The 57,671-nt window shown below is 61.1% G+C and carries 47 protein-coding genes, 2 tRNA genes and 2 pseudogenes (1 of these 51 running past the window's edge); 11 read left to right on the forward strand and 40 right to left on the reverse strand.

The genetic code is table 11. The annotated features are described in order from the left end of the window. The 12 genes from AB4O23_RS01345 to rnr all read right to left on the reverse strand — a co-directional run. Positions 1–1,737: the 5' portion of a circularly permuted type 2 ATP-grasp protein gene (locus AB4O23_RS01345; RefSeq protein WP_017526404.1), read on the reverse strand. Its footprint begins 750 nt before the window's first position; only the first 1,737 of its 2,487 coding nucleotides appear in the window; it begins with the start codon at positions 1,735–1,737; its stop codon lies beyond the left edge, outside the window. 70 nt (positions 1,738–1,807) lie between these two features. Then, a complete protein-coding gene (locus AB4O23_RS01350) occupies positions 1,808–5,098 on the reverse strand; it encodes a transglutaminase family protein (protein ID WP_460147416.1) in 3,291 nt (1,096 codons plus the stop codon). Between the two features lie 176 nt (positions 5,099–5,274). After that, positions 5,275–5,724 carry a hypothetical protein gene (locus AB4O23_RS01355; protein WP_135196324.1) on the reverse strand — a complete coding sequence of 150 codons (450 nt, stop codon included), beginning with the start codon at positions 5,722–5,724 and terminating at the stop codon, positions 5,275–5,277. Continuing rightward, positions 5,717–6,640 carry a hypothetical protein gene (locus AB4O23_RS01360; protein ID WP_017526408.1) on the reverse strand — a complete coding sequence of 308 codons (924 nt, stop codon included), beginning with the start codon at positions 6,638–6,640 and terminating at the stop codon, positions 5,717–5,719. The genes AB4O23_RS01355 and AB4O23_RS01360 overlap by 8 nt, the downstream gene beginning before the upstream one ends. Positions 6,641–6,852: 212 nt before the next feature. Next, entirely contained in the window at positions 6,853–9,156 is a 2,304-nt protein-coding gene (locus AB4O23_RS01365) for a YgiQ family radical SAM protein (protein ID WP_017526409.1), read from the reverse strand. Positions 9,157–9,252: 96 nt separating this feature from the next. Continuing rightward, positions 9,253–10,650, reverse strand: a complete 1,398-nt coding sequence (gene dnaB / locus AB4O23_RS01370; protein ID WP_460085337.1) for a replicative DNA helicase — start codon at positions 10,648–10,650, stop codon at positions 9,253–9,255. A gap of 110 nt (positions 10,651–10,760) precedes the next feature. Further along, positions 10,761–11,207, reverse strand: a complete 447-nt coding sequence (rplI, locus tag AB4O23_RS01375; protein ID WP_003171376.1) for a 50S ribosomal protein L9 — start codon at positions 11,205–11,207, stop codon at positions 10,761–10,763. 18 nt (positions 11,208–11,225) lie between these two features. Beyond that, positions 11,226–12,119 carry a YybS family protein gene (locus AB4O23_RS01380; protein ID WP_017526411.1) on the reverse strand — a complete coding sequence of 298 codons (894 nt, stop codon included), beginning with the start codon at positions 12,117–12,119 and terminating at the stop codon, positions 11,226–11,228. 36 nt (positions 12,120–12,155) lie between these two features. Further along, a complete protein-coding gene (gene rpsR, locus AB4O23_RS01385; protein WP_003171373.1) occupies positions 12,156–12,386 on the reverse strand; it encodes a 30S ribosomal protein S18 in 231 nt (76 codons plus the stop codon). 29 nt (positions 12,387–12,415) lie between these two features. Continuing rightward, a complete protein-coding gene (rpsF, locus tag AB4O23_RS01390; protein ID WP_003171371.1) occupies positions 12,416–12,838 on the reverse strand; it encodes a 30S ribosomal protein S6 in 423 nt (140 codons plus the stop codon). 246 nt (positions 12,839–13,084) lie between these two features. After that, entirely contained in the window at positions 13,085–13,840 is a 756-nt protein-coding gene (gene rlmB / locus AB4O23_RS01395) for a 23S rRNA (guanosine(2251)-2'-O)-methyltransferase RlmB (RefSeq protein ID WP_003217493.1), read from the reverse strand. After that, positions 13,837–16,467, reverse strand: a complete 2,631-nt coding sequence (rnr, locus tag AB4O23_RS01400) for a ribonuclease R (RefSeq protein WP_065879438.1) — start codon at positions 16,465–16,467, stop codon at positions 13,837–13,839. The genes rlmB and rnr overlap by 4 nt, the downstream gene beginning before the upstream one ends. A gap of 224 nt (positions 16,468–16,691) precedes the next feature. Here rnr and AB4O23_RS01405 point away from each other — a divergent pair. From AB4O23_RS01405 to AB4O23_RS01425, 5 genes are all read left to right on the forward strand, one after another. Continuing rightward, positions 16,692–16,778, forward strand: a tRNA-Leu gene (locus tag AB4O23_RS01405). A gap of 153 nt (positions 16,779–16,931) precedes the next feature. Continuing rightward, positions 16,932–17,018, forward strand: a tRNA-Leu gene (locus AB4O23_RS01410). Positions 17,019–17,162: 144 nt separating this feature from the next. Further along, complete coding sequence (locus AB4O23_RS01415) at positions 17,163–18,188, forward strand: extracellular solute-binding protein (protein ID WP_017526413.1); 1,026 nt, start codon at positions 17,163–17,165, stop codon at positions 18,186–18,188. After that, positions 18,188–19,753, forward strand: a complete 1,566-nt coding sequence (locus tag AB4O23_RS01420) for an ABC transporter permease (RefSeq protein WP_065879440.1) — start codon at positions 18,188–18,190, stop codon at positions 19,751–19,753. The genes AB4O23_RS01415 and AB4O23_RS01420 overlap by 1 nt, the downstream gene beginning before the upstream one ends. A gap of 233 nt (positions 19,754–19,986) precedes the next feature. Continuing rightward, a complete protein-coding gene (locus AB4O23_RS01425; protein WP_068931592.1) occupies positions 19,987–20,919 on the forward strand; it encodes an IS110 family transposase in 933 nt (310 codons plus the stop codon). Positions 20,920–21,118: 199 nt separating this feature from the next. Here AB4O23_RS01425 and AB4O23_RS01430 read toward each other — a convergent pair. The 13 genes and pseudogenes from AB4O23_RS01430 to AB4O23_RS01490 form a co-directional block, all read right to left on the reverse strand. Next, positions 21,119–21,634, reverse strand: a pseudogene (locus AB4O23_RS01430) (methyl-accepting chemotaxis protein); the annotation flags it as partial. Between the two features lie 390 nt (positions 21,635–22,024). Further along, positions 22,025–23,080, reverse strand: a pseudogene (locus tag AB4O23_RS01435) (methyl-accepting chemotaxis protein); the annotation flags it as partial. Between the two features lie 112 nt (positions 23,081–23,192). Then, positions 23,193–24,482, reverse strand: a complete 1,290-nt coding sequence (locus tag AB4O23_RS01440; RefSeq protein WP_065879441.1) for an adenylosuccinate synthase — start codon at positions 24,480–24,482, stop codon at positions 23,193–23,195. Positions 24,483–24,536: 54 nt separating this feature from the next. After that, entirely contained in the window at positions 24,537–25,724 is a 1,188-nt protein-coding gene (locus AB4O23_RS01445; RefSeq protein ID WP_017526417.1) for an ATP phosphoribosyltransferase regulatory subunit, read from the reverse strand. A gap of 293 nt (positions 25,725–26,017) precedes the next feature. Then, on the reverse strand, positions 26,018–26,884 hold the full coding sequence (gene hflC, locus AB4O23_RS01450) for a protease modulator HflC (RefSeq protein ID WP_010213607.1): 867 nt from the start codon (positions 26,882–26,884) through the stop codon (positions 26,018–26,020). Beyond that, on the reverse strand, positions 26,884–28,059 hold the full coding sequence (gene hflK, locus AB4O23_RS01455; RefSeq protein WP_017526418.1) for an FtsH protease activity modulator HflK: 1,176 nt from the start codon (positions 28,057–28,059) through the stop codon (positions 26,884–26,886). Before hflK ends, hflC begins: the two co-directional genes overlap by 1 nt. Before the next feature lie 96 nt (positions 28,060–28,155). Next, positions 28,156–29,457 carry a ribosome rescue GTPase HflX gene (gene hflX, locus AB4O23_RS01460; protein ID WP_017526419.1) on the reverse strand — a complete coding sequence of 434 codons (1,302 nt, stop codon included), beginning with the start codon at positions 29,455–29,457 and terminating at the stop codon, positions 28,156–28,158. Between the two features lie 12 nt (positions 29,458–29,469). Beyond that, complete coding sequence (gene hfq / locus AB4O23_RS01465; RefSeq protein WP_003188059.1) at positions 29,470–29,730, reverse strand: RNA chaperone Hfq; 261 nt, start codon at positions 29,728–29,730, stop codon at positions 29,470–29,472. A 94-nt stretch (positions 29,731–29,824) separates the two neighbouring features. Next, entirely contained in the window at positions 29,825–30,796 is a 972-nt protein-coding gene (miaA, locus tag AB4O23_RS01470; RefSeq protein ID WP_017526420.1) for a tRNA (adenosine(37)-N6)-dimethylallyltransferase MiaA, read from the reverse strand. Beyond that, complete coding sequence (mutL, locus tag AB4O23_RS01475; RefSeq protein ID WP_411736588.1) at positions 30,796–32,712, reverse strand: DNA mismatch repair endonuclease MutL; 1,917 nt, start codon at positions 32,710–32,712, stop codon at positions 30,796–30,798. Before mutL ends, miaA begins: the two co-directional genes overlap by 1 nt. After that, complete coding sequence (locus tag AB4O23_RS01480) at positions 32,712–34,133, reverse strand: N-acetylmuramoyl-L-alanine amidase (protein WP_460150370.1); 1,422 nt, start codon at positions 34,131–34,133, stop codon at positions 32,712–32,714. Before AB4O23_RS01480 ends, mutL begins: the two co-directional genes overlap by 1 nt. Positions 34,134–34,148: 15 nt before the next feature. Next, a complete protein-coding gene (gene tsaE / locus AB4O23_RS01485; protein WP_135196328.1) occupies positions 34,149–34,619 on the reverse strand; it encodes a tRNA (adenosine(37)-N6)-threonylcarbamoyltransferase complex ATPase subunit type 1 TsaE in 471 nt (156 codons plus the stop codon). After that, the gene (locus AB4O23_RS01490; RefSeq protein ID WP_460061865.1) at positions 34,607–35,467 is read right to left on the reverse strand and encodes an NAD(P)H-hydrate dehydratase; all 861 of its coding nucleotides are present in this window, start codon (positions 35,465–35,467) and stop codon (positions 34,607–34,609) included. The genes tsaE and AB4O23_RS01490 overlap by 13 nt, the downstream gene beginning before the upstream one ends. 63 nt (positions 35,468–35,530) lie before the next feature. On the opposite strand from AB4O23_RS01490, the gene queG reads away from it, so the two are divergent. Continuing rightward, complete coding sequence (gene queG / locus AB4O23_RS01495; RefSeq protein WP_460150372.1) at positions 35,531–36,595, forward strand: tRNA epoxyqueuosine(34) reductase QueG; 1,065 nt, start codon at positions 35,531–35,533, stop codon at positions 36,593–36,595. On the opposite strand, the gene AB4O23_RS01500 is transcribed toward queG, so the two are convergent. Next, positions 36,592–37,209, reverse strand: coding sequence for a trimeric intracellular cation channel family protein (locus tag AB4O23_RS01500; protein WP_175404229.1), 618 nt, complete (start codon positions 37,207–37,209; stop codon positions 36,592–36,594). The two genes, queG and AB4O23_RS01500, sit on opposite strands and share 4 nt — an antisense overlap. Before the next feature lie 175 nt (positions 37,210–37,384). Continuing rightward, positions 37,385–37,927 carry an oligoribonuclease gene (orn, locus tag AB4O23_RS01505; protein WP_017526427.1) on the reverse strand — a complete coding sequence of 181 codons (543 nt, stop codon included), beginning with the start codon at positions 37,925–37,927 and terminating at the stop codon, positions 37,385–37,387. 109 nt (positions 37,928–38,036) lie between these two features. Between orn and rsgA the strand changes: the two genes are divergently transcribed. Next, entirely contained in the window at positions 38,037–39,068 is a 1,032-nt protein-coding gene (gene rsgA, locus AB4O23_RS01510; RefSeq protein WP_003171340.1) for a small ribosomal subunit biogenesis GTPase RsgA, read from the forward strand. 51 nt (positions 39,069–39,119) lie between these two features. On the opposite strand, the gene motB is transcribed toward rsgA, so the two are convergent. Continuing rightward, the gene (gene motB / locus AB4O23_RS01515) at positions 39,120–40,139 is read right to left on the reverse strand and encodes a flagellar motor protein MotB (protein ID WP_017526428.1); all 1,020 of its coding nucleotides are present in this window, start codon (positions 40,137–40,139) and stop codon (positions 39,120–39,122) included. A 3-nt stretch (positions 40,140–40,142) separates the two neighbouring features. Beyond that, entirely contained in the window at positions 40,143–40,994 is an 852-nt protein-coding gene (motA, locus tag AB4O23_RS01520) for a flagellar motor stator protein MotA (protein ID WP_017526429.1), read from the reverse strand. Positions 40,995–41,161: 167 nt separating this feature from the next. On the opposite strand from motA, the gene AB4O23_RS01525 reads away from it, so the two are divergent. The 3 genes from AB4O23_RS01525 to asd are packed head-to-tail and all read left to right on the forward strand — an operon-like array spanning position 41,162 to position 44,445. Further along, positions 41,162–42,697, forward strand: coding sequence for an HDOD domain-containing protein (locus AB4O23_RS01525; RefSeq protein ID WP_017526430.1), 1,536 nt, complete (start codon positions 41,162–41,164; stop codon positions 42,695–42,697). A 57-nt stretch (positions 42,698–42,754) separates the two neighbouring features. Beyond that, on the forward strand, positions 42,755–43,576 hold the full coding sequence (locus AB4O23_RS01530) for a rhodanese-like domain-containing protein (protein ID WP_460061873.1): 822 nt from the start codon (positions 42,755–42,757) through the stop codon (positions 43,574–43,576). 8 nt (positions 43,577–43,584) lie between these two features. Beyond that, positions 43,585–44,445: an archaetidylserine decarboxylase gene (gene asd, locus AB4O23_RS01535; protein ID WP_068937581.1), complete on the forward strand. Its 861-nt coding sequence runs from the start codon at positions 43,585–43,587 to the stop codon at positions 44,443–44,445. 119 nt (positions 44,446–44,564) lie between these two features. Here asd and serB read toward each other — a convergent pair whose 3' ends face one another. After that, entirely contained in the window at positions 44,565–45,779 is a 1,215-nt protein-coding gene (gene serB, locus AB4O23_RS01540; protein WP_017526433.1) for a phosphoserine phosphatase SerB, read from the reverse strand. Between the two features lie 133 nt (positions 45,780–45,912). On the opposite strand from serB, the gene AB4O23_RS01545 reads away from it, so the two are divergent. Continuing rightward, positions 45,913–47,442, forward strand: a complete 1,530-nt coding sequence (locus AB4O23_RS01545) for an AhpA/YtjB family protein (protein WP_017526434.1) — start codon at positions 45,913–45,915, stop codon at positions 47,440–47,442. 120 nt (positions 47,443–47,562) lie between these two features. Here AB4O23_RS01545 and AB4O23_RS01550 read toward each other — a convergent pair whose 3' ends face one another. From AB4O23_RS01550 to AB4O23_RS01595, 10 genes are all read right to left on the reverse strand, one after another. Further along, positions 47,563–48,270 (reverse strand): PqiC family protein, encoded by a 708-nt coding sequence (locus AB4O23_RS01550; RefSeq protein ID WP_026067142.1) that lies wholly within the window; start codon positions 48,268–48,270, stop codon positions 47,563–47,565. 176 nt (positions 48,271–48,446) lie between these two features. Further along, positions 48,447–50,711, reverse strand: a complete 2,265-nt coding sequence (parC, locus tag AB4O23_RS01555; protein ID WP_065879446.1) for a DNA topoisomerase IV subunit A — start codon at positions 50,709–50,711, stop codon at positions 48,447–48,449. Positions 50,712–50,784: 73 nt separating this feature from the next. Next, positions 50,785–51,780 (reverse strand): esterase-like activity of phytase family protein, encoded by a 996-nt coding sequence (locus AB4O23_RS01560; protein WP_460116545.1) that lies wholly within the window; start codon positions 51,778–51,780, stop codon positions 50,785–50,787. Continuing rightward, on the reverse strand, positions 51,780–53,684 hold the full coding sequence (parE, locus tag AB4O23_RS01565; protein ID WP_065879448.1) for a DNA topoisomerase IV subunit B: 1,905 nt from the start codon (positions 53,682–53,684) through the stop codon (positions 51,780–51,782). The genes AB4O23_RS01560 and parE overlap by 1 nt, the downstream gene beginning before the upstream one ends. A 54-nt stretch (positions 53,685–53,738) precedes the next feature. Beyond that, positions 53,739–54,347: a YqiA/YcfP family alpha/beta fold hydrolase gene (locus tag AB4O23_RS01570; protein ID WP_065879449.1), complete on the reverse strand. Its 609-nt coding sequence runs from the start codon at positions 54,345–54,347 to the stop codon at positions 53,739–53,741. Positions 54,348–54,477: 130 nt separating this feature from the next. Beyond that, positions 54,478–54,882, reverse strand: coding sequence for a hypothetical protein (locus AB4O23_RS01575; RefSeq protein WP_017526440.1), 405 nt, complete (start codon positions 54,880–54,882; stop codon positions 54,478–54,480). Positions 54,883–54,897: 15 nt separating this feature from the next. Beyond that, the gene (locus AB4O23_RS01580) at positions 54,898–55,374 is read right to left on the reverse strand and encodes an ImmA/IrrE family metallo-endopeptidase (protein WP_026067143.1); all 477 of its coding nucleotides are present in this window, start codon (positions 55,372–55,374) and stop codon (positions 54,898–54,900) included. Positions 55,375–55,583: 209 nt separating this feature from the next. After that, entirely contained in the window at positions 55,584–56,399 is an 816-nt protein-coding gene (gene cpdA, locus AB4O23_RS01585) for a 3',5'-cyclic-AMP phosphodiesterase (RefSeq protein ID WP_065879450.1), read from the reverse strand. 97 nt (positions 56,400–56,496) lie between these two features. Further along, the gene (locus AB4O23_RS01590) at positions 56,497–56,946 is read right to left on the reverse strand and encodes a DUF1249 domain-containing protein (RefSeq protein WP_017526444.1); all 450 of its coding nucleotides are present in this window, start codon (positions 56,944–56,946) and stop codon (positions 56,497–56,499) included. After that, positions 56,937–57,554 (reverse strand): NUDIX domain-containing protein, encoded by a 618-nt coding sequence (locus AB4O23_RS01595; RefSeq protein ID WP_017526445.1) that lies wholly within the window; start codon positions 57,552–57,554, stop codon positions 56,937–56,939. Before AB4O23_RS01595 ends, AB4O23_RS01590 begins: the two co-directional genes overlap by 10 nt. Positions 57,555–57,671: the final 117 nt, after the last annotated feature.

The following is a 57,671-nucleotide window of genomic DNA, read 5'->3' on the forward strand; positions in this document are numbered from 1 at the left end:
ACCGAGTAACGCGGCCATCAGGCGTTCGGGCAGCGCGTCTTCCTCCGGCAACAGACGCAGGTTTTCACCCAGCTCCACGGCGGCCTGCAACGCCAATGGATCGTCACCATCGACGTAGCGCGCCAGCACGATACGCAGCCAACGCGCACTGTCATCGCAACGCTCGCAATAGCGGCCGAACCAGAACAGATTCTCCACCACGCGGGACGGCAGATAAGGATCGCGGCGCACCAGGTCATGCGCGCCAATCATGCGCTGCGCACGCCACTGCTCGCCGCCCGGCGCGCGTTCGCCGAGCACCCAGGTGTCTTTGCTGGCGCCACCGCGCTGCATCGACACCACTTCGGCATCGGCCTCGGCCGCCACGCGGGTCAGGCCACCGGGCAGCACGCGGTAGCCATCGGCGCTGGCCACGGCGTACACACGCATGCCGATGGCGCGGTGTTGCAGGTGGTCATCCACGGTGTGCCATACCGGCGCCTGGGACAGTTGCGCCAACTCTTGGGCGACATAGGCATAGGGCCGCGCACGCATGCGCTGGGCCAGGGCCTGGCGTTGCTCATCGTTCAAATCGCGGCCAAAGACCGGGGCGAAACTCTGCGATGGAAATGCCGGTTTGATCAGCAACTCCGGCAGCTTCGCCAAGGCTTCGGCGAGCACCGGCGCCTCACCGCACCACCACGTGGCGATGGACGGCAGAATCAGCGCTTCACCGAACAGGAATTCGTTGATTTTCGGCAGAAACCCCAGCAGCCCCGGCGACTCCAGCACGCCACTGCCCAACGCATTGGCCACCAGCACATTGCCCTGGCGTACCGCATCAAGCAGGCCGGGCACGCCGAGGGCCGAGTCAGTGCGCAGCTCCAACGGGTCACAGAAGTCATCATCCAGGCGCCGCATGATCGCGTGCACCCGGCGCAGGCCGCTGAGGGTCTTGAGGTACACGGTGCTGTCGCGCACGGTCAGGTCGCCGCCTTCCACCAAGGGGTAGCCGAGCTGGCGGGCGAGGTAAAGGTGTTCGAAGTAGCTTTCGTTGAAGCGGCCAGGGGTGAGCAGCACGATCAGCGGCGGCTGGTCGTCGCCGGGGGCCTGGCGGGCCAGGGTTTCCTGAAGCGTACGGAAGAAACCGGTGAGGTGTTGCACCTGCAAATCACGGTACAGGTCCGGGAAGGCGCGGGACACGATGGTGCGGTTTTCCAGCGCATAACCGGCGCCGGACGGGGCCTGGGTCCGGTCGGCGGTGACCCACCAACGACCATCCGGGGTGCGCGCCAGGTCCACGGCGTACAGATGCAGAAAGGTGCCGTCGGGGGGCAGGATGCCCTGGCACGGCCACAGGAAATTGTTATGCCCGAACACCAGCTCCGCCGGCAGCAAGCCTTCCTTGATCAGGCGCTGCGGGCCGTAGAGATCGGCAAGCACAGCATTGAGCAGGCGCGCACGCTGGGCGATACCGGCAGACAACTGCTGCCATTCATCGGCGGCCAGCACGTGGGGCAACAAGTCCAGCTCCCACGGGCGGTCGGCGCCCTTGGGGTCGGCGTAGACGTTGTAGGTCACGCCGTTTTCCTGGATCTGCCGCGTCAGCAGCGCCTGGCGCTGGGCCAGTTGCGCCGGGGTGCTGCGTTGCAGGTGGTCGAGCAGGCGCCGCCAATGGGCACGCACCTCACCGCTGTCATCCAGCAGTTCATGATAAGTGCCCGCGGTGAGCGGGTAACGGTCGAGCAAGTCGGACATGGAACGCTCGGGCAGAGGCAAAGGGGCTCAGATTAACCTAACAAACACTGCAAATCCGCTGTGGTCGCATTCAGTCTTTTTTATTGGGAAAACGTCGTAGATCCAGAGTCATCGGCAGCTCGTCATTAATCTCCAGGTTTGGCACCGGCAGCTTTCCAGGCGTATGCCCCAACCGGAAGAACCGCTCCTGCCGCCGGCTCTCGGCTCCGTTGGCATTCACCGGCAAGCTGTCGTAATTGCGCCCGCCCGGGTGCGCGACGTGGTACTGGCAGCCGCCCAAGGAGCGTTGCATCCAGGTGTCCAGCAGGTCGAACACCAACGGCGCGTGCACCGGGATGGTCGGTTGCAGGCAGTTGGCCGGTTGCCAGGCGCGATAGCGCACACCGGCGACAAACTCACCTACACGGCCGGTGGGTTGCAGCGGCACCGGGATGCCGTTGCAGGTCAGCAGATAACGTTGCGGCGCCAGGCCGCTGAGCTTGACTTGCAGGCGCTCCAGCGACGAGTCCACATACCGCACCGTGCCGCCCACTGCGCCCTCCTCGCCCAGGACATGCCAAGGTTCAAGGGCCTGGCGCAGTTCCAGTTCGATGCCGCTGACGGCGTAGTCGCCGATCTTGGGAAAACGGAACTCCAGGTGCGCGGCAAACCACTCGGCGCGCAGCGGGTAGCCGGCGGCGTTGAGTTCGACAATGACGTCGGCGAAATCCTGCTCGATAAAGTGCGGCAGCAGGAAACGGTCATGCAGCTCGGTGCCCCAGCGTGCCAATGTCGGCGGTGCATAGGGTTCACGCCAGAAGCGCGCGACCAGCGCCCGCAGCAGCAGCTGCTGGGTCAGGCTCATGCGCGCATGGGGCGGCATTTCAAAGGCACGCAGTTCCAGCAGGCCCAAGCGGCCTGTGGCGCCGTCGGGCGAGTAGAGCTTGTCGATGCAGAATTCGGCGCGGTGGGTGTTGCCCGTCACGTCGATGAGCAGGTTGCGCAACAGGCGGTCCACCAACCAAGGGGGGCAGTCTTCACCGGGGGCGGGCATCTGTGCAAAGGCGATTTCCAGCTCATACAACGCATCGTTACGCGCTTCATCCACCCGTGGCGCCTGGGAGGTCGGGCCGATAAACAAGCCGGAAAACAGGTAAGACAGCGACGGATGGTTATGCCAGTAGCTGATCAAACTGCGCAGCAAGTCGGGGCGACGCAGGAACGGCGAGTCCTTGGGCGTGGCGCCGCCGAGTACAAAGTGGTTACCGCCACCGGTGCCGGTGTGGCGCCCGTCGATCATGAACTTCTCTGTGGTCAGGCGGGTTTGCCGAGCCTCTTCATAGAGGAACTCGGTGCGCTCGACCAACTCGTCCCAGGTGGCGGACGGCTGCACGTTGACCTCGATCACACCGGGGTCCGGCGTGATCCGGAAGTTGCTCAAGCGCATATCGAACGGCGGTTCATAGCCTTCCAGCAGCACCGGGCAGTGCAACTCCTCAGCGGTGGCCTCGATGGCAGCCACCAGCTCCAGGTAATCTTCGACCCGCTCCAAGGGCGGCATAAACAGGTACAGGCGCCCTTCCCGTGCTTCAGCGCACAGCGCGGTGCGGGTCAGCCAATCGGCGGACTCGTCCACCTCTGGCACGCGGTCTTCACTGGGCGCAGGCTCACCGTGGCTTTGCAGTTGCGCGGTGGTGGGCAGCGGCGGCTGCTCCTGGTTCGGGTCAGTGGGATGCACAAACGGATATTCCGCCGCCGTCACCCATGGCTGCGACGCCAGCGGCAGGCGATAGCCCAGCGGCGAATCCCCCGGCACCAGGCGGCAGTGATTGTCGCGCAGGTACCAGCGGCCGCTTTGCCAACGGTCATTGGCCGCCGTGCGCGCCAACGGCAACACTTGACCGATGACTTTATCCAGCCCCTGGCTGAACACTTTGCGCAGGCGCGCGCGCTCCAGGTCATCGCTCAGGCGCGGTTCTTGGGCGGTGACGTTGTGCGGCAGCGCGCCTTCACGCCACAGGTAGTAGAAATTGTCTTCGAAAGCCGGGAACACAAAGCGCGCCGGCAGTTTGAGGCGCTCGGCGACGCTGGCCAGGAAGCGCCCGGCCATCACCCCATCGGCGCCGTAGTCTTGTTGTTCATCGGCAATCAACGCGCTGTTGTGCCAGATCGGCACGCCGTCGCGGCGCCAGTAGCAGTTGAGCGACCAGCGCGGCAGTTGCTCGCCGGGGTACCACTTGCCCTGGCCGAAATGCACCAGGCCCTTGGGCGCATAGTGCTGGCGCATGCGCTGGAACAGCTCGGCCGACAGGCGACGTTTGTCCGGGTCGAGGGCCGCGGTGTTCCATTCGGCGCCGTCGGGGTCGTCGATGGACACGAAGGTCGGTTCGCCGCCCATGGTCAGGCGTACGTCGTCCTTGAGCAGGTCGCCATCGATCTGCCGGCCCAGGGCCTGGATCGCCAGCCATTGTTCCTCGGTGTAGGGCTTGGTCACCCGAGGGGCTTCCCAGATCCGCTCCACCGACATTTCGTGGGTAAATTCGCACTCGCACGGTTCCACCAGCCCACTGATCGGTGCGGCGGACGATGGGTCAGGGCTACAGGCCAACGGGATATGCCCTTCACCGGCAAACAAGCCGGACGTGGCGTCCAGGCCGATCCAGCCGGCACCGGGCAAATACACTTCGCACCAGGCATGCAGGTCGGTGAAGTCCACTTCGGTGCCGGACGGGCCATCAAGGGCTTTGACGTCGGCGGTCAGTTGAATCAGGTAGCCCGACACAAACCGCGCCGCCAAGCCCAGGTTGCGCAGCAGTTGCACCAGCAACCACGCCGAGTCGCGGCACGAGCCGGAGGCGTTTTCCAGGGTGAATTCCGGGGTTTGCACGCCCGGTTCCATGCGGATCAGGTAACCGATATCGGCGGCCAGGCGCTGGTTGAGGCCCACCAGAAAGTCCACGGCGGGCAACGGCGTACGGTCGATACCGGCCAGGTAGGCGGCGAATTTCGGGGTCAGCGGCAGGGTTTCCAGGTACGGCGCCAACTCACGTTGCTCATCGGCGGCGTAGCTGAAGGGGATTTTCTCGGCGTAAGGCTCAAGGAAAAAGTCGAACGGGTTGAACACCGCCATCTCGGCGACCAGGTCGACTTCGATACGCAGTTGATCGGTCTTTTCCGGAAAAACCAGGCGCGCCAGGTAATTGCCCTGGGGGTCTTGCTGCCAGTTGATGAAGTGCTGCTCGGGCAGCACTTTGAGTGCGTAGGACAAAATCCGCGTACGGCTATGAGCCGCTGGGCGTAAACGCACGATTTGTGGGCCGAGTTCAACAGCGCGGTCGTAGCGGTAATGCGTAACGTGGTGCAACGCGACATGAATCGACACGGCGGCCTCCTGCGAGCCAGGGCATGGACACAACGTGCGCAAGACTTATGCCAGAGCGGCGATCATTGCGCGTTATCGTAAGACCCGCTGCAGTACAGCACCAAAACGGCGCCAATGTACGTGCCATGGTGCAAGAGCTGCACATATTTGTGGCGCAGGGTGGCGAATCTACCCATCTAGCGTGCTTTGTGTGTGGCGATGATGGCTTGGCGCAGCCGCCTCACTTCAACCAGTTTCTGGCGCATTTCGCGGTGACGCTTACTGTTGAGCAGCAGCAACCCCAACAGCGGGAACAGCAGGCTCAAGCCATAGGAAAGCGGATGCGGACCAAACGCGATGGTGGGCAGCACCCCCAGAACACAGAGCGCAAGCAACATCACCAGCGGCCATACCCATTGCGGCCGCCCGCGCGCGATCATGAAATTGCACTGCACGATGCCCCACGTCAGCGCGAGGCCACCCAGGAAGGAATACTTGAGGTTGTCGTCCATCGGCAAGCGCGGGAAATAACTGTCGAAAATCAGTGGCACCGCGAATACCAGGCTGAACACCGCCGCCAAAATCGCCCCCATGAAGACCGGGAAGTACTGCGCCAGAAAACTGCGAATACCGGGTAGCTCATTCATTGCTCATTTCCTCATACAGTCCCACGGCAATGGTGCGTACGTTCCCCGAGATTGCACTGCCGGTGAAGCCGATGGCCGCGCCCAGGGCATCCTGTATCTGGGTCACCGTTGCATGCTTGACCTGGGCGGGGGTGAAACGCTTGGTCGCCTCGCCGGACAGTTGCTTCAACTTGAGCATTTTGGCGGTCATGCGCGGGTCCTGGATGCTGAGCAGTTCCTTGGTGAGCTTGGCGCGCTCTTGCCGGTTCAATCCTCGCAATACCTCCCGCACGCTTTTGCCGGTGGTGGCCTGGTTCAGCCGCACCAGCTTTATCGTGGTCAACGTCGATGCCCCGACCCCGATCAAGGACGCCGCATCCAGCGCGATCATCGTGTACTGATACCACTCCGAGCTGTCGAGCTTGTCGTTTTTGGAGGGGTCACTGATCTCATTGCTGACGCGATAACCACTGGCAAAACACTGCAGCGTGCTGGCCGTGGCGGCGGTATAGCCGATGGCCGTGATCACGCTGCTGGCGCCCGCCGTGAACGGCACGGCGACGGTACCGCTGAGCACGACGATCCAACCGATGATCGCGCCTGCGCAGGACAGGGACGTATTGATCGCCTCTCCCACGAGGCGCGATTCGCGAGGGTTGTCCTGGACCTGTTGCGCAAACTGCGCCGGGGCAATGTACTTCTGCGCTTCACGCAAAATAATGCGCTTGGGGGCAATGCTGCAGATCGGCTGGAATTCACGCAGGGTGACCACGTTGAAATCGGCGTCGATATACACGACGCCCGCCCCCACGATGGCCGGGTCAGCATCAATGGCCGCAAACAGGCGTGGCAGGTTGATCTGGCTTTCGATGCGCTGGCGCGCCATGAACTGGGAGCGGTTGGAGTCCATGCCGATGTTGAGCAGGGGGTTGCTCATTGGGGTGCTCTTCCTTGAAGGGGGTGGTGACTGGGCTGATGCTATCGGGGGCAAGCCCCCTCCCACATTTTGAATGTATTCACGCAACACGTGTGGGAGGGGGCTTGCTCCCGATGGCGATCTAATGGGCGCCACCTTAGCAAACAGGCTACCCACTCGCCACACAGCAAAACGCCAGCTCAAGGCTGGCGTTCTGCATATTCAAGCGGCGATCAACGCGGTACAACCGGCTTGCGCGCCGGCTTGCCGCCTTTACCCTTGGCCGCATCGCTGCGCTCTTTGGCCGCCTGTTTGTTACGTGCCTGCGCGGCGGCCTTGGCTTGTTCACGCTTGTCCCACGGGTTGCTGCCGTCGCTGCCACGAGGCGGCAAACCGGTGTGCTGGGTGAGGATTTTAGTGGTGGTTTCCTTGGCGACCTTGTGGCTGCCGGCCGGCGTCGAGTTCTTGCGACGGGCGCTCTGGTAGCTGTCGGTGCTCGGCTGGTGCAGCGGGATCAACTGGTCCTTGCCCGGGCCGATCAGGTCGGCACGGCCCATGCGGGTCAGCGCTTCACGCAGCATTGGCCAGCCTTTGGGGTCGTGGTAACGCAGGAACGCCTTGTGCAGGCGGCGCTGCTCCTCGCTCTTGACGATGGTGACCGCGTCACTCTTGTAGGTGACCTTGCGCAGCGGGTTCTTGCCCGAGTGATACATCGCGGTGGCGGTGGCCATCGGCGACGGGTAGAACGCCTGCACCTGGTCGGCACGGAAACCGTTGCCCTTGAGCCACAGGGCCAGGTTCATCATGTCTTCATCGGTGGTGCCAGGGTGGGCGGCGATGAAGTAGGGGATCAGGTACTGCTCTTTGCCCGCTTCCTTGGTGTACTTCTCGAACATGCGCTTGAACTTGTCATAGCTGCCGATGCCCGGTTTCATCATCTGGTTGAGCGGACCTTCCTCGGTGTGTTCCGGGGCGATCTTGAGGTAACCACCGACGTGGTGGGTCACCAGCTCTTTCACGTATTCCGGCGACTCGACGGCCAGGTCGTAGCGCAGGCCGGAAGCGATCAGGATCTTCTTCACACCCGGCAACGCACGGGCGCTGCGGTACAGCTGGATCAGCGACGAATGGTCGGTGTTCAGGTTCGGGCAGATGCCGGGGAACACGCAGGACGGCTTGCGGCACGCGGATTCGATTTCCGGGCTCTTGCAGGCGATGCGGTACATGTTCGCGGTCGGGCCGCCGAGGTCGGAGATCACCCCGGTGAAGCCGGGTACTTTGTCGCGGATCTCTTCGATTTCGCGAATGATCGATTCTTCGGAACGGTTCTGGATAATGCGGCCTTCGTGCTCGGTGATCGAGCAGAAGGTGCAGCCGCCGAAGCAGCCCCGCATGATGTTCACCGAGAAGCGGATCATGTCGTAGGCCGGGATCTTTTCCTTGCCGTACGCCGGGTGCGGAACACGTGCGTAAGGCATGCCGAACACGTAGTCCATTTCTTCGGTGGTCATCGGGATGGGCGGCGGGTTGAACCACACATCCACTTCACCGTGCTTTTGCACCAGGGCACGGGCGTTGCCTGGGTTGGTTTCCAGGTGCAGCACGCGGTTGGCGTGGGCGTAGAGCACCGCGTCGCCACGGACCTTTTCCACCGACGGCAGGCGGATCACGGTCTTGTCACGGGTCATGCGCGGGCTGGCCAGGATCTGTACGACCTTGGCTTCTTCCGGGTCATCAACAGGCCCCTTCTCTTGCTCGATAGCGCAAGCCTGGGTGTCCTGGGTGTTGACGTACGGGTTGATGATCTTGTCGATCTTGCCCGGACGGTCGATACGCGTGGAGTCCACCTCATACCAGCCCGCCGGCGTGTCCCGGCGAATGAATGCGGTACCGCGCACGTCGGTGATGTCTTCGATCTTGTGGCCCCACGACAGGCGCTGGGCAACTTCGACAATGGCCCGCTCGGCGTTGCCGTACAGCAGGATATCGGCGGTGGCGTCGATCAGGATCGAGTTGCGCACGCGGTCCTGCCAGTAGTCGTAGTGGGCAATGCGACGCAGGGACGCTTCGATGCCGCCGAGTACGATCGGCACATTCTTGTAGGCTTCCTTGCAGCGCTGGCTGTACACCAGGCTCGCACGGTCCGGGCGCTTGCCGGCCATGCCGCCGGGGGTGTAGGCGTCGTCGGAACGGATTTTCTTGTCGGCGGTGTAGCGGTTGATCATCGAGTCCATGTTGCCGGCCGCGACGCCAAAGAACAGGTTGGGCTCGCCAAGCTTCATGAAATCGTCTTTGGACTGCCAGTTCGGCTGGGCAATGATCCCGACGCGAAAGCCCTGGGACTCCAGCAGCCGGCCGATGATCGCCATGCCGAACGAGGGGTGGTCAACGTAGGCATCACCGGTGACGATGATGATGTCGCACGAATCCCAGCCAAGCTGATCCATCTCCTCCCTGCTCATGGGCAGGAATGGCGCAGGACCGAAACATTCGGCCCAGTACTTGGGATAGTCAAATAACGGCTTGGCTGTTTGCATGACGGTGACCGGTGTTGAGATGAAAAATCGCGGGCGCGGAATATAGCACAAATTTTGACCAATTCCGACGGTAATGGTCGGAATTGAATAGACGGATTATTCGTCGTCGTCGAAGTTGTAACTGCCCGGCGCCAGGTTCTCGAAACGCGTGTACTTACCGATGAATGCCAGGCGGATAAAGCCAATCGGGCCGTTACGCTGCTTGCCGATGATGATCTCGGCAATGCCTTTGTGTTCCGTTTCGGGGTGATACACCTCGTCGCGGTACACGAACATGATCACGTCGGCGTCCTGCTCGATCGCTCCGGATTCACGCAAGTCGGAGTTCACCGGACGCTTGTTGGGACGTTGCTCCAGGGAACGGTTGAGCTGGGACAGCGCCACCACCGGGCAGTTGAACTCCTTGGCCAGGGCTTTCAGCGACCGGGAGATCTCGGAAATTTCGTTGGTACGGTTGTCACCGCTGGAACCTGGGATCTGCATCAATTGCAGGTAGTCGATCATGATCAGGGCGATGTCGCCGTGCTCACGCACCAGGCGACGGGTACGCGCGCGCATCTCGGAGGGGCTGATGCCCGCCGTATCATCGATAAACAGCTTGCGGTCATTGAGCAGGTTGACCGCCGAGGTCAGGCGTGGCCAGTCATCGTCTTCGAGGCGACCGGCACGCACCTTGGTCTGGTCGATACGGCCGAGGGACGAAAGCATACGCATGATCAGCGATTCACCTGGCATCTCCAGGGAGTACACCAGGACTGTCTTGTCGCTGCGCAACACCGCGTTTTCCACCAGGTTCATCGCAAAGGTGGTCTTACCCATGGATGGACGGCCGGCGACGATGATCAAGTCGGACGGCTGCAGGCCGCTGGTCTTCTCATCGAGGTCCGTGTAGCCGGTGGAAATACCGGTGATCGCGTTGTCGGTGTTGAACAGGGTGTCGATGCGATCGATGGCCTTGGTCAACAGGTCGTTGACGCTGACCGGGCCGCCGGTTTTCGGGCGTGCTTCGGCGATCTGGAAGATCTGGCGCTCGACCTCGTCGAGAATCTCGGCGGCGGTGCGGCCCTCGGGGTTGAAGGCACTGTCGGCGATTTCGGTGCTGATGCCGATCAATTGGCGCAGAGTGGCCCGCTCGCGCACGATCTGGGCATAGGCCTTGATGTTGGCGACGGACGGCGTGTTTTTTGCCAGCTCACCGAGGTAGCCGAGGCCGCCGACCTGGGAGGTCTGACCCTCTTTGTCCAACTGCTCGGCCAGGGTCACCACGTCGATCGGTGAGTTCTGGTCGGCCAGCTTGGCGATGGCGCGGAAAATCAGGCGGTGGTCATGGCGATAGAAGTCACCGTCCGAGACTTGATCCAACACGCGTTCCCAGGCGTTGTTGTCCAGCATCAAGCCACCGAGCACGGCCTGTTCGGCCTCGATGGAATGCGGCGGCACCTTCAGGGCAGCGGTTTGCAGATCGTATTGCTCAGGAGCTGAAATATCGTTCATGGCCACTTGGAATTTGGGGATTGTAGAAAAACAAAAGGCACGACCTGTAAACAGGATCGTGCCCGATGTTAACCGGCTGACACGCGAGGTGCCAGCCAGTTAGGTGCTGCTTAAGCTGCTACCACGACAACGCGTACGGTGGCTTCAACTTCGGCGTGCAGGTGCACGGCTACGTCGAATTCGCCTACGTTGCGGATGGTGCCGTTCGGCAGACGAACTTCGCTCTTCTGCACTTCAACGCCGGAGGCGGTCAGTGCATCAGCGATGTCGTGGGTGCCGATCGAACCGAACAGCTTGCCTTCGTCACCAGCGGTGGCAGTGATAGTCACTTCCAGCTCAGCCAGTTGGGCAGCGCGAGTTTCGGCCGAAGCTTTCTTGTCTGCTGCTGCTTTTTCCAGCTCGGCACGACGCTCTTCAAACGCAGCCAGGTTGGCAGCGGTTGCAGCGGTGGCTTTGCCGTATGGCAGCAGGTAGTTACGACCGTAACCGGCCTTAACGTTCACTTTGTCGCCCAGGTTGCCCAGGTTGGCGACTTTTTCCAGAAGGATCAGTTGCATGTGAAAATCCTCTAACTTTTAACCTTCACCGTTCGCGTTATCGGCGTCTTTCGGCGCCAGACGACCGCGAAAATCAATCAGGCCGTCGACAATGGCCAGAACCACGAGTAACGGATAGATCAGCTGCATGAACAGCAACAGCGTGACGTACAACCCCACCAGCCAGAACCTGGCCAGGCGCTTGCGCGCAACGAGCCCATGGATCAGGGCCAACCCGGCAAACACCAGCGGTACGCTGCAAATCGGCGCCAGCAAGGCCATCTGTGGGCCGAAGTTCGGCCCGACAACCATGCACGCCAGCAGCAACATCGCCGGCCCCGCGGGGATTCTGATACCGCGAAACTCGCGACCAAAACCACCCGGGTTGTACAACAACGCCTGCCAATAACGCCCAAGAATCAGGCTCAGCACGCTGACGACCTGCAACAAAGCCGCAATCAGGCCGGTCAGGACCGGGGCAATCAGTGACGCAAACCGCGCTCGCTCATCTACCGATAATTGCTGGTAGAGATCCCCGAGGGCCAGCGGCAGGATCTTGACGATCTCCTGCGCCAGCGCCTCGATTTGCGGGCGGAAAGCCGCGCCAAGCATCACTGAGTACACCAACCCCAATGCCACGCTGACCAGCAGCGTACGGACCCAGGACTCACTTGCGCGCAAAACCAACGCAAGGCTCGATGACCCCAGCAGTACCAGAAGTACCCGTGGATCACCCATTTGCAGCCACCAGATCAAGGCCGGCAACAAACCCAGGGCAAGAACGCCAAGGGCGTCCTTCAAACCGCGCCGCAGCAGCACAAGGCAACCCGCGGCGGCACCCAACCAATAAAGCAACGGCAATGCCGCACAGCCAGCCACTACCAGAGTGGCCTGCATACGGCCGCGCATGATGAACTCAGCTAAGGCGCGCATGCATTCAATCCCTTACTACTTGTCGACTGCCCGGTCTCAGCGGCCGTGGCTGTCGGTGTAGGCCAGCAGGGCCAGGAAGCGGGCGCGCTTGATAGCGGTGGCCAGCTGACGCTGATAACGTGCTTTGGTACCGGTGATACGGCTTGGAACAATTTTGCCGGTCTCGGATACGTAGGCTTTCAGAGTGTTGAGATCTTTGTAATCGATCTCCTTCACTTCTTCAGCGGTGAAGCGGCAAAACTTACGACGACGGAAGAAACGTGCCATTTGATAGGCTCCTTAATAAGGTCCGTGGATTACTCGTCAGCGTTATCGCTGCTGTCGCTGTCATCACTGTCAGCGCTATCAGCGCCTTCGTGCTCAGGACGGTCGCGACGCTCACGGCGCTCACTGCGGTTTTCTTCAGCCTTGAGCATCTCGGATTGGCCGGTAACGGCTTCTTCGCGACGGATGACCAGGTTACGGATCACTGCATCGTTGTAGCGGAAGTTGTCTTCCAGCTCGGCCAGGGCCTTGCCGGTGCACTCAACGTTCAGCATCACGTAGTGAGCCTTGTGAACATTGTTGATTGCGTAGGCCAGTTGACGACGGCCCCAATCTTCCAGACGGTGGATTTTGCCGCCGTCTTCTTCGATCAGCTTGGTGTAACGCTCAACCATGCCGCCGACTTGCTCGCTTTGATCCGGGTGGACCAAAAAGATGATTTCGTAATGACGCATGAATGCTCCTTACGGGTTGTAGCCTGCCGCTCAAAAACGGTCAGACAAGGAGTGAATGACACTTATGGATCTTGCCGCAAGGGAGGCACATGCGTGCCTGCCGAGTGGGCAAGGGGCGCAATTGTAGAGAAGGGGGAGAAAGGGCGCAAGGTGATTGGTGATTATTTGAACAATCTCTCAGACACCCCAGAAACAACTGTGGGAGGGGCTTGCCCCTCCCACAGGTTGGATCCATGCCAAGCCTGATTACTTCTTGGCCTTGGCCTTGGCGCCACGCTGACGCTGGGCTTCAAACAAGCACACGCCGGTCGCAACCGACACGTTCAGGCTGCTGACGCTACCGGCCATCGGCAGGTGCACCAAGTAGTCGCAATGCTCACGCGTCAGGCGACGCATGCCTTTGCCTTCGGCGCCCATGATCAGGATGGTCGGCCCGGTGAGGTCCTGGTCATAAATGCTGACCTCGGCCTCCCCCGCCGTACCCACGACCCACAGGCCGCGCTGTTGGAGTTTCTCCAACGTGCGCGCCAGGTTGGTCACGGCGACCAGTGGAATCACTTCCGCCGCACCGCAGGCCACTTTACGCACCACCGGCGTCAGGGTTGCCGACTTGTCTTTAGGCACGATCACCGCCAGCGCACCCGCCGCATCCGCCGAGCGCAGGCAGGCGCCGAGGTTGTGCGGGTCGGTCACACCGTCCAGCACCAACAACAGCGGCGCGCCTTCGGTACGGTCGAGCAGTTCGTCGAGCATGGCTTCGCCCCACACCTGGCTCGGGCTGACGTCCGCGACCACGCCCTGGTGAACGCCTTCGACCCACACGTCCATTTCCCGGCGCTCGGCCTGGCCGATGGCAACCTTGTTCTGGTTGGCCAGTTCGACCAGCGCTTGCACGCGCGGCTCGCTGCGACCTTCCGCCAACCACACCTGCTTGACGCGTTTAGGGTGGTGACGCAGCAGTGCTTCTACGGCATGCACGCCGTAGATTTTTTCCAGACTCATGACTTGGCCTTAGGTTTGCGCGACCCGCCGCTTTTCGCGGGGGCCGAACCCGCTTTTGGCGGGCCTTTACGATGCTTACTGGGTTTGCTCGACGGTTTTTCCGCCGCGTGGGACTTTCCCCCAGACGCCGCTTTACCACCGCTTTTGGCTTCGTTGAGCAACTGCTGCTTCAACTCGCGGCTTTTGCGCAATTCAGCATTTTTAGCCGCTGCGTCGCTGGGGCGGTAGGCTTCGGGGGCCTTGTCCTTGGCCGACGAACGCCGACCGGCCTTGGCCGGTTCAGGCTCAGCGGTTTTAGCAGGAGCACCTTTACCTTTGGTCGCCGGCGCCGCGGTTTCGCTGCCGCGCTTTTTACGGCCCGTCGGCGATTCGGCGGGTTTGTCAGGCATGCCGAAGTCGATCTTGCGCTCGTCGAGGTCGACGCGCATGACCTGCACTTCCACCGTGTCGCCCAGGCGGAAGCTGCGACCGGTGCGCTCGCCCGCCAGGCGGTGGTGCACGGGATCGAAGTGGTAGTAATCACCCGGCAAGGCGGTGACGTGCACCAGGCCCTCGACGTAGATATCGGTCAGCTCGACGAACAAACCAAAGCCGGTCACGGCGGTGATCACACCAGGGAACGATTCGCCCACGCGGTCTTTCATGAACTCGCACTTGAGCCAGTTCACCACGTCGCGGGTGGCTTCGTCGGCGCGGCGCTCGCTCATGGAGCACTGCTCGCCCAACTGTTCCAGGGCCGCCTCGTCGTACGGATAGATCCGCGCTTTCGGAATGGTCATGGCACCGGCGCGCTTGACGTGCGGGGTGTTCTGCTTGGAGTGGATCACGCTGCGGATCGCGCGGTGCGTGAGCAGGTCCGGGTAACGACGGATCGGCGAGGTGAAGTGGGTGTACGCCTCGTAATTCAGGCCGAAGTGGCCTTGGTTATCGGCGCTGTACACCGCCTGGCTCAGTGAGCGCAGCATCACCGTCTGGATCACGTGGTAATCCGGACGATCCTTGATGCTGGCCAGCAGTGCCTGGTAATCCTTCGGCGTCGGGCCTTCCTTGCCTTTGTGCAGGGACAGGCCGAGCTCGCCGAGGAAGGCGCGCAGTTTTTCCAGGCGCTCCGGCGGCGGGCCGTCGTGCACGCGGTACAACGCAGGAATCTCGTGCTTCTTGAGGAATTCAGCAGTGGCCACGTTGGCCGCCAGCATGCACTCTTCGATCAGCTTGTGCGCATCGTTACGGGTGGTCGGGGTGATCGCGGCGATCTTGCGCTCGGAGCCGAAGACAATCCGGGTTTCCTGGGTTTCAAAATCGATCGCGCCACGCACGTGACGGGCACCCAGCAACACCTTGTACAGCGAATAAAGCTGCTTGAGGTGCGGCACGACACCGGCGTACTCGGTACGCAGGGCCTTGGCTTCGCTGGTCTTCGGCGTTTCCAGGATGGTGCTGACCTTGTTGTAGGTCAGGCGCGCCTGGGAGTGAATCACCGCCTCGTAGAACTGGTAGTCGGTCATTTCGCCGGTTTTGGAGATGGTCATCTCGCACACCATGGCCAAACGGTCGACTTTCGGGTTCAGCGAGCACAGGCCGTTGGACAGCTGCTCAGGCAGCATCGGGATCACGCGCTCAGGGAAGTACACGGAGTTGCCGCGCACCTGGGCCTCGTTATCCAGGGCCGAACCGATCTTCACGTAGCTGGACACGTCGGCAATCGCGACGAATAGCTTCCAGCCGCCGGAGAACAGGCGCAGCTTGCCGGGCTTGGCTTCGCAGTAGACCGCATCGTCAAAGTCGCGGGCATCTTCACCGTCGATGGTGACGAACGGCAGATGGCGCAGGTCGATGCGTTTTTCTTTGTCTTTCTCTTCGACTTCAGGCTTGAGCTTGGCGGCTTCTTTGAGCACGGCCTCAGGCCAGACGTGAGGAATATCGTAGGTGCGCAGGGCAACGTCGATTTCCATGCCCGGCGCCATGTAGTTGCCGACCACTTCAACGATATCGCCCTGGGGCTGGAAGCGCGCGGTTGGCCAGTGGGTGATTTTCACCTCGACGAACTGGCCGACCTTGGCGGCGCCATTGCGGCCCGGGGTGATCAGCACTTCCTGCTGCACCTTCGGGTTATCCGGCACCACAAAGCCGATACCGCCTTCTTCGAAGTAACGGCCGACAATAGACTCGTGGGCACGGGACACCACTTCGACGATCACGCCTTCACGGCGACCACGACGGTCCAGGCCGGAAACACGTGCCAACGCACGGTCGCCATCGAACACCAGACGCATTTGCGCCGGGCTCATGAACAGGTCGTCGCTGCCGTCGTCCGGGATCAGGAAGCCAAAGCCGTCACGGTGGCCGGCGATGCGGCCGAGGATCAGATCGAGCTTGTCTACCGGCGCATAGGTGCCACGACGGGTGTAGATCAGTTGAGCGTCGCGCTCCATGGCACGCAAACGGCGGCGCAGGGCTTCGAGTTGGTCTTCGGTGGTCAGACCGAATTCTTCAACCAACTGCTCACGGCTAGCAGGCGAACCCCGATCGGCGAGATGCGCCAGGATCAGTTCGCGGCTAGGAATAGGGTTTTCATATTTTTCCGCTTCACGAGCGGCCTCGGGATCGAGGGACTGCCAATCGGCCATTAGAGAGTTTTCACCTTGTCTATATGCGGGTTAGTTTGGCATACGCGTATTGAAACGGGAAACTTCAGGTATCAACAAGCGTTTAAAAGCGCTTTATCGCCCTCGGCGCACACGTTGCACGACCATTGGCGAAATTTTCCAGGCTTTTTTAATGCAAGGGGTTTACAGCCAAAAATCCACTCCGTATAGTGCGCGCCATCGACGACGGCAACGTTGAAGATACTGCCCAGATGGTGAAATTGGTAGACACGCCAGCTTCAGGTGCTGGTGGCCGCAAGGCCGTGGAAGTTCGAGTCTTCTTCTGGGCACCACATTCAGATCAAACCCGCGAAAGCGGGTTTTTTCGTTTAAAGCCTTTGATTTTTAACGAGAATCTCGATTTATTTTTTTGAATCAGGGGTTTACAGATCAAAAAGCCCGCCGTATAGTTCGCCCCATCAACAGCGGCAACGTTGCTTGATAATGCCCAGGTGGTGAAATTGGTAGACACGCCAGCTTCAGGTGCTGGTGATCGCAAGGTCGTGGAAGTTCGAGTCTTCTCCTGGGCACCAAATTCAGATCAAACCCGCGAAAGCGGGTTTTTTCGTTTCCGGGGTTTAAAAAACTTACCCGCATGGGCAGTCATGCCGCACTTGAGAAACTTTATCGTTTATCCTTGCAATGATTTGTTGCATCTCAAGTGAGGAAAACCCCGGATGATGATCCGCGATACCCGTCTCAAGACATCCCTTCTGCGTGGCCTGACCATCACTCTACTCGGCCTGACCCTGCTCTCGCCCGCCGCCCATTCTGCCGACAAGGTGTCCCTGACCCTGTACAACGGCCAGCACAAAGAAGTCGGCGACGAACTCGCCAAGGCCTTCGAGGCCAAGACCGGCATCCACGTCAATGTGCGCAAAGGCAGCAGCAACCAGCTCGCCAGCCAGGTTGTTGAAGAAGGCGAGCGCTCTCCCGCCGACGTGATCTATACCGAAGAATCGCCACCCCTGAACAAACTCGGCGAACAAGGCCTGCTTGCCAAGATCGACGCCGGCACCCTCGATGTACTGCCCAAGGATTACGTCGGCCGCAACGGCGACTGGATGGGCGTGACCGCCCGCACTCGCGTGGTGGCGTTCAACCCGAAATTGATTGCCGAGAAAGACCTGCCCAAATCGGTGCTGGATTTCGCCGGCCCCGAATGGCAAGGCAAAGTTGGCTTCGTGCCTACCAGCGGTGCGTTCCAGGAACAGGCCGTGGCGATCATCAAGCTGCACGGCCGTGAAGCCGCTGAAGAATGGCTGACCGGTCTACGCGCCTTCGGCAAGGTGTACAGCAACAACATGGTCGCTCTCAAAGCCGTGGAGAATGGCGAAGTGGCCACCGTCCTGGTGAACAACTATTACTGGTTTGCCCTGAAGAAAGAAAAAACCAATCTGGATTCGCAGCTGCACTACTTCACCAACGGCGACGCCGGCGGCCTGATCACCGTGTCGTCCGCTGCCGCGCTGAAATCCAGCAAGCACCCCCAGCAAGCCCAGCAACTGCTGGCGTTCATGGCCAGCGAAGAAGGCCAACGCGTGATTACCAATACCTCGGCGGAATACCCGCTGCGCAAAGGCATGCAATCGAACCGTGGCCTCAAGCCGTTCAGCGAACTACAACCGCCCAACGTTACGCCAGCAGACCTGGGCAACGCCGAAGAAGCGCTGGAGCTGGAACGTGACGTTGGCTTGAACTGATGAACCCATCGCTGCCCGCCCCCGCCCTGCGCGGGGGTTTTAGCCCCCGACGCAAACGCCCCTCGATCTGGCTGCTGCTCCCCGTGCTGTTTCTGGTTGGCTTGAGCCTGCTGCCGCTGGCCTACGTCGGGCTCAAAGCCTGGCAGGCAGGCTGGGCAGAGGCGGTGCATTTGTTGTGGCGACCTTATGTATTCGGGCTGCTGCGCAACACCCTGGCGCTGATGGCCGGCGTGACGGTGACTTGCTGCGTGATCGGGCTGTCCCTGGCCTGGTTGCTGGAGCGCAGCAACCTGCCGGGGCGACGTATCTGGGGCGTAATCCTATGCCTGCCGTTTGCCGTGCCGGCGTTTATCAGCAGCTTTACCTGGGTGTCGCTGAGCGCCAACTTCGAAGGGCTGGGCGGGGCGATCCTGGTGATGAGCCTGTCCAAATACCCGTTGGTGTTTTTGCCGGTAGCGGCGACGCTGCGCAATCTTGACCCCTCCCTGGAAGAATCCGCCCGCACCCTGGGCCTGAATCGCTGGGGCGTGTTCCGGCGCATCACGCTGCCGTTGCTGTGGCCGTCCTTAGTGGCCGGGGCGCTGCTGATTGCCCTGCACATGCTGGTCGAGTTCGGCGCCTTGTCGATTATTGGCCTGCAAACCTTCACCACAGCGATCTATCAGCAATTCGAACTGGAATTCAGCAATGCCAACGCCGCGATGCTCTCGGCGGTGTTGCTGATGATGTGCCTGAGCCTGTTGTGGCTGGAGCTGCGCGTGCGGGGCAAAGGCCGTCATGTGCGCATCGGCCAGGGTGCCGCACGGCATGCCGGGCAGGTCAAGCTGGGCAAGTGGGCGCCGTTGGGCCAGGCGTATTGCCTCGCGCTGGCGATCATTGGCAGCGGCATTCCTCTGGGGATGCTCGGCTATTGGTTGGCCGTAGGGTCGTCGGCGGCGTTTCCAGTGGCGCAAATCAGCGAGGCACTGCTGTCCTCCCTGGCGCTATCGCTGGGTGGCGCGGCGCTATGCCTGGTGCTGGCGGTGCCGGTGGGGTTGCTGGTGGTGCGCTACAAGGGCCAACTGGCGATCTGGGCCGAACGCCTGCCGTATCTGCTGCATGCCCTGCCCGGCCTGGTTATTGCGCTGACCCTGGTGTATTTCGCCCTGCATTACGTGCCCGCGCTGTACCAGACGTCGGCGCTCCTGCTGATCGCCTACGCGCTGTTGTTTTTACCGCTGGCCCAGGCGCCGATTCGCACGGCGCTGAACAAGGCGGCACCGCAGTTGGAAGAGGCGGCGCGCACGCTCGGCGCCTCATCGTTCAGTGCGTTTTGCCGCGTGACCTTGCCGATTATCTTCCCGGCGCTGGGTGCGGCGTTTGCGCTGGTGTTCCTGGATGCGATGAAGGAGCTGACCGCAACCTTGCTGCTCAGCCCGACAGGGCTCAACACCTTGGCCACGGCCGTGTGGGCGCATACCTCGAATGTAGAATTCGCGGCGGCGGCGCCTTATGCGGCGTTGTTGATTCTGGTGTCGGGGTTGCCGGTTTACCTGCTCACGACGCGGATGTATTTGAGCCGCTGAGATTGCTATCGGGAGCAAGCCCCCTTGTGTCTTGATACGGGATTAAGCTGAGAGTGAGAGGGTGAGTGGCAAGCTGAATGCCCGAAGTGCTTAAAGCACGTGTGGGAGCCCATGCTGCCACTCACTTCTCCGCTCTGGACATGAGCCCGAACAGTTGAACGAGCCCACCTCGAACAGTTACAAGCGTGGGCCAAGCCAGAGCGCTCTCACTTTTAGTGTAAGAGGGTTTGGCTATGTTTTCCTATCCAGCAGGCATTGATGTTTCCAAGGACAGCCTTGAAGCTCGAGTTCATCAGGTTGACGTTGGGGTAAATTGCGCTAACGCCGAAGAAGATTTCCCTGGGTTGATTGGGTGGCTATTGCTTCACCAGGTCGGACGCGTGGTGTTGGAGGCTACTGGCGGTTATGAGCGCAAAGTCATGAAGGCGCTTCAGGCTGCGGGCCTTAATGTCATCTGCGTCAATCCCCGTCGGGCCAAGAGTTTTTCCAGGGCGATGGGGCAACACGCTAAAACCGACCCGATAGACGCAAAGTCTCTTGCGCAGTTCGCAGCGGTTCTCGACTCACCAAGCAGCCGAATCACCAGCCCGGAACATGACGAGTTGCGCGCGTTAGTCCAGCAGCGAGAGAACTTTGTTCAGCAGAGGGACGATGACAGAAGGCGCCTGAAAACAGCCTCCTGCGACGTAGTAAAACCGGCGTTGCAGAGCCATATCGACTACTTGAGCAAGGCTGTGAACGCGATAGAGCAGCTGATTCGCGAAACCGCCAACAGGCTAGACCGCGAAAAAGTCGAACGCCTGTGCTCAGTTAAGGGCATCGGGCTCATTACGGCGGCTAGCCTAATGGCATATCTGCCGGAGCTGGGCGAGATTGGCAGGCGTCCGATCACGGCGCTAGCGGGCCTCGCTCCGTATAACAACGACAGTGGGAAACACCAAGGTGCGCGTCACATTAGCGGCGGGAGGTTTTCCGTGCGTCGCTCGCTCTACATGGCCTGCTGGGTTGTCATCCGGGAACAGCCTGAATTCCAGGCCCGCTATAAAGCACTGCGCGACAAAGGCAAACGCGCAAAAGTTGCGCTAATTGCATGCATGCGTGTTTTGTTAGTCAGGCTGAACGCGATGCTGCGTTATAGAGCCGAATGGAAAGAACACGCTGCCTGAATCTGCAGCGATGTGTGGTTGAAGGTCACACGGCTTGAAGCTGTGGGAGCTTGGCTGTCTTAAAAAGCGATGCCAAAGTTAGGGTCATCAAGACAGTTGCTCCCACATTTGACTTCATTCCAAAGATGAAACCCGGTCAGGTGTGGGAGGGGCGGTGCGACGATTCGACTGGCTCCCGATGCGGCCGACACAGACACCGCTAAGCCCTGAACTGCCCCAAACTCGCCTTCAACTGCGCCGCCAAGCCATCCAGCACCTTGCCACTGGCGGTCGTTTCCACCACCGCCTGGGCAGCGCGCTCAGCCTGGGCATGAATCACCTCGACCCGCCCACGCACCGCATGCGCGCCCTGAGCCTGATGCTCCGCCGCGCGCGTCGCCAGACCAATTGCCGCATGCACCTGCTCCACCGAGGCCTGCACCGTCTGCTGCAACCGCACGCTGTCGCGCAGCACCAATAACCCTTCACTGGCCTGGCGCCCGGCCTTGCCGATGGTCTCCACCGCTTCACGCGCCCCCTGTTGCAACGCGACGATATGCGCTTGGATATCGCCCGTGGAGCTTTGGGTCTTGCTCGCCAGCGCACGCACTTCGTCCGCCACCACCGCAAAGCCGCGCCCGGTTTCCCCGGCGCGCGCGGCCTCGATGGCTGCGTTGAGCGCGAGCAAGTTGGTTTGCTCGGCAATGCCATGAATGACCGTCAGCACCACCTCGATCTGTTCGCTTTGCTGGGCCAGACGCTCGATCACCTGAGAACCGGCCTGGACCTGCCCGGCCAAGGCTTCGATCAAACTGCCGACCTCGGCCGAGGTGCGTGAGTTTTCATCCGTGGCCTGGCGAATATCCACGACCTGCTGCAAGGCCGCCTGCATGGCATGGCTTTCGGCCTGGGCTTCCTCGGCCATCTGCTCAAGGGCACGCAAGCTCTCGGCCACTTCATCGCGCTGCAGGCCGGCCGCGGCATCGGCACCCGCATTGCGCAGCGTCATGGCGCCAATCTCCACGCCGGTACGCTGGGCCACATCGCCCGCCTCGCGCACGATCGGCTGCAACTTATCCACAAAGCGATTGACCGCCGAGGCCATATCGCCGATTTCATCCTTACTGCTGATCTGCACGCGCTTGGTGAGGTCGCCCTCGCCCGCCGCCAGGTCGTCCATGGCCGCAATCAGCAGCTTCAGGCGATTGACTACGCGACGGCCGAGCACGACGGCGATCAGCAGCAACACGCCGAAACCGACCACCGCCAGCCCCATGCCGATGCGCCAGCGCAAAGTACCGGCGGCCTCCTGCACGGCACCGGTGGTGTTGGCGGTCATCTGGGTGGCGGTGGCTTGCGCCGACTGCAGGCGGGCGCCCATGGCGGCGGCACTGTCTGCGGCAGCCCCCTTGAGGCTGTCGCCGACCAGTTGATCGCCGCTGGCGATCAGGGCGGCAAAACGCTTGTCCAGCGCCTGCAGGTCAGCCTCCACCGACGCGGTCGACACGCCCATAAGCACCTTACCGATCTCAACGCCGTTGGGGCTGATGGACGCCTCGACGTAGAACACCGAAGGGTCATTTTTCGCGGCATTGAGCACCTTGTCCAAGGCGCGGTCGCCCTGGCCTTTTTCCAGCAACGCCTTGTTGATCGGGTTTTCGCGGTTCAGGTAGCGGGTCAAATGCTCGCCCGCCGCATCGTCGTAGACCACAAACAGCACGTTAGGATTGCGCTGGGCACGCCGGGCAAACTCAGACAGTGTCGGCACATCGCTGTCCCACATGGCGCGAGGCGCCACCGAGGCCAGCAGTTGCGCCATGTCATTGGCAGAGTCTCGCAGGTCTTTTTCCAAGGTCGCGCGCAGTTGCTTCTGCTCTTCCTGCAGGCGCGAGGAAAGCCCGGCGGTCAGACGCTGGCGCGTGCTGGCGGACAGGCTGTCCAGGCTGGATGTAACTTCTTTGCCGGCCTGCGCCAACTCGCCAGACAGCTTCTGACTATCGACACCCAGCCGAGCGCCTAAATCGGCCTCCAGCGCAGTGACAGTGCTCCGAGTCAGCGCCACCGCCACCAGCACCTGCACCAAAAGGGCGATACCTAGGGTAACGAACACCGGCCGCAACAGACGGCTTTGTAACAATGAGAGAACGGCAGACATCGGTAATCCCTCCACCACGGGTGCCATTAATTTGATAGCACCGCGAAAGAAGGAATTACAGCAAGGGTCGTGCCGCTTGGCGAACAGAAACGAAAAAGGGCTCCCGAGGGAGCCCTTTCCTTTTTACATCAACAGCTTATTAAGCGAACGGATGACGCAGAACGATGGTTTCGTTGCGGTCCGGGCCCGTCGAAATAATGTCAATCGGCGCGCCGATCAGCTCTTCAACGCGTTTGATGTAGGCACGAGCGTTGGCCGGCAGCTCTTCCAGGGTCTTGGCACCCACGGTCGACTCGCTCCAGCCCGGCACTTCTTCGTACACAGGCTGCAGGCCCACGTAGCTGTCAGCGTCGGTCGGCGCAACACTGTTGCCTTGCGCGTCTTTGTAGCCGACGCAGATATTGATGGTTTCGAGGCCGTCAAGTACGTCCAGCTTGGTCAGGCAGATGCCCGAGATGCTGTTTACATCGATAGCGCGACGCAGGATAACCGCATCGAACCAGCCGCAACGACGGGCACGACCGGTCGTAGCGCCGAACTCGTGACCTTGCTTGGCCAGGTGCGCACCGACTTCGTCGAACAGCTCAGTCGGGAACGGACCCGAACCTACGCGAGTGGTGTAAGCCTTGGTGATGCCCAGGATGTAGTCCAGGAACATCGGGCCAACGCCCGAACCGGTGGCCACGCCGCCAGCGGTGGTGTTGGAGCTGGTCACGTACGGGTAGGTGCCGTGGTCGATGTCCAGCAACGAACCTTGGGCGCCCTCGAACATGATGTCCTTGCCGGCGCGACGCAGGTCGTGCAGCTCGGCGGTCACGTCCAGCATCAGCGGCTTGAGCAGCTCGGCGTATTCCTTGCACTCGGCCAGGGTCTTGTCGAACTCGATGGCCGGCTCTTTGTAGTAACCGACCAGCATGAAGTTGTGGTAGTCCACCAGTTCACGCAGCTTGTCTTCAAAGCGCGGCATGTTGAGCAAGTCGCCTACACGCAGGCCACGACGCGCAACCTTGTCTTCGTAGGCTGGGCCGATGCCACGACCGGTGGTGCCGATCTTCAGCTCGCCACGCGCCTTTTCACGGGCCTGGTCCAGCGCAACGTGGAAGGACAGGATCAGCGGGCAGGACGGGCTGATACGCAGGCGCTCACGCACCGGTACGCCTTTCTCTTCCAGCTTGGTGATCTCGCGCAGCAGGGCATCCGGTGCAACCACCACGCCGTTGCCGATCAGGCACTGCACGCCTTCGCGCAGGACACCCGAAGGGATCAGGTGCAAGACGGTTTTTTCGCCATCGATAACCAGCGTGTGGCCAGCGTTGTGGCCGCCTTGGTAGCGCACTACGGCGGCAGCATGTTCGGTCAGCAGATCAACGATCTTGCCTTTGCCCTCATCACCCCATTGGGTGCCCAGGACTACGACATTCTTACCCATAACACTTGTCCTCATTCGCGCAAACTTGGTGCCGGCGATGGCCGGCAGGAAAACTCAAGAAGCCAGTGGCGATACTTGCCAAAGCCCGTTCTGCAGAATCAATTGCCGGTCGCAGTCCGCTTCACGGGCGGCGGCCAATGGTTGCCCAGGCAAGGCCTGCACAACACGCTGACCCTCACTGCGCAACTGGCAGACCTGCTGCCAGAGTGCCGCGTCCGTACTGTCGGGCATCCAAATGCCACCAGACGGCAGCTCGACCTCAGCACGCCCCAGGGTCACCAGGGTTTTCAAATCGGTGGAGAAACCAGTGGCCGGACGCGCGCGACCGAAGTCAGCGCCGATATCGTCATAACGACCACCTTGGGCAATGGCTTGGCCAACACCCGGAACGAACACCGCGAACACCACACCCGTGTGGTAGTGGTAACCGCGCAGCTCGCCCAAATCAAAGTACAACGGCAACTGCGGGAAACGTGCCGACAATCGCTCGGCAATCGCCAGCAGGTCGTCGAGTGCCGCCAGCACCGGCGCCGGCGCATTCGCCAGGCGCTCGCGTGCAGCCACCAACACTTCGCGGCCGCCGCACAGGTTGACCAGCGCCCGCAGCATAGCGGCCAGGTCGGCCGGCACGCCTTCGGTCAGGGCGATGACTTCATCGATAGCCTTGCGCTGCAGGGCATCGAACAACTGTTGCTCAACCTCACCCGACAAACCGGCCGCACGGGCCAGGCCACGGTAAATGCCGACGTGGCCCAGGTCCATGTGGACATCCGGTACGTCAGCCAGTTGCAGCATGGCCAGCATCAAGCTGATCACTTCGACATCGCTGCTCGGGCTGGCGTCGCCGTACAACTCGGCGCCCAACTGGATCGGGCTACGGGACGACGACAAGGCACGCGGCTGAGCATGCAGCACGCTGCCGGCGTAGCACAGGCGGCTCGGGCCTTCACGACGCAGGGTGTGCGCATCGATGCGCGCCACTTGCGGCGTGATGTCGGCACGGAAACCCATTTGCCGGCCCGACTGCGGGTCGATGACCTTGAAGGTGCGCAGATCCAGGTCCTGGCCCGCGCCGGTCAGCAGGGATTCCAGGTACTCGATATGCGGGGTCACGACAAACTCGTAACCCCAGCTCTGGAACAGATCCAACACCTGGCGACGCGCTACTTCAATGCGCGCCGCCTCCGGTGGCAGTACTTCTTCGATGCCATCTGGCAGCAGCCAGCGGTCTACCGTTGCCATTACGCCATTCCCCTTAGATCCGGGCGGCCAGCCCTCGGTCGAGCCTTGAGTGAAGCAGAAAATACCCGGCCCTCGCATAAACCACGCGCAAGAGCGACGTGACGAACGGCCTGCCAGCGGCCTCGTCGGGCACTTTCCTCGAAAAACCTGTCACGCCTGCCGAATCAAACATGCAGACGCAAAAAAGCCGGGAATTTCCCGGCTGCCGCATCATACACCCGTTTTCTGAAAGGATCACCCCGCCAGGCGTTTTAGCCGCCCGACGGAGTGTGTCCTACACAGTGACGAGCTGATTACTTGGATTTTTCCAGGTAGCGGAAGAAGTCGCTACTTGGGTCCAGCACCATGACGTCGGTTTTGTTCGCAAAGCTTTCACGGTAGGCACGCAGGCTACGATAGAACGCATAGAACTCCTGGTCCTGACCGTAGGCCTTGGCATAGATTGCCGCGGCTTGAGCGTCGCCATCACCACGGGCCTCTTCAGACTCGCGATAGGCCTCTGCCAGAAGGACACGACGCTGACGGTCGGCATCCGCACGGATACCTTCAGCCAGTTCGTTACCCTTGGCGCGGTGCTCACGGGCTTCACGCTCACGCTCGGTGCTCATGCGCTCGAACACACTGCGGTTCACTTCTTTGGGCAGGTCGATCGCCTTGACCCGGACATCGACCACTTCGATACCCAGCTCTTTTTCAGCCATCGTGTTCAGCGAACGCGTGATATCAGCCATCAGCGCGTCACGCTCACCGGATACCACCTCGTGCAGGGTGCGCTTACCAAACTGGTCACGCAGGCCCGACTCCAGACGGCGCGACAAACGCTCGTCGGCGATCTGCTTGAGGCCGGAGGTCGCGGTGTAGAAGCGTTCGGCATCCTTGACGCGCCACTTGGCGTAGGCGTCAACCATCACGGCTTTCTTTTCCAGGGTCAGGAAGCGTTGTGTCGGTGCATCCAGGGTCATCAGGCGGGCGTCGAACTTGCGCACCTGGTTGACGTAGGGGACTTTCACATGCAGGCCCGGCTGGACATCCGCCTGGACCACGCGACCGAATTGCAGCAGCACCGCACGCTCGGTCTGAGCCACGATGTAGAAGCAGTTCCAGGCAGCGATGACCACGACGACGCCCACAATCAGGGCGGTCAGCGATTTATTGCTCATCAACGACTCTCCCTGGTACGTGTTTGCTGTTGCAGCAAGTCAGCGGCCGCACGGGCGCTCGCTTCGTTGGCAGCGGCATTCGAACCGGTGGACGGCGCGCTGGTGCCACTACGACCACCTTCGATCATCTTGTCCAGCGGCAGGTACAGCAGGTTGTTCTGCCCACCCTTGCTGCCGGTCACGAGAACCTTGCTGGTGTTGCTGAAGACTTCCTGCATGGTGTCCAGGTACAGACGCTGGCGAGTGACTTCAGGTGCCTTGCGGTACTCGACGACCAACTTGGTAAAGCGATCCGCCTCACCCTTGGCGCGCGAGACCACTTCGTCGCGGTAACCGTTGGCATCTTCGATGATGCGCTGGGCCTGGCCACGGGCCTCCGGCACCACGCCATTGGCGTAGGTTTCGGCCTGGTTACGCGAACGCTGCTCGTCTTCACGCGCGCGGATCACGTCATCGAAGGCTTCCTGCACTTCACGCGGTGCCGCTGCGCTCTGTACGTTCACCTGGGTCACAGTGATACCGGTGCGGTAGGTGTCGAGGAACCGTTGCAGGCGCTCCTTGATTTCGCTGGCCATCAATTCACGACCTTCGGTCAGCACCTGGTCCATGGCGGTGGAACCCACCACATGGCGCAGGGCGCTTTCGGTGGCGTGTTGCAGGCTGATTTCCGGCTGATCAACGTTCAGCACGAAGTCCTGCAGGTTGCTGATCTTGTACTGCACGGTCAGCGGCACTTCGACGATGTTTTCGTCTTCAGTCAGCATCTGGCCCTGCTTGGTGTAGGCACGCTCACGCGTGACGTTCTCCATGTACTTCTTGTCGATCGGCGGGAAGTAGATGTTCAGGCCTGGCCCGACCGTCTCGTAGTACTTGCCGAAGCGCAGCACCACAGCCTGCTCCTGCTCGTCCACGACGTAGACAGCGCTGTACAGCCAGACGGCCGCCAGTACGACAAGACCCAGGCCCAGCAGGCCATAGCCACCGCCCTTGCTTGTGCGACCGCCGTCGTCACCACCCCGTTTTTTTCCACCACCGAACAACCCATTCAGGCTTTCCTGCAGCTTTCGGAAGGCCTCGTCGAGATCTGGTGGCCCCTTGCGGTCGCCATTATTGCGGCGTTTACCACCCCAAGGATCCTGATTATTCGAGTTGCCACCCGGCTCATTCCAAGCCATAGCGCTCTCCATCTGATAAAGCAAAGACGCACCCACGGCGCGCCGACCAATGCTACAGAATGCCTGCTACTGCGGCACAACCGCTTTCGGAGGCTTTTATTGCAAAGTGTGTTGTTCGATGAACTCTGTCGGTACAACGCCTTCACGGCTGACCAGCCGATTGAGCTCCGAGCGCGGCAATCGAACGGCCAGCAAGCTGACACCTTCTTCGTCGTGTTCTTCTTTCTGTACCGCGCCCAGCTCGAAAAACTGTGCACGCAGTCGAGCAAAACGCTGAGGCAAGCGCAAGGTGCCGACAAACAAATCGCTGCCGAGCAATTCGGCAATGGCTTGTTCAAGCAGCTCCAAACCACTGCCATCGCGCGCCGACAGCCATACCCGTTGGGGCTTGCCGTTCTCGTCGCGCTGAATTTGCGGCTCAACGCCCTCAAGCAAATCGAGTTTGTTATAGACCTCGAGGATCGGCAAGTCCTGGGCCCCGATCTCGCCCAACACCACCATTACCTGCTCGATCTGCAACATGCGATCCGGCTCAGCCGCATCGATCACGTGCAGCAGCAGGTCGGAGTTGCTCGACTCTTCGAGCGTAGACCGAAATGCCTCGACCAGTTTGTGTGGCAGGTGGCGAATGAAACCCACGGTGTCGGCCAGGACAATCGGCCCCAGGTCGTCGATATCCAGACGGCGCAAGGTCGGGTCGAGGGTGGCGAACAGTTGGTCGGCCGCGTACACGTCGGATTTGGTCACGTTGTTGAACAGCGTGGACTTGCCGGCGTTGGTATAGCCCACCAGGGAGACGGTCGGGATATCCGCACGTGAACGGCCACGTCGCGATTGCTCGCGCTGGCTACGTACTTTTTCCAGACGCCCCTTGATCTGGCGCAGGCGAACCCGCAGCAGGCGCCGGTCGGTTTCCAGTTGGGTTTCACCAGGGCCGCGCATGCCGATACCGCCACCCTGACGCTCAAGGTGAGTCCAACCGCGAACCAGCCGCGTGCTCATGTGGTCAAGCTGGGCCAGTTCGACCTGGAGCTTGCCTTCATGGGTACGGGCGCGCTGGGCGAAAATATCGAGAATCAGGCCGGTACGGTCGATCACGCGACACTCGAAAACACGTTCGAGGTTACGTTCCTGACTGGGCGTGAGGGTATGGTTGAAGATCACCAGATCGGCTTCTTCGGCGTGTACAAGGTCGCGCAGCTCCTCGACCTTGCCGCTGCCAATCAGGTATTTGGCGGTTGGCCGATGACGCGGCACGTTAAAAAACGCAACGGTCTCGGCGCCGGCAGAATTTGCCAACTCCTGAAACTCCTGCGGATCTTCGCGCGCCTCAGGGTCCTGTCCATCCAAGTGAACGAGGATCACTCGCTCACCACCACCGTGGCGCTCAAAGAACAAAGGAGACTCCTATCAGGCGTTACCTGGCTCAGCGTCACCCTGTTCATCACCTGCTGCGCTAGGCAGACGGATTGGACGAACTGGAACGACTGTCGAGATAGCGTGTTTGTAGACCATTTGGCTGACGGTGTTTTTCAGCAGGATCACGAATTGGTCGAACGACTCGATCGTGCCTTGCAGTTTGATACCGTTGACCAGGTAGATGGAAACCCCCACTTTCTCTTTACGTAAAGTATTCAAGTAAGGGTCTTGTAGCGAATGCCCTTTTGACATGTGCCGCACTCCTTTAAGGATCAATAATAAAAAATCGGAAAATAGGTAGCTCATGGCCGTCACACCCCCAAGGATAGACGGCAATTGCAAGGACTCAGCTCAATATGGAGACCGTTCCCAAGTATTTCAAGGTGCGTGACAGATTGTCGCTGTCCAGACTGTCCAACCAGTGCAAATCGCTCCAGCTGCGCAGCCAGGTGAACTGGCGCTTCGCCAATTGGCGCGTGGCAATGATGCCGCGCTCCTGCATTTCGGCTGACGTCAGCTTGCCATCCAGATGGTCCCAGACTTGGCGGTAGCCTACAGCACGTATCGAAGGCAGCCCTGGGTGCAGGTCACCTCGTGAACGCAGTGCTACGACCTCGTCGATAAACCCCTGTTCCAACATAATTGTGAATCTTTGTGCAATTCGATCATGCAGCACCTGGCGATTTGCCGGAGCGATAGCCAGATTCGCCACAGTATAGGGCAATTGTGACTGTCCAGATGCGCCTGCATCAGCACTTTGCGCAGTTTGTTTCAGCCGCAGTTCAGTCATGGTCTGGCCGCTGACACGCCAGACTTCCAAGGCACGGCTGAGCCGCTGGGGATCATTCGGGTGAATCCGCGCGGCGGATACCGGATCCACCGCCGCCAACTGGTCGTGCAGGGCTTGCCAGCCAAGGCGTGCGGCCTCTTCTTCGAGTTCTGCGCGCACTCGGGCATCGGCGGCCGGCATGTCAGCCAAGCCTTCCTGTAAAGCCTTGTAATAGAGCATCGTGCCGCCCACCAGCAGCGGGATGTTGCCCCGCGCCGTGATTTCAGCCATGGCGGCCAGCGCGTCAGTACGAAAATCCGCGGCGCTATAGCTCTCGGCCGGGTCGATGATGTCGATCAGACGGTGCGGATGCTCGGCAAGCAGCTCCTTGGAGGGCTTGGCGGTGCCGATATCCATGCCCCGGTAAACCAGGGCAGAGTCGACACTGATCAGTTCGCATGGCAACACCTTCGTCAGCTCGATGGCCAGGTCGGTCTTGCCGGCGGCCGTGGGGCCCATCAGGAAGATTGCGGGGGGCAAGGCGCTCATCAACGCCCGCGCAAAAACAATTTGTCCAGATCGTCCAGGCCCATCTGGGTCCAGGTCGGTCGGCCATGGTTGCATTGACCGCTGCGCTCGGTGTTTTCCATATCACGCAGCAAACCATTCATTTCCGGCAGGGCCAGGCGGCGATTGGCGCGGATGGCACCGTGACAGGCCATGGTGCCGAGCAATTCGTTGATATGCGCCTGGATACGGTCACTCGTGCCGTACTCCATCAGGTCCGCCAGCACGTCGGCCACCAGCCGGTTGGCTTCGGCTTGCTTGAGCAGCGCAGGAATCTGGCGGATCGCGAGGGTTTCCGGCCCCAGGCGTTGCAGTTCGAAGCCCAGCTTCTGGAATACGCTGTGGTGTTCTTCTGCGCAATCGGCTTCACGCTGGCTCACGGCCAGGGACTCCGGCACCAGCAGTGGTTGGCCGCTGAGGCCTTCGCTGGCCATGGCAATCTTCAGGCGTTCGTACATGATTCGCTCGTGGGCGGCATGCATGTCGACCAGCACCAGCCCGTGGGCGTTTTCAGCGAGGATATAGATGCCTTTAAGCTGCGCCAGCGCATACCCCAGCGGCGGAATATCCCCGCCGCCTTCCGGCAAGGACGCCGCCGCACCCGGCTCGCCCCCCGGCAGTGGCGCAAAGAATTCGCGATAGGCCGCCTGGGCCTCAGCCACCGGTACCGCTGACTGCGGACGCGGCGTGTATTGATATTGATAACCCGCTCCGGCACCGGAACCCGGCGCGGTATAGGTCGGCTGCGACTGCGGCGTTTGCAGCAGGTTGCCCGCCAGGCTCATTTCGCCCTGAGGGCCGAACTCACCGGCCTCGGGACCGCTCGGGCGCACCACCGCCGTCACAATCGGCGCCGACAGTTGATCGTCCGGGCGCACATCGCCCAAGGCTCGGTGCAAGGTGCCGTACAGGAAGTCATGCACCATGCGCCCATCACGGAAGCGCACTTCGTGCTTGGTCGGGTGCACATTGACGTCGACTACCGCAGGGTCGACCTCGAAAAACAGTACGAACGTCGGGTGCCGCCCGTTGAACAACACATCGCGATACGCCTGGCGCACCGCGTGGGCGACCAGTTTGTCGCGTACCGCGCGGCCATTCACAAAGAAGTACTGCAAATCCGCCTGGCTACGGGAGAACGTCGGCAACCCGACCCAGCCCCACAGGCGCAGGCCATTGCGCTCGATCTCAATCGGCAGCGCCTGCTCCAGGAAACCCGCGCCACAGATCGCCGACACTCGACGCGCACGTGCCGCCTCGTCATGGGCTTCGTGCAGGCTGAGGATGGTCTTGCCGTTATGGCGCAGGTGAAATGCCACGTCGAAGCGCGCCAGGGCCAGGCGCTTGATGACTTCTTGCAGGTGATCGAATTCGGTCTTTTCGGCCTTGAGGAATTTGCGCCGCGCGGGGGTGTTGAAGAACAGGTCGCGCACCTCCACCGAGGTACCCACCGGATGCGCCGCCGGCTGGACCCGAGGCGCCATGTCGCGGCCCTCGGTCTCCACTTGCCAGGCCTGCTCGGCGCTGCGCGTGCGGGACGTAAGCGTCAGGCGGGCCACAGAGCTGATCGAGGCCAGGGCCTCACCGCGAAAACCCAGGCTCATCACCCGTTCAAGGTCTTCCAGGTCGCGGATCTTGCTGGTGGCGTGGCGGGCCAGGGCCAGCGGCAGGTCATCGGAGGAGATGCCGCTGCCGTCGTCGCGCACGCGCAGTAACTTGACGCCGCCCTGCTCCACGTCGACATCGATGCGCTTGGCGCCGGAATCGATGCTGTTTTCCAGTAGCTCCTTGATCACCGATGCCGGGCGCTCGACGACTTCGCCCGCCGCGATCTGGTTAGCCAGGCGCGGGCTGAGTAATTCAATACGCGACCCGCTGTTCAAGGTTGATTCGCTCATTACTGTGCCGCCAATTCAGTGCCGGGGATGGTCAATACCTGGCCGACTTTCAGCTCATCCGTCTTCAGGTTATTGGCATTGCGCAACGTCGCCGCCGACACCTGGAAACGCACCGCCAACATCGCCAGGGTGTCGCCGGGCTGAACGCGATGGTCACGCGGGCCCTGGGCAATTTTGCCGGAGTCGCGCAGCCAGGCGATGTAAGTGCCCGGCGGCGGGTTCTGCTGGAAGAACTGGCGCACACCCGCGCTGATGGAGCGCGCCAACGCTTGCTGGTGACTGGCACTGGCGAGCTTCGAGGCTTCGTTGGCGTTGGAGATAAACCCCGTTTCCACCAGGATCGAGGGAATATCCGGCGACTTCAGCACCATGAACCCGGCCTGCTCCACACGCTGTTTGTGCAGGGAGGTCACACGGCCGATGTTGCTCAGGACCTTCTGGACCACGTTCAGGCTGGAAGTCAGCGAGGCGGTCATCGACAGGTCGAGCAGTACGCCGGCGAGCATCTTGTCTTTGTCATCGAGGGACACGTTGCCGGCCCCGCCGATCAGGTCGGAACGGTTTTCGCTGTCGGCCAGCCAACGAGCGGTCTCGGACGTGGCGCCGCGATCAGACAAGGCAAACACCGAAGCGCCGAACGCAGCGGTCGACGGCGCCGCATCGGCGTGGATCGACACGAAGAGGTCAGCGCCTTTCTTGCGGGCGATTTCGGTACGCCCGCGCAATGGAATGAAGTAGTCGCCGGTACGGGTCAGCTCGGCGCGGTAACCTTTCATGCCGTTGACCTGGCGTTGCAGTTCGCGGGCAATGGCCAATACCACGTCTTTTTCATGCTGCCCACGTGAGCCGGAGGCGCCGGGGTCTTCACCGCCGTGGCCGGCATCGATCACCACGATGATGTCGCGCTTGCCGGCCGGCGCCGGTGGTGGTGGCGGCAGCTTGACCTGGGGTTGCGACGGGTTCACCGGCACCGCAGGCACAGTCGCCACGCTCGGGGTTGGCGCAGGCGGGGGTGCGGCATCGGCGGCGTTATCGAACAGGTCGACCACCAATCGGTTGCCATACTGGGCATTCGGGGCCAGGGAGAAGCTTTTCGGCGTCACGACTTTTTTCAGGTCGATGACCACGCGCAAGTCGGTCGGCGTGCGTTGGGCCGAGCGCATGGCGGTGATGGGGGTATTGGCGGTGGACACCTTCAGCGGCGCGGCCAGGGTTGCACCGTTGATGTCGATCACCAGGCGATCAGGCGCCGTGAGGGTAAAGACACTGTGCTGGACCGGGCCAGACAGGTCGAACACCAGTCGCGTGTTATCCGGCGCTCGCCACAGGCGCACACTCTTTACCTGTGAAGCAGCCAGAGCATTGACAGTCATTGCCGCAAGCAACACCCCTACGACAGCAACCAACGCGCGAAAGCGCATACCTAACCCCACCAATTATTTGAATTCCAATGCCAGAGCGGCACACCACGATTCACCGCGCGGGCTCTGGGGCAACAACTTCAGCTGACGTCCGTGCTCATGCGGCGTAATGGTAATGGTCAGGTCCGGCTTTGGCAAAAAGCCTGTGCCTTTATCTGGCCATTCAATCAAACACAGCGGGTCTTCATCGAAGTAATCACGGATGCCCATGAACTCCAGCTCTTCGGGGTCCACCAAGCGATAGAGGTCGAAGTGAAAGGCGCGCAGGTCGCCGATCTCATAGGGTTCGACCAAGGTAAACGTCGGGCTTTTTACCGCGCCCGCATGGCCCAGCCCGCGAATAATCCCACGGGATAACGTGGTCTTGCCCGCCCCCAGGTCGCCTTCGAGGAAGATCAACCCCGCCCCACGTGTGAGCTGGGCAATACGATGACCCAACGCGACCATGGCGTCTTCATCGGCCAGGAAAAGAATTACTTCAGGCACGGCGACTGCTCCTCCAGCAATTGACGAATGGCAGGTATGAGATCGCTGGCTGCCAAGCCGCGACCCAAGGTGCCTTGGCGCTGCCCCGCCGTGGCGTGCAACCACACAGCCAGGCAACTTGCTTCATAAGCCGCCATGCCCTGGGCCAGCAATGCCCCCACCAGGCCGGCCAACACATCGCCCAGGCCCGCCGTGGCCATTGCCGGGTGGCCCTGATCACAGCGGGAAACCCGCCCATCCGGGCTGGCAATCAAACTGCCAGCACCCTTGAGGACAGCGACGGCATTAAATGTCTGGCTCAACGCGCGCGCCACCTTAAGCCGGTCGGCCTGAACCTCTGCTGTCGAAATGCCCAGCAGGCGCGCAGCTTCCCCCGGATGCGGTGTGATCACGCAATTGGCCGGAAGGTTGACGCTACCCGTGGCCAACTGATTCAAGGCGTCCGCGTCCCACACTTGCGGCTGGCGCGCATTGGCGGCGACCGACAACAGGCTGCTACCCCACGAGGCTGCGCCCAAGCCGGGGCCGATGACGATGACCGAGATTTTTTCCAGCAGGCCCATCAGTTGATTGGCAGAACTTACGCCCACGGCCATGAGTTCCGGCAAGCGCGCCAGCGCGGCGGGCACGTGCTCAACGCGGGTGGCCAGCGACACCATGCCCGCGCCACTGCGCAAAGCGCTTTCGGCACTCAGCAACGCTGCGCCGCCGAGGCCACGGTCGCCGCCGATCACCAACAGGTGGCCGAACCGGCCTTTATGGGCGTCCGGAGAACGCGCAGCCAGTTGCGGCAAATGCCCGTGCAACAAGAGCTGAACGTCGGTTATTGGGTGTTTTGTCTGAGGCATGCGTCTTCAAGCTCCGATGTCTGGCAGAATTATACGCATCTAACTTGTGGTTTCCCGTGTCTCATGCCTGCTATTACCTCCGATCTGCCCGCCCTCGCCCAATCGATCAAAGACTGGGGTCGCGAGCTGGGCTTTCAACAAGTCGGCATCAGCGGGCTGGACCTGGCCGAGCATGAACAGCACCTGCAACGCTGGCTCGACGCGGGCTACCACGGCGAAATGGACTACATGGGCGCCCATGGCAGCAAACGTTCCCACCCCGAAGAGTTGGTACCGGGCACCCTGCGCGTGGTGTCGCTGCGCATGGATTATCTGCCAGGCGACTCCCAAATGGCGCAGTTGCTCGCTCAGCCGGAAAAAGCCTACATCTCGCGCTATGCCCTGGGCCGTGACTACCACAAGCTGATCCGCAAGCGCGTGCAGCAACTGGCCGACCGCATTCAGGCGCAGATCGGCCCGTTTGGCTTTCGCGCCTTTGTCGATAGCGCGCCCGTCCTGGAAAAAGCCATTGCCGAGAAAGCCGGGCTGGGCTGGATCGGTAAAAACACCCTGGTGCTCAATCGCAAGGCCGGCAGTTACTTCTTTTTGAGCGAGCTGTTTGTCGACTTGCCGCTGCCGGTGGATGCTCCCCACAGCACCGAACACTGCGGCCGCTGCACCGCTTGCCTGGACATCTGCCCGACCGATGCCTTTATCGGCCCCTACGTGCTGGACGCCCGGCGCTGCATTTCATACCTGACCATCGAACTCAAGAGCGCGATCCCTGAAGACCTGCGCCCGCTGATCGGCAATCGGGTATTCGGCTGCGATGACTGTCAGATCGTTTGTCCGTGGAATCGTTTCGCTCGCCCCACCACCGAAAGCGATTTCAAACCACGGCATAACCTGGATAACGCTGAACTGGCCGAGTTGTTTATGTGGGATGAGGATAAATTTCTCAGCAGCACCGAAGGCTCCCCCCTGCGCCGCGCCGGTTACGAGCGTTGGCTGCGTAACCTGGCGGTGGACCTGGGCAATGCGCCTTCGAGTATTCCGGTGCTGGAAGCCTTGAAGGCGCGCAGGGACTATCCATCGGAGTTGGTGCGCGAACACGTGGAATGGGCGCTGAACAGACACGCTACGCGTTAGTGCACATCATCGTTGTAGACGAACTTGGGCATTTCCCAATGAAAGCGGATCGCCAGCAGTCGCAATAGAAAGCCGCTGAACAACGTCAGCAGAATCGCTTGCTCGCTGGGCAACTCCAGATAAAGACACAGCAAATAGAACCAGGCGGCAAGGAACGACACGCTGGCATACAGCTCACGACGGAAGATCAACGGGATGTCGTTACAGAAGATATCCCTCAGGATGCCGCCGAATACCCCGGTAATCACGCCGCTGACCGACGCCACCAGCATGCCGTGGCCCATTTCCAGGGCAGTCATGCAGCCGATCAGGGTGAAGGCCACCAGGCCGACGGCGTCCAGCGCGAGAAACAGCGAGCGCAGGTGGCGCATCAGCGGCGCGGCAAAGATCGTCACCAGCGCCGCAACCGAGGTCAGCACCAGGTATTCGGGGTGCTTGACCCACGTCAGCGGGTAGTGCCCCAGTAACACGTCGCGCACCGAACCGCCCCCCAACGCCGTCACACAGGCGATCAGCACCACGCCGAACCAGTCCATGCCACGGCGCCCCGCAGAGAGGGCGCCGGTCATGGCTTCGGCGGTGATGGCAATGAGGTAGAGCATCAGCAGCATGATGGTGATCCTGGCAGAGAGGCCGGCAGTCTAATCATTTGCCGAGGGCACCAAAAGGGGGCGCTTGGCGATAAACCGCGTCGCCGGCCATCGGGAGCAAGCCCCCACATTTGAAATGTGTTCACAAATCAAAATGTGTGGGCTTGCCTACGATGGCGTCAGCTCAGTCGCTACAGCTTCAGGCCTTGATGAAATGCTTGCGGTAATGCTGCAGCTCGGCGATCGACTCGCGAATATCATCCAGCGCCAGGTGAGTACTGCCTTTATGGAAGCTGTCTTTGACCTCCGGCGCCCAGCGTGCGGCCAGCTCTTTGAGCGTCGAGACATCCAGGTTGCGGTAGTGGAAGTAGCTTTCGAGCCCTTTCATGTGCGTATAAAGGAAGCGACGGTCCTGGCAGATGCTGTTGCCACAGATCGGCGATTTGCCCTTGGGCACCCATTTTTCCAGGAAGGCGATGGTCTGGGCTTCGGCTTCGGCCATGCTGACGCGGCTGTCGCGCACACGCTGAGTCAGGCCGGAGTTGCCGTGGGTGCGGGTGTTCCACTCGTCCATGGTGGCCAGCACGGCGTCGCTGTGGTGGATGGCGATCACCGGACCTTCGGCCAAGGTGTTGAGGTTGCTGTCGGTGACAATGGTGGCCATCTCGATGATGACGTCGGTGTCGGGGTTCAGACCGGTCATTTCCAGATCGATCCAAATCAGGTTCTGTGGGTTTTGCATGGCTTGATTCTCTTGGCACCTTGGCGTAGCTGCGCAGTTTAGCAGGCGGGGCCGTGCTAGACTCGCGACCGTTTTACCCAAACCTTTGCATTATCGACACGGAACACCAATGGCCAAACGCCAGCTCAACCGCCGCCAAAACTGGCGCATCGAAAAGATTCAAGGTGAACGCGCCGCGCGCGCCGCCAAACGTGAATCCTCCGCCGTAGAAGCGCTTGAAGGCGGCGACCTGGGCCCCGAGCAAACGGGCCTGGTAATCGCGCACTTCGGTGTGCAGGTCGAAGTCGAGGCGCTGGAAGGCGAACTCGCGGGCTCAGTCTCCCGTTGCCACCTGCGCGCCAACCTGCCGGCGCTGGTGACCGGCGACAAAGTGGTATGGCGCGCCGGCAACCAGGGCATCGGCGTGATCGTCGCCCAGTTGCCACGCACCACCGAACTGCGCCGGCCCGACAGCCGCGGCCAGCTCAAGCCGGTGGCGGCCAACGTCGACATGATCGTGATCGTATTCGCCCCCTTGCCCGAGCCTCATGCCAACCTGATCGACCGCTACCTGGTAGCCGCCGAACATGCCGGCATCCGCCCGTTGCTGTTGCTGAACAAGTTCGACCTGATCGACGAACAGAACGCCCCTGCGCTGAATGCGCTGCTGGCGGTCTACCGCACCTTGGGCTACCCGGTGCTGGAAGTGTCGGCCCATCACGGCAATGGCATGGAACAACTGCAACAGCAGTTGGACGGACGCATCAGCGTGTTTGTCGGCCAGTCCGGCGTGGGTAAGTCGTCGCTGGTCAACAGCTTGCTGCCCGAGGTCGACACCCGTGTAGGCCCGCTGTCGGAACTGTCCGGCCAAGGTACGCACACCACCACCACCGCGCGGTTGTTCCACTTCCCCGGCGGCGGCGAACTGATCGACTCCCCGGGCATTCGTGAATTCGGCCTCGGCCACGTGAGCCGCAGCGATGTGGAAGCGGGCTTCATCGAGTTCAACGACCTGATTGGCACCTGTCGCTTCCGCGACTGCAAACACGACCGCGAGCCGGGTTGTGCGTTGCTCAAGGCCCTGGAAGACGGCCGCGTGCAGCAGCAGCGAATGAACAGTTATCGGTCGATTATTGCGAGCTTGCCGGAGAGCAGTTACTAAACCGCCGAAACAACAAGGCCGCGATTATCGCGGCCTTGTTGTATGTGAAGCCTAGGATCCCGTCCCAGGCACCGTAGGGTCTTTCACCCCACCATCATCAAACAGATTCAATTTCTGACGCAGCTCATGCGCCGGCAAGGGTTCTTGCCCTGGCGGGATGGCGTTCGGGTCGGCCGGTACTTCGCCGGGCGCGCCAGCACCAGGGGTCGGTTGTGGCGGTGGGGGCTGATCACCCTCAATCGCACGCTGGGCCTTTTTGGTCAGCACGACGATATCGATGCGCCGGTTGGCCGGGTTGAACGGATCCTTGTGATCAAACAGCTGCGAGGATGCAAAACCCACCACGCGCGCGACCTGCGGGTCCGGGTAGCTGCCGGCTACCAACGCGCGACGTGCGGCGTTGGCGCGGTTGGCCGATAGCTCCCAATTGCCGAAGTCACCCTGGCCCGCATACGGCTTGGCGTCGGTGTGACCGCTGATGCTGATCTTGTTCGGCACCGTTTTGATGGTGTCGGCCATGGCCAGCAGGATGTCTTCGAAATACGGCTTCAAGCGTGCGCTGCCGGAGTCGAACATCGGCCGGTTGGCGGCGTCGGTGATCTGGATGCGCAAGCCTTCCGGAGTGATTTCGAACGAAATCTGATCCTTGAATTTCAGCAACTGCGGGTTTTCTTCGACCTTGTTCTGCAACTCTTGCAACAGCAACTCAAGGCGCTCTTGCTCGACCTGCTCGGCCATGGCCTCGACGGTATCGCGCTCGATCGGGATTTTTTCCTGGGGCGCCTCGGTTTTGACTTCGGGGTTGATGGTGCGCTCAGGCGCCAATTGCGGCGAGCCGCCCAGATCGATCACGAAAGGCGTGCCGCTTTCCGAAAAGCCAATCGGGTCTTTGAAGTAGCCGGCAATGGCGATTTTCTGTTCGGGCGTGGCCGTCGACATCAGCCACAGCACCAGGAAGAACGCCATCATCGCCGTCGCAAAGTCGGCGAAGGCGATTTTCCAGGCGCCACCATGGTGCCCCGCAGCGAAGCGCTTGACGCGCTTGATGATTATCGGCTGGTTGTTTTCCATGGCTTAGCGACCGCGAACCGCTTGTTCCAGCTCGGCGAAGCTTGGGCGATGCTTCGGGTACAGGACCTTGCGACCGAACTCCACCGCCAGCGACGGCGGCATGCCGGAAGCGGACGCCACCAGACTGGCCTTGATCGATTCGTAAAGGTTGATTTCTTCTTTGGCATCATGGGCCAGGGAGGTCGCCAGAGGGCCGAAGAAACCGTAGGCCGCGAGAATACCGAAGAAGGTCCCCACCAACGCCGCACCGACGTGCATGCCGATGGCCGCCTGGTCACCCTCACCCAGGGAGGCCATGGTCACCACAATACCGAGTACCGCCGCGACGATACCGAAACCGGGCATGCCGTCTGCGACGCCGGTCACGGCGTGGGACGGATGCTCCAGCTCCTCTTTAAGGCTGAACAATTCCATGTCGAACAAGCCTTCAAGCTCATGGGGAGCCATGTTGCCGGAGGACATGATGCGCAGGTAATCACAGATATAAGCGGTCATGCGCTCGTCTTTGAGCACGGCCGGATACTTGGCGAAAATCGGGCTGGCCGCGGCGTCCTCGATGTCAGCCTCGATGGCCATCATGCCTTCGCGGCGGCTCTTGTTGAGGATCTCGTACACCAGCCCCAGCACTTCCAGGTAGAAGGTGTGGGTAAAGCGCGAACCAAACATGGCCAATGACTTCTTGATCACGTGCATGGTCATGTAGCCGGGGTTGGCCTGCAGGAAAGCGCCCAGTGCCGCACCACCGATAATCATCACCTCGAAAGGCTGGATCAGTGCCGCAATTTTACCGTGGGACAGGACGTACCCGCCGAGCACGCTCGCGAAGACGACGATGATGCCGATAATTTTAGCCATAGGAGATGAGTACTTGCGCCGTCGGGTTCATGGACATATTTGGGGGAACTGAAAAACTCTTGTTCTACTTATCGGCAAAACTGCGCCAGACTATAGCCCGTTAAGGCGAAAAGCCAGTTCGGCCCGCTCCGGGCGTGTTGACCGCATGTGATGATCGCGCCCCAATCATGGCTAATAAAACGACAGTCCCATCTGTAAGACCTCTCTCTCTCGCCGCTTGGATCAAGTGCCTGGACGAAGTGCCGCTGCCTGTTCCCCAGGCCAGCCACGACCGGGTGTGCAAGGCGATCCGCGACAGCCGCAGTTCGTTGCGAGATATTGCCGAACTGATGCAAAACAGCCCAGCCCTTGTACTCAGCGTGATGCGCGAGGCAAACAGCCATACCCATGGCAGCCTGACGGAGCCGGCGGAAAATCTCGAAGTGGCGCTCAACCGCCTGGGCCTCAAGCGCGCCGAAGAACTGCTGGCGCGCCTGCCCTCGGTGCCGGCCCAAGAGATCCCCATTGCATTGCGTCAATTGTTGCTGGTGAGCCAGCATGCATCGCAACAAGCCAACGGTTTGTTCGGCAGCCGCCTGGCACGGTTGTGGCAAGACATTCACTGGGGCAGCCTGCTGTTTCTGTCGCCGCTGTGGCCGATGGCCGTTGCCCACCCCAAGCTTCTCGAAGAGTGGGAGCTGCGCGTGATTCACAAGGGCGAGTCGGCACGCAAGGTCGAGCAGCAATTGTTCGGCGTACGCCTGCTGGACCTGTGCCTGGCACTGACCGAAACCTGGCACCTGCCGATCTGGGTGTCCCAGGGTTATAACCTGCTGAAGAACGAGCAACGGTTGCTGGTCAAGGCGCTGCATATCGCCCGTGAAGATGACCCGTTGCGCCATCAGCAGTTGCTCGACGCCGAGCCCAACCTGCGCCGCTGGCTGAACCAGCCGGCCAATACCGTGCTGCTGGCCAACGGTTTGGCGATGTCCGCGCAAGAATCCTGGACCTGCCCGCACACACAGCGCTGGCAGTACCTTACAGCTCTGTATCTGCAACAACCGCTGGCTGAGGTGCAGCAACACTCGCATCAACAAGCCGTCACCAGCGCTCGCACCACGCTGATGCCCGACCTCTGGCACCCGGCGCTTTCGCTGATCTGGCCGTGGCATGTACAGAAGATCCATCGCGGCCTGCTGCCCGCGCCGCCGCCCACCGCCGAAGCCTTGGCGGTATGGCGCAACCGCTGCACCGAACTGCTGGTGGAGCCGAGCCGTTTTGCCAACGCCATGCATTTGACCACGTGCGCCAAAGAAGCCCTGGTGGCCAGTGGCATGCAACGGGTGTTGTTGTTCATGGCCGATCGCGCCTTGAGCACGCTGCGCGTACACCAAGCCGACGGCCTACCTAAAGACGCCGCCAACCTGAGCCTGGACGTGGTCAACAGCACACTGCTGCAGCGCCTGCTGGAAAAATCCGCCCAAGTGCGCCTCACACCGGACAATCATGCGCAGTTCTCGGCCTTGCTGCCGCCGATCCTGCGTCGCCTGTTCAACGGTGAGCACCTGTTGTTGCGTTCCATGAGCTGCAACGGTCGCGTGGTGATGGTGATGATCGCCGACCAGGGCGGTGGGCCGTTCTCGGAAACCACCGTGCAAGCCTTCGGCAAAACCGCGCAGTGCATCGAGAAAGCCCTGCACAGCTTTACCAACCGCAGCGTCTGATGCTTGCGCTACAATCGCCCTCCTTTATCGCCAACATTTGTGCCCAGGAGACCTCACATGCCTGACTTCTCTGGCTTGCCGCTGGTGATCGAACCCAGCGACCTGATCGGTCGCCTTGATGCCGAACACCTGATTCTGGTGGACCTCACCAGTGCCGCCCGCTACGCCGAAGGGCATATCCCGGGGGCGCATTTCGTTGACCCCAAGCGCACCCAGTTGGGCCAGCCGCCGGCACCCGGCCTGCTGCCCCACAAAGCCGACCTGGAAAAACTCTTCGGTGAACTGGGCCACACCCCGGATGCCACCTACGTGGTCTATGACGACGAAGGCGGCGGCTGGGCCGGACGCTTCATCTGGATGCTCGACGTGATCGGTCACCCGAAATACCACTACCTCGACGGCGACCTGCTGGCCTGGCTGGCCGCTGAGTACACCGTGTCGACCGACGTGCCGCCAGCGCGCGGCGGCCCGGTCAGCCTCACGCTGCACGATGGCCCCACCGCCACCCGCGAATACCTGCAAAGCCGCCTCGGCGCCGCCGACCTGGGCATCTGGGACGCACGCGGCCCGCTGGAATATTCCGGCGAGAAGGTGCTCGCGGCCAAAGGCGGGCACATCCCCGGCGCCGTGAACTTCGAATGGACCGCCGGCATGGATAAGGCGCGCTGCCTGCGCATCCGCCGCGACATGCCGCAGGTCCTCGAAGAGCTTGGGCTGACCCCCGACAAAGAAATCATCACCCATTGCCAGACTCACCACCGCTCTGGCTTCACCTACCTGGTGGCCAAGGCGCTCGGTTATCCGCGAGTCAAAGGTTATGCCGGTTCCTGGGGCGAATGGGGCAACCACCCCGACACCCCCGTTGAGATTAAGGTTTAAGGACAGTTATGAAAAAGCAGTTGTTTATCCTCAGCCAGTACTTGCTGCCGCACCATCTGCTGTCGCGCCTGGCCGGCTGCATTGCCGAGTGCCGCGTGCGCTGGTTCAAGAACGCCTTCACCACCTGGTTCGCCAAACGCTATCAAGTGGACATGTCCCAGGCACTGGTTGAAGACGTAACCGCCTACGAGCACTTCAACGCGTTCTTCACTCGCGCCCTCAAAGACGGCGCGCGCCCGCTGGACCAAGCCCCTGGCGCCGTACTCAGCCCCGCCGATGGCGCGGTCAGCCAGCTTGGCCCGATCGAACATGGTCGTGTGTTCCAGGCCAAGGGCCACAGCTTCAGCGTGCTGGAATTGCTGGGCGGCGACGCCGCTGTAGCGGCGCCGTTCATGGGCGGCGACTTTGCCACCATCTACCTGTCACCGAAGGACTACCACCGAGTTCACATGCCGCTGGCCGGCACCCTGCGCGAGATGGTCTACGTGCCGGGCCGGATCTTCTCGGTCAACCAGACCACCGCCGAAAACGTACCGGAACTGTTTGCGCGCAATGAGCGTGTTGTGTGCCTGTTCGACACCGAGCGCGGCCCGATGGCGGTGGTATTGGTCGGCGCGATGATCGTGGCATCGATTGAAACCGTGTGGGCTGGCCTGGTTACGCCACCCAAGCGCGAGCTGAAAACCGTGCGCTACGACGAAGCCGCGCGTGCGCCGATTTATCTGGAGAAAGGTGCCGAGTTGGGCCGCTTCAAGCTGGGCTCGACCGCCATCGTGCTGTTCGGGCCGGATCAGGTGAAATGGGCGGAAGAATTGGTGGCCGGTTCGCCGGTGCAGATGGGCCAGGGTATCGCACTGCCCAACGCCTGACCTGACGCCAATCCAGGTCAATTGTGGGAGGGGGCTTGCTCCCGATAGCTGTGTTTGAGTCAACTCATCGGGTGACTGATCCACGGCCATCGGGAGCAAGCCCCTTCCTACATTTTCAGTTACAGCTGCCCGTCGCGGTCGCGAAAGCCCAGCAGGTACAGCACACCGTCCAGCCCCAAGGTCGAAATCGCCTGCTTCGCCGATTGCTTCACCAACGGCTTGGCGCGAAACGCCACGCCCAACCCGGCAATCGCCAGCATCGGCAAGTCATTCGCGCCGTCGCCGACCGCAATGGTCTGCTCCAGGCGCAAGCCTTCCTTATGGGCCAATTCCTTCAACAGATCCGCTTTGCGCTGGGCGTCGACAATCGGCTCCACCGCCACACCGGTCACTTTGCCATCGACCACTTCCAGCTCATTGGCGAAGACGTAGTCGATGCCCAACTTGGCCTGCAATTGTTTGGCGAAGTAGGTAAAGCCACCGGACAGGATCGCAGTCTTGTAGCCCAGGCGCTTGAGTTCGGCGAACAGCGTTTCGGCGCCTTCCGTCAGGCGCAGCGACGCGCCGATGGAGTCCAGCACGCTCACATCCAGGCCCTTGAGCAGCGCCAGGCGCTCCTTGAAGCTGGCGCGGAAATCCAGTTCACCGGCCATGGCGCGCTCGGTGATCGCGGACACCTGTTCACCCACACCGGCGGCCTTGGCCAATTCGTCGATGACTTCGGCTTCGATCAGTGTGGAATCCATGTCGAACACCGCCAGGCGACGGTTGCGGCGGAACAGCGAGTCTTCCTGGAAGGCGATATCGACATTCAACGCCTGGGCCACGCTGAGGAACTCGGCGCGCAAGGCTTGCGGGTCGGCCGGCTCACCGCGCACGGAGAACTCGATGCAACCCTTGCCCTGATGAGCGGGTGTGTCCAGCGGCATACGGCCCGACAGACGGTCGATGTGGTCGATATTCAAACCGTATTGCGCGGTGATCGAACTGACACGTTGCAACTGTTCAGCCGTGACCTTGCGAGTCAACAGCGTGACGATGTGGCGTTTCTTGCCTTGGCCGGCCACCCAATGCTGGTAGTCCTCCTCGGACACCGGGGTGAAACGCACCTGTTGATCCAGCTTGTACGCTGTGAACAGGATGTCCTTGAGCACGGACGAGGCCTGCTCGGTGCTGGGAATTTCCACCAGGATGCCGAACGACAGGGTGTCGTGAATCACAGCCTGGCCGATGTCGAGAATGTTCACACCACCCTGGGCCAGCACACCGGTAATGGCAGCGGTGAGACCCGGACGGTCAACACCCGTGATGTTTATCAGGACAATTTCGCGCAAGGCGCACCCCCAGGCTGGAAAAAAACCGCATTCTACCCACTTTCAGTGACCATCGGGCACAGCCAGCGCTTTGCCGGTCTTGGGCCTGTCGCTATACTGCGCGTCAACTTCACGGACCGAGAGCCGAGCGCAAGTGAACCGGCCCACGCCAGTAAAAACCGATAACTTCTTCCTGCTGATCTTCCGGGCACTGCGCCACCGCCGTGTACCGATCGCATTACGCATCGCCAGCCATAACGTGATCCTGGTCGCCCTGGCCCTGGTGATTTATGCCTGCGTGATGGGTTTGCAGTTCAAACAGGCCATGCACGAGCAAGCCGACGCCCTGGGCGAGAGCTTGACCACTCAGACCGCCACATCGGCGACTGAACTGTTGGTGTCCAACGACATCCTCAGCCTCAACGTGCTGCTCAACAACCTGACCAAGAACCCGCTGGTGGCCCACGCCGCCATCTACAGCGTGGACAACCGGATCATGGCCGAAGCCGGGCAGCGCCCGAAAAACGGCCTGCTGGGCGAGGCCGAAGGCCTGTACCAGAGCAATATCACCTTTCAGGATGTAAAGGCCGGCCAACTGCGCATCAGCCTGGACATGCAGCAATTCCAGCAGCCGATGACCATTAGCCTGCAAAGCATGGGCATCCTCAGCGCAATCCTGCTGGCCCTGGCTCTGGCCTTGAGCCTGCGCCTGGGTCGGCATATCTCTACACCGCTGATGCAATTGCGCATCTGGCTGCGAGATATCGACGAACACACCCCGGCCACTGATCGCCAGGACGAAATCGGCGACATCGCCCGCCAACTGCACGCCAGCTTCGCCCCGGAGCCGGCACCCCAGGTTGAACCTGAACCCGAGTTCGACGACAGCGATTACGACGACGAACCCGAGTTTGAAGTACGCGACCTGCGCGATCCGGGTTTTGACGAAAGCGCACCCGCCGCCCGCCCGAAGCCTGCGCCGCGCCATGTGGTCAAGGCCGAAGAAGACGAACTGGACGACGAAGACCCCTTCGCCGATCTGCGCGACACGTCAAACGACAGCGCTGCCGTGACGCCAAAGCCCGCGCCGGCGCGCAGCACCGAGCCTCAGTACAGCGCCGTACTGGCCGTGCAATTGGGCGCCCAGGACCAACTGCGTCGCCTGCCCCGCGCGCGCCTGACCGAGTTATTGGAACGCTACCGCGACTGCCTCGACCAGGCCGCCTCGCTGTACCAGAGCGAGCTGCATACCCTCAATGACGGCAGCACGCTGATGCTGTTCCACAGTGAAGACAGCGGTGAGGATTACCTGACCAACGCCATCTGCTGCGGCGAGTTATTACGTGCGCTGGGCCATGAGCTGCAGATCGAAGTGGCGGACAGCGGCATCACCCTGCAACTGCAACTTGGCTTAACCGTGGGTGACGACCTGTTTGGCATGAGCCAGATCGACCTGCTGCTTACGGAAATCGCCCAGGACGCCCTGGCCTTGTCCCAACACAGCCGCAACCTGTTGCTGGTGGAGCGCAAGATCAGTGAAGACACGCTGATCCGCCAACGCGCGCGCATCCGCCCGATTGCCAGCCCTGAAGGCGCCAGCTGTGTGGAGCGTCTGATGGAGCCGTACCCATCGATGCTGGAGCGGCAGTTGGCGCGGATGCATGAGACCCGCGCCAAGCCGTGAAGAATGTGGGGTGGGGCTTGCCCCCTACCACACTTGGGATCTGCACAGGCTTCAAGTAAATCGCGCACAAACAAAAAGGCCCGCTGAGTAAGCGGGCCTTTTGTTTGTGCGCGATTCAGGTCAGAACCTGAACACTTCCATATCCGTACGGATCGGCGTAGCCATCGGCATCTTGGGCTTCTGCGGCTCGGCCGGTTTGGCCTGAGCCGGGGCTTGCTTGCGTGGTGCCTCAGCAATCGGCGGTTGGTTGGCCAATGGCTTGAGGGCCACCGACAACTGCTGCGCCAAGTGCTGCAACAGCACGCCCTGGGCCTGAACCTGGGAAGCTGTCGTGCCCGTGTGTTCTTCCTGCAGATGAACGATGCGGTTATCACGCACCTGGCCACGGCGGTCGATCAGGCGCCACTGCGCATCAAGGATCGCCGGCTGCGAAGTACCGGAGTCGAGCCGGGTGATGGTCAGCAACACCTGCACGTCCGGGGTAAAGCCAGTTGGCGCAGGCGAGAGGACCACACGCTGGCTGTCCAACTGACCCGCTACCTGGCGCAACATCAATTGGTTGATGTCGGACGACAAACTGCCCGCCCAACGACCATCGGTGGAACCTTGCAGACTGCCGTCGTTCTGACGTTGCAGCAGGGTTTCGCGTTGCAGATAGTCGGCTACGACCACCGGCCCCAGCAACACGGCCATGCCGGCGGTTTGTGCTGGTTGCGCCGGACTTCCGCTGTCCAACTGGTACAGCGACACCGGTTGGTGGGTGCTGCAACCCGCCAACCCCAAAAGGCCAGCGAGCATGAAAATAAAAGGAAGGCGTGGAGCAGTCATCATCCCATCCAGGTGGCTGCCACAAGGCGAACCACAATGTAATACTAAAAATAACCTAAACACGCTCGGCCACGCCGGCGCTGGAAAGGGCATATCATCCGTGAATATGCGCCATGACTCCAGCGCCAAAGCGTCGATCTACCCGTTAAATCGTAGATCGAGGGCTCTAATCCGGCTTAAACCGGCGTTTCCACCAACAAAGCATCCACACGCTGGAAGCCTCGAGGCAGTTTGTTACCGCGCCTGCCACGCTCACCCTTGTAATGTTCCAGGTCGTCGGGACGCAACGATAGCGTGCGTTTGCCGGCCTGGAGCACCAGGGTCGAGCCCTCGGGGATCACCGCGATGTCGGTCACGTACTCTTCGCGACTGGCCACCCGCTCCCCTGGTATACCAATAATCTTGTTGCCCTTGCCTTTGCCCAACTGCGGCAGATCGCTGATCTTGAACACCAGCAAGCGCCCTTCGGTGGTCACCGACGCCAGCCAGTTGCCTTCGCGATCATCCACCGGCCGCGGCAGGATCACCTTGGCATTATTCGGCAGGCTCAACAGCGCCTTGCCCGCCTTGTTCTTGGCCTGCAGGTCTTCGCCCTTAACGACGAAGCCGTAGCCCGCATCGGAAGCGATGACGTACAACGAGTCATCGTCCGGCAGCAGCACACACTCAAAATTCGCGCCCGGTGGCGGTGTCAGGCGCCCGGTCAGCGGCTCGCCCTGCCCCCGTGCGGATGGCAAGGTATGCGCCGGCACCGAATAACTGCGCCCCGTGGAGTCGATAAACACCGCAAACTGGTTGGAACGCCCGGCAGCGGCGGTTTTAAAACCATCGCCCGCCTTGTAAGACAAGCCAGTGGCGTCAATATCATGCCCTTTGGCGGAACGAACCCAACCCTTTTCCGACAGAACGACGGTAATTTTCTCGTTAGGCAGCAGTTCGGTTTCTGTCAGAGCCTTGGCTTCGGCACGCTGAACAATCGGCGAACGGCGGTCATCGCCATAGGTTTCGGCGTCTTTGATCAGCTCGCTGCGTACCAGCTTTTTCAGCTTGGCTTCGCTGCCCAGCAGCGCTTGCAGCTTGGCTTGTTCCTTGAGCAGCGCGTCCTGTTCGTCGCGCAGCTTCATTTCTTCGAGTCGCGCCAATTGACGCAAGCGGGTGTCGAGGATGTAGTCGGCCTGGATCTCGCTCAGCTCGAAACGCGCGATCAGCTCGGCTTTGGGGTGCTCGGCGGTGCGGATGATATGGATCACTTCATCCAGGTTGAGGTAGGCGATCAGCAAGCCGTCCAACAGGTGCAGACGGCGCTCGACCTTGTCCAAGCGAAATTGCAGGCGACGACGAACGGTCTGTACCCGGAACTCAAGCCACTCCACCAGCAGGTTGCGCAGGTTTTTCAGCTGCGGCTTGCCGTCCAGGCCAATGATATTGACGTTGACCCGGTAGCTGGACTCAAGGTCCGTGCTGGCAAACAGATGCTGCATCAGCACTTCGTGATCGACCCGGCTGTTGGTCGGGATGATCACAATGCGGCAAGGGTTTTCGTGGTCGGACTCGTCACGCAGGTCGGCCACCTGGGGCAGCTTCGACGGTTTGGCCTGCATCAACGCGGCGATCTGCTCCAGCACCTTGGCGCCGGACACCTGATGCGGCAGCGCGGTCACAATAATGTCGCCATCTTCGACGTGGTACACGGCGCGCATGCGCACCGAGCCCTTGCCGGTCTCGTACATCTTCAGCAGGTCGGCGCGCGGGGTGATGATTTCCGCTTCGGTCGGGTAATCCGGGCCCTGGATGTGCTCGCAGAGCTGCTCGACGGTAGCCTTGGGCTCATCGAGCAAGCGCACACAGGCCGTGGCGACTTCGCGCAGGTTGTGCGGCGGCACGTCGGTGGCCATGCCGACGGCGATGCCGGTGGTGCCATTGAGCAGGATATTCGGCAAACGTGCCGGCAACACCAGGGGTTCGTCGAGGGTGCCGTCGAAGTTCGGGCCCCAGTCAGCGGTGCCCTGGCCCAGTTCGCTCAGCAGTACCTCCGAATAACGCGACAACCGTGCCTCGGTGTATCGCATGGCGGCGAAGGACTTGGGATCGTCCGGCGCCCCCCAGTTACCCTGGCCGTCCACCAGCGTGTAGCGGTAGCTGAACGGCTGGGCCATCAGCACCATGGCTTCGTAGCACGCCGAATCGCCGTGGGGGTGGAACTTGCCCAGTACGTCACCGACGGTACGCGCCGACTTCTTGTGCTTGGAATCGGCGTCCAGGCCCAGCTCACTCATGGCGTAGATAATGCGCCGCTGTACGGGCTTGAGGCCGTCGCCGATGTGCGGCAATGCACGGTCCATGATCACGTACATGGAGTAGTTGAGGTAGGCATTTTCGGTGAAGTCAGCCAGCGACCGGCGCTCTACGCCGTCTAAGCTGTCTGCGAGGATGTCACTCATGCGGGCCTCATCATTATTGGGTGAGGCGCAGCGGAAATGCCGCCGCGCCGGGTCAATTCAATTGTTTGATCATTCATGGCCGGGCACTCCAGCCACCGACCGGGGCGGCAAAACGATAGACCACCGGGCGTTTTTCACCATCGGCACGCGGGCCGAAGTTGTTGTCCAGGCCGATCCAGGCACCGTCATCATCAATTACCAGCGCCTCGACCAAGCCATAGGGCTGGTCGTATTGGCGTTGCGGCGCAAGCATGTCTGCGGCAAATGACCAACACTGCTCAACTGCCGCTGTCAGCGCATCGCGGCGGCACAACTGATATTGGCTGCTCTCAAGGGAAAACAACTTGCCCTTGAACCACACCACATCGGAGAAATTCCTGGAAACGGCCTTGGCCTTGGGCACCTGGGCGGGCTGCATCTGCGTGCCGGCCTCACTCAGTAATACGCACGGACCGTCACAATCCCACAGGCTTTGCGCACGCTTGATGGAGATAAGCCCGCGCCCCTCACGCTCTGCCGCCAGCCAGATCCGATTGCCCTCGGGGTTCACCGCCAGCCCTTCAAACAGCGCATTGAAGTGCAGCAACAGGCCACTGGCGCGGGCTTCACGCACCACGCTCGGCGCGATCTTCAACCACTCGGGCGCACCGGCAGCGGGCACTTGCAGCACGGCGGCATGGGCTTCACTGACGATGTATCGGTTACCGACGGCATCGCAACTGATGGCCTCGAAATCCAGGTCGCCACCGCGAATGAACGAGGCGGCCTTCGTGCGCGAACGCAACCCCCAAGGCAAACCGGAATCCGGCACCGGCGGCACGTCGATCTTCACCGCCGTGGCCTGCCAGGTCGGCATGCTGATATCCAAACGGTAGATCTGATCGTCATCGCGGTCGGAAACCGTCCACAGCTCATTGCCACACAGGGCCAGGCCCGACAGGTTGCCACCGCGCATGCCATCCACCGGGTGTTCGGACACCAGTTTGAGCTGCGCCCCGGGCGCCGCAACCCCCTGGGCGTTCGCCAAGCCGCTGAACAACAGGATCGCCAGGGCGAAACCTGTAAGCATCAACCCAGCACCTCGGCCAGGTTGCCTTTGGACTCCAGCCAGGATTTACGGTCCGGCGCGCGTTTTTTCGCCAGCAGCATGTCCATCATTTCCGAGGTGGCGGCGAAATCGTCCAAGGTGAGTTGCACCAGGCGCCGGGTGTTCGGGTCCATGGTGGTTTCACGCAACTGCGGCGGGTTCATTTCACCCAGGCCTTTGAATCGCGTGACCTGTGGCTTACCGCGTTTCTTCTCGGCCACCAGGCGGTCGAGGATGCCATCACGCTCGGCTTCGTCGAGGGCGTAGAAAATCTCTTTGCCCAGGTCGATGCGGTATAGCGGCGGCATGGCGACGTAGACGTGACCGGCATCTACCAGCGGGCGGAAGTGCTGCACGAACAGCGCGCACAACAAGGTGGCAATGTGCAGGCCGTCGGAGTCAGCGTCGGCGAGGATGCAGATCTTGCCGTAGCGCAGTTGGGTCATGTCTGCCGCGCCCGGGTCGACACCGATGGCCACGGCGATATTGTGTACTTCCTGGCTGGCCAGCACTTCGCTGCCATCGACTTCCCACGTGTTGAGGATCTTGCCGCGCAACGGCAGGATCGCCTGGAACTCTTTGTCCCGCGCTTGCTTGGCGGAACCGCCGGCGGAGTCACCTTCCACCAGGAACAGTTCGGAGCGCATCGGGTCTTGACCCGCGCAGTCAGCCAGCTTGCCAGGCAGTGCCGGGCCTTGGGTGATGCGCTTGCGCTCGACCTTCTTGCTGGCCTTGAGACGACGGCCGGCGTTGTTGATCGCCAGTTCGGCCAGGGCCAGGCCCAGTTCCGGGTGCTCGTTGAGCCACAGGCTGAACGCGTCCTTGACCACACCGGAGACAAACGCCGCCGCCTCGCGGGACGACAGGCGTTCTTTGGTCTGGCCGGAGAATTGCGGCTCCTGCATCTTCATCGACAGCACGAACGCGATGCGCTCCCACACGTCTTCCGGCGCCAGCTTCACACCGCGCGGCAGCAGGCTGCGGTATTCGCAGAACTCGCGCATGGCATCCAGCAGGCCCTGGCGCAAACCGTTGACGTGGGTGCCGCCCTGAGCGGTGGGGATCAGGTTGACGTAGCTCTCCTGCACGCTGTCGCCGCCCTCGGGCAACCACAGCAATGCCCAATCGACGGCCTCTTTGTTACCCGCCAGGCTGCCGCAGAACGGCTCGTTGGGCAGGCGTTCGAAGTCGCTGACGGAGTCTTCCAGATAGGAACGCAAACCGTCTTCGTAATGCCACTCGACCTTTTCGCCGGTGCCTTTGTCTTCAAAGGTAACCAAAAGGCCCGGGCACAACACCGCCTTGGCCTTGAGTACGTGCTTGAGGCGGCTGATGGAGAATTTCGGCGAATCGAAGTATTTAGGGTCCGGCGCGAAGTACACGCTGGTGCCGGTGTTGCGCTTGCCGACGGTGCCGATCACTTCAAGGTCGGTGGCTTTGTAGCCATCGGCAAAGGTCATCTGGTACTCGTTGCCGTCACGCTTGACCTTGACGCGGACCAGGGTCGACAAGGCGTTGACCACAGAAATACCCACGCCGTGCAAACCACCGGAGAACTGGTAGTTCTTATTGGAGAACTTGCCACCGGCGTGGAGCTTGGTGAGGATCAGCTCAACACCCGGCACACCCTCTTCCGGGTGAATGTCCACCGGCATGCCACGACCGTCGTCGGACACTTCCAGGGAGTGGTCAGCGTGGAGAATGACATGCACCGATTTGGCGTGCCCGGCCAAGGCTTCGTCGACGCTGTTGTCGATGACTTCCTGGGCGAGGTGATTCGGCCGACTGGTGTCGGTGTACATGCCGGGGCGTTTGCGCACCGGGTCGAGGCCCGAGAGGACTTCGATGGCGTCGGCGTTATAAGAGCTAGCGCTGGGAGTGGCCATGGGGTCTCGTCGTGAGTCGTTCGATTAAAAAATAACCTGCGGTTTCCAAGGCAATTACAGTGCCGAAAAATCGAAGGATTGATACTGATCCGCACCCACGCCGGCAAAACTCAAAAGCGCCGGCAATTGCTGGGCGAATCCTTGGTAGCCATGGTCGCCACCGGGCTGGATGCGCAAGGCACAGGCTCGGTAATACTGCTGGGCGAGGCGATAATCCAAGGTTTCATCGCCGGTTTGCAACCACACCTGATAACGTCCCGCATCCTGGGGCGCCGGTACTTCCAGCTCGGCCAGCGCCGTGACGTGGTCGTGGGTCAACTCCCAGGTTTCATCGGTGTAGAGGTTCTTCTGGGTGCCCAGGTAACCGTCGAACATGCGATGGGGACTCACCGCCGGGTTGACCAGCAGCGCCTTGAGGCCATGGCGTTCAGCAAGATGGGTTGCATAGTAGCCGCCGAGTGAGCTGCCGACCAGCAGTGGTCGACCCAGTTGCGCAATGGCCTCTTCCAACTGGGGAATCGCCTGACGGGGATGGTGATGCAAGGCTGGCACGCGCAATTGATCGGCCAGGCCAAGGGCGTCCATCACGCGGATCAACTGGCTGGCCTTGTTGGACGCCGGCGCACTGTTGAAGCCGTGGATGTACAGGATCGAAGCGGACATGCCGGGCTCTCCGTGCTTGCGCCAAAAGGGCGCAGTTTACAGGGAACCAGAGAATCTGAGCAGAGTTCGTCACAATGAGGTGCGGAATAAACATCGCGCCCGAGCGTCTCTCTAATTATTTATTTCAAGGCTATCCAGTCTTGGATTTGAGAAAATCCTTCAGCGCAGCGGCGAGCTCCTGAAAAATCGCAACAATATCGCTACCCAGGCCAGCAGGTTTATCCTCAACTTTGGCAGGCTCCGCAGCGAGCTTCATCATCAATAGAATCAAGGCTATCGGCATAATTGCCAATAACCACAAGAGCATGGGTGTAGTTTCCAGCTTGGCACCATGAATAAGCTTGAATGTGTAGACGACAAACGCTCCAAACACATAAACAGCCGCAACATAAATTGTAACGAAGATAATCCCTCGTTGGAGCCTACGAGTATCAGCCTCGTCGAGCTGGCTTCTATTGAAGCGCTCCGTGTCCGGAAGCTTAGGGATACTGCCTTCCGAATAGTCCACATCCTTTTGGAGATTCTGATCCTTCAAAACTCTACTCTCATTTCAGTAACGAATTAGTCCGAGGTTCATCAAGCGATAATGCATTGCCGCGCCTGACACATTTAGTATTGCCGCCATTTCCTCAACATCGTGTTTTTTTTCCTTGAAGACCAGCCACTCGACAACTTCTTTAGGCATCAACAACTCCGCCGCAAAACTATTTGCATCCCGCTCTCGGTAAAGATGTGTTCCCGAACTATAGTTTCTCGCATTATCCCTGAAGGAATGACCGTGCCTTAAAAACATATGCCCTAACTCATGAGCAATAGTAAAGCGCTGCCGAACAACCGCATCATCAGGATTGAAACGGATGGTTGGAATGTTATTCACAACGTCAAAGCAGCCACTCAGATCATGAGCGCTCATGCCGTAATCCGGTTCCACTGAAGCGCCCGCTGCACGTGCAATACGATAGGGATCAATAGGAAGTTGACGGTCCCAGTACCTATTTAGGACATCTTGAGCGGTGCGAACAGGCATGAGCGATCTCCTTGTCAGTACTGGTGGATAGATATCCTTCCGCCGAAGGAGGCAAAATTGTACAGAAAACTATCGATGGGTACAGATCTGCTGAATATATAGGCGCGTCTACGAAGAAAATCAAAACGCCCAGCGGGTTATCTGAGTCGAGTTGTAAATGACCGGAACCGCACTAAACATTCAGTGCTCGAGCCCAACGCGGAGGACGTTTAATAACCGTTGCTACCGTAATCCACCGTAAACGCGAAGCCGACCAGCCGCTCTACGCCAGTCTCCAACCGTCCGTCGGCATGCAAACGCAGCCAACGATACCCTGGCGCTTGCTCGCTGACCTTGAAGTCCTCGCTGCCCGGTGCGAACTGGATGCAGGTGGATGGCGACGCCAGCAGGCGCACGCCGTTGCGCTCACGGTCGATTTCCTGATGCACATGGCCCCAGAGTACTGCCTTGACCTGGGGGAAGCGGTCCAGCACGGCAAACAGTGCCTCGGGGTTGCGCAGGCCGATGGGCTCCATCCAGGCACAGCCGATGGGCACCGGATGATGGTGGAAACACACCAGGTGGTGACGGTTTGGCGCTTCGCTCAGGGCCTGAGCCAGTAGTTGCAGTTGTTGGTCTTGCAGGTAACCCGGCACGGAACCGGGTACGGCGGAGTCCAGCAGGATGACGCGCCAGTGGCCGATATCGACTACCGGCTCCAGAAAATCACTGTGCTCGGCGGCCCGGACCATGACTTGAGGCTCATCATGATTACCCGGAATCCAGCGCGCCGGGGCACCGATAGGCGCGGTCATCTGGCGAAACTGCTGGTACGACTCAAGCGTGCCGTCCTGGGACAGGTCCCCGGTGGCCAGCACCAGGTCGACCTGCGGCTGTTGCGCGCGCGCCAGCTCGATCACCCGTCGCAGGCTCTCACGGGTATTCATGCCCAGCAGCGTAACGTCGGCCTCGGCAAACAGATGGCTGTCGGACAGTTGCACCAGTAACGCCGAAGCGTCGGGGTTCACGGTGGATACGCTCGGCAAGGCGCTCTCCCAAGGCAATCACAGGAATGGACGTTTGGCGTGATTATGCTGGGGCAGGACGCAAAGAGGAAACCCAGGAACCAGATGCAGTTCACATCTACCGCACGACTTCGAACTCATGGCCCAGCGCCAGGCAGTGGCTCAGCCACTCACCGAGGAACACATTGAGCTGCGCTTTCTCATCGGGTTGGTGCATGAACACATTCGGGTAAGGATAGATGCTGCGAAAGCGCCGCGCGTGTTCGGCGCTGATCACTTCGGCCATACGGGCGTCGTGGTACACCTGCACTTCCAGTTGCGGCACCGGCAGCCACGGCAGGCTGTGCTCCTGGCGTACGCGCAGGGTGGTGGTGTACGGGCAGTTGACGATGACTTCAAGGGCCAGCACGCCCAGCATCTGGTCGCCGTGGGTCACGCCGATGCGACGCGCCTCGGGCGTGTGGCGCATGTCGGGCAGCAGGCGCATCAGCCGCGCATAGTTGGCCTCGCAGGCCGCTTGCAGCCCGATCAGGTCGACTCGATAACGTTCCCGTGCCTTTACTGCCATAACCCCCTCACTTCCGCGCGATTAAGCGCAAGCCATTGCAGGGCGATAATGCTGGCTGCGTTGGAAATCCTGCCGTCGCGCACGGCTTGCAGGGCGTCTTCGAATGCCCAGACCGTCACGCGGATGTCTTCTGCTTCTTCTTCCAGCCCATGCACGCCACCCGCTCCGGAGCTGTCGCAGCGCCCCAGGTATAGGTGCACAAATTCGGTACTGCCGCCGGGCGACGGAAAATACTTGGTGATCGGCCACAGCGCGGAGAAGGTCAGCCCAGCTTCCTCTTCGGCTTCGCGGTGTGCAACCTCCTCCGGTTCTTCATCCTTGTCGATCAGGCCGGCGACCATCTCGATCAGCCACGGGTTGTCGGCACGGCCCATGGCGCCCACGCGAAACTGCTCGATCAGCACCACTTCATCACGCTGCGGGTCATAGGGCAGTACACACACCGCGTCGTGACGGACAAAGACTTCGCGGTTGATCACGCGGCTCATGCCGCCGTCGAACTTCTCGTGGCGCAGTTGCACACGGTCAAGTTTATAGAAGCCCTTGTAGGCATTGTCGCGCTGCACGATTTCAATCGTGTTCGGCGTCGATTTTGCAAAGTCCGTCATATCCCTTCCTCGTTGTGCCTGGGCAATTCGCGCCATCCTAACGCGCTCGCGTCGGTTGGCGCAGCCCCTTTCCGGTTGCCGGGATAGACGGCGGGCCTCAAACTCACTCTAATCAGC

This window comes from Pseudomonas sp. H2_A10 (assembly GCF_054680085.1).

Coding starts and splice junctions, on each gene's coding strand:
- AB4O23_RS01355 (WP_135196324.1), bottom strand. CDS start 5,724: ATGAATGAGCTACCCGGTATTCGCAGTTTTCTGGCGCAGTACTTCCCG.
- AB4O23_RS01360 (WP_017526408.1), bottom strand. CDS start 6,640: ATGAGCAACCCCCTGCTCAACATCGGCATGGACTCCAACCGCTCCCAG.
- AB4O23_RS01365 (WP_017526409.1), bottom strand. CDS start 9,156: ATGCAAACAGCCAAGCCGTTATTTGACTATCCCAAGTACTGGGCCGAA.
- dnaB (WP_460085337.1), bottom strand. CDS start 10,650: ATGAACGATATTTCAGCTCCTGAGCAATACGATCTGCAAACCGCTGCC.
- rplI (WP_003171376.1), bottom strand. CDS start 11,207: ATGCAACTGATCCTTCTGGAAAAAGTCGCCAACCTGGGCAACCTGGGC.
- AB4O23_RS01380 (WP_017526411.1), bottom strand. CDS start 12,119: ATGCGCGCCTTAGCTGAGTTCATCATGCGCGGCCGTATGCAGGCCACT.
- rpsR (WP_003171373.1), bottom strand. CDS start 12,386: ATGGCACGTTTCTTCCGTCGTCGTAAGTTTTGCCGCTTCACCGCTGAA.
- rpsF (WP_003171371.1), bottom strand. CDS start 12,838: ATGCGTCATTACGAAATCATCTTTTTGGTCCACCCGGATCAAAGCGAG.
- rlmB (WP_003217493.1), bottom strand. CDS start 13,840: ATGAGTCTGGAAAAAATCTACGGCGTGCATGCCGTAGAAGCACTGCTG.
- rnr (WP_065879438.1), bottom strand. CDS start 16,467: ATGGCCGATTGGCAGTCCCTCGATCCCGAGGCCGCTCGTGAAGCGGAA.
- AB4O23_RS01415 (WP_017526413.1), top strand. CDS start 17,163: ATGATGATCCGCGATACCCGTCTCAAGACATCCCTTCTGCGTGGCCTG.
- AB4O23_RS01420 (WP_065879440.1), top strand. CDS start 18,188: ATGAACCCATCGCTGCCCGCCCCCGCCCTGCGCGGGGGTTTTAGCCCC.
- AB4O23_RS01425 (WP_068931592.1), top strand. CDS start 19,987: ATGTTTTCCTATCCAGCAGGCATTGATGTTTCCAAGGACAGCCTTGAA.
- AB4O23_RS01440 (WP_065879441.1), bottom strand. CDS start 24,482: ATGGGTAAGAATGTCGTAGTCCTGGGCACCCAATGGGGTGATGAGGGC.
- AB4O23_RS01445 (WP_017526417.1), bottom strand. CDS start 25,724: ATGGCAACGGTAGACCGCTGGCTGCTGCCAGATGGCATCGAAGAAGTA.
- hflC (WP_010213607.1), bottom strand. CDS start 26,884: ATGAGCAATAAATCGCTGACCGCCCTGATTGTGGGCGTCGTCGTGGTC.
- hflK (WP_017526418.1), bottom strand. CDS start 28,059: ATGGCTTGGAATGAGCCGGGTGGCAACTCGAATAATCAGGATCCTTGG.
- hfq (WP_003188059.1), bottom strand. CDS start 29,730: ATGTCAAAAGGGCATTCGCTACAAGACCCTTACTTGAATACTTTACGT.
- miaA (WP_017526420.1), bottom strand. CDS start 30,796: ATGAGCGCCTTGCCCCCCGCAATCTTCCTGATGGGCCCCACGGCCGCC.
- mutL (WP_411736588.1), bottom strand. CDS start 32,712: ATGAGCGAATCAACCTTGAACAGCGGGTCGCGTATTGAATTACTCAGC.
- AB4O23_RS01480 (WP_460150370.1), bottom strand. CDS start 34,133: ATGCGCTTTCGCGCGTTGGTTGCTGTCGTAGGGGTGTTGCTTGCGGCA.
- AB4O23_RS01490 (WP_460061865.1), bottom strand. CDS start 35,467: ATGCCTCAGACAAAACACCCAATAACCGACGTTCAGCTCTTGTTGCAC.
- queG (WP_460150372.1), top strand. CDS start 35,531: ATGCCTGCTATTACCTCCGATCTGCCCGCCCTCGCCCAATCGATCAAA.
- orn (WP_017526427.1), bottom strand. CDS start 37,927: ATGCAAAACCCACAGAACCTGATTTGGATCGATCTGGAAATGACCGGT.
- rsgA (WP_003171340.1), top strand. CDS start 38,037: ATGGCCAAACGCCAGCTCAACCGCCGCCAAAACTGGCGCATCGAAAAG.
- motB (WP_017526428.1), bottom strand. CDS start 40,139: ATGGAAAACAACCAGCCGATAATCATCAAGCGCGTCAAGCGCTTCGCT.
- motA (WP_017526429.1), bottom strand. CDS start 40,994: ATGGCTAAAATTATCGGCATCATCGTCGTCTTCGCGAGCGTGCTCGGC.
- AB4O23_RS01525 (WP_017526430.1), top strand. CDS start 41,162: ATGGCTAATAAAACGACAGTCCCATCTGTAAGACCTCTCTCTCTCGCC.
- AB4O23_RS01530 (WP_460061873.1), top strand. CDS start 42,755: ATGCCTGACTTCTCTGGCTTGCCGCTGGTGATCGAACCCAGCGACCTG.
- asd (WP_068937581.1), top strand. CDS start 43,585: ATGAAAAAGCAGTTGTTTATCCTCAGCCAGTACTTGCTGCCGCACCAT.
- AB4O23_RS01550 (WP_026067142.1), bottom strand. CDS start 48,270: ATGACTGCTCCACGCCTTCCTTTTATTTTCATGCTCGCTGGCCTTTTG.
- parC (WP_065879446.1), bottom strand. CDS start 50,711: ATGAGTGACATCCTCGCAGACAGCTTAGACGGCGTAGAGCGCCGGTCG.
- AB4O23_RS01560 (WP_460116545.1), bottom strand. CDS start 51,780: ATGCTTACAGGTTTCGCCCTGGCGATCCTGTTGTTCAGCGGCTTGGCG.
- parE (WP_065879448.1), bottom strand. CDS start 53,684: ATGGCCACTCCCAGCGCTAGCTCTTATAACGCCGACGCCATCGAAGTC.
- AB4O23_RS01570 (WP_065879449.1), bottom strand. CDS start 54,347: ATGTCCGCTTCGATCCTGTACATCCACGGCTTCAACAGTGCGCCGGCG.
- AB4O23_RS01580 (WP_026067143.1), bottom strand. CDS start 55,374: ATGCCTGTTCGCACCGCTCAAGATGTCCTAAATAGGTACTGGGACCGT.
- AB4O23_RS01590 (WP_017526444.1), bottom strand. CDS start 56,946: ATGGCAGTAAAGGCACGGGAACGTTATCGAGTCGACCTGATCGGGCTG.
- AB4O23_RS01595 (WP_017526445.1), bottom strand. CDS start 57,554: ATGACGGACTTTGCAAAATCGACGCCGAACACGATTGAAATCGTGCAG.